Consider the following 57,671-nt stretch of genomic DNA (forward strand, 5'->3'; position numbering starts at 1 on the left):
TGACAAAGCCGTTGGGCGCGCTGCTGCCAGTTGGGCTGATTGCGCGAAAAAGCCGAGGCCAAATCGCTGCTCCCGCCGCGCGGAGGCTCTTCCAGAATCGCCGCCAGCTTCGCGGCAGTGGCGATTTCATCATCCTCTTTTGCCGCCACCAGCATCGCCGCCAGACGCGGTTCGTTGCCAAGGGTCGCCATTTTCTGGCCGCGAGGTGTCAGGCGTTCATTGTCAAGCGCACCAAGCTGAGTAAGCAGCCTGCGCGCCGCCGCCAGATTCACCGCAGGCGGCTGATCGAGCCAGACCAGTTGACTCGGATCCGGGCAGCCCCATTGCAACAGCTCCAGCAGCAGGCCGGAGAGATCGCTTTGCAGAATTTCCGGTGTGCTCTGCGTCGCCGCACGTTCTGCCTGCTCGGCGCTGGTCAGGTGCAGACAAATCCCCGGCTCCAGGCGTCCGGCGCGGCCAGCGCGCTGGGTCATGGATGCCTGGCTGATCCGCTGCGTGAGCAGGCGGGTCAGGCCGGTGCGCGGATCGAAGCTCGCCACCCTCTCCTGCGCCGTATCGACCACCAGACGAATGCCCTCGATCGTTAAACTGGTTTCGGCAATGTTGGTCGCCAGCACCACCTTGCGCTGCCCGGCAGGTGCCGGAAGGATGGCTTTACGCTGTTCGTTCAGCGACAGTGCGCCATACAGAGGGCAGAGCAGTACATCGCAGCCAACGCGTGACGCCAGTTTCTCCTGCACACGCTGAATTTCGCCGACGCCCGGTAAAAAGAGCAGCAGCGAGCCAGACTCGTGGCGCAACAGCTCCGCGGTAGCGATAGCGACCGCCTCATCAAAGCGCTGGTTCGCCGACAGCGACTGGTAGCGGCGATCGACGGGAAATGCCCGCCCTTCGGAGGCGATCACCGGTGCATCGGGAAGGATCTGTTGCAAACGTGGGTTGTCGAGCGTCGCCGACATCAGCAGCAGCCTGAGATCGTCACGCAGCCCTTGCTGAACATCGAGCAGCAGCGCCAGCGCCAGATCGGCCTGAAGGCTGCGTTCGTGGAATTCATCGAGGATCACCAGCCCCACGCCGTTCAGCTCCGGATCGTTTTGCAGCATCCGGGTGAGAATGCCCTCCGTCACCACTTCGAGGCGCGTCGCGGGGCCGATGCAGGTTTCGGCGCGCATGCGGTAGCCGATCGTTTCGCCCGGCTTTTCATTCAGCAGTTCGGCGAGGCGTTGTGCCACGTTGCGGGCCGCCAGCCGGCGCGGCTCAAGCAGAAGAATTTTTCCGGGAATATTCCCCTCTTTGAGGATCTGCAGCGGCAACCAGGTCGATTTACCGGCGCCCGTGGGCGCATTCAGCAGGATCTGAGGGGCATGTTGTAACGCGGCAAGTAGCTCGGGAAGTACGGCGGCGACCGGCAATGAGGACACGAACAGCTCCAGAGGGTTAACATTAGACGGCGGACATTGTAGCATCGGCGCATATCATTACCGAGCCCTCCTATGCCTGATTCAAAACGACTGTTTTTCGCCATTGAGCCACCGGCCACTGTTCAGCGGCAAATCGTCCGCTGGCGCGCGGCGAATTTTCCGGCCGAAGCGGGCCGCCCGGTTGCGGCCGCCAATTTACATCTGACGCTGGCGTTTCTCGGCGAGGTCAGCGCAGAAAAGCAGCAAGCGCTGTCGGCGATGGCCGGGCGGATCCGCCAGCCGGGTTTTACCCTCAATCTGGACGACGCCGGGCAGTGGCTGCGCTCTCGCGTCGTGTGGCTCGGGACGCGTCAGCCACCGCGCGGGTTGTTGCAGCTGGCGAATCTGCTGCGCGCCCAGGCCGCTCGCAGTGGCTGCTATCAAAGCCCGCAGCCCTTTCACCCGCACCTCACCCTGCTGCGCAATACCGCGCAGGCGGTTGCCATTCCCGCCCCAGGCTTTAGCTGGGCCTTTCCGGTAACCGAATTTGTCCTCTACGAATCCGTATTCCATCAGGGACGCACCCGCTATACGCCGCTGACGCGCTGGACGTTAAGCGAATAATCAAGGACTCACGATGAAGTTTAGCCCTGCCTTACAGCAAGCCACCCTGATTCAGCGCTACAAGCGCTTTCTGGCCGACGTGATCACCCCCGAGGGCGAGCATCTCACGTTGCACTGCCCGAACACCGGTGCGATGACGGGCTGCGCCACGCCGGGCGATACGGTCTGGTACTCCACCTCTGCCAATCTTAAGCGTAAATATGCGCATACCTGGGAAATTACCGAGACCCAGCAAGGCGCCTTTATCTGCGTAAATACCCAGCGCGCCAACCCGCTGGTGAAAGAGGCCATCGACGCCGGGCTGATTCCAGAGCTTATGGGTTACAGCACGCTGAAAGGCGAAGTGAAATATGGCGAGGAAGGCAGCAGAATTGACTTCATGCTACAGGCGGATGACCGCCCTGAGTGCTATATTGAAGTCAAATCAGTGACGTTAGCAGACAGGGATAATGGCTACTTTCCGGATGCGGTGACGCTACGCGGCCAAAAGCATCTGCGAGAGCTAATGAGTGTTGCGGCGGCGGGCAAGCGCGCCGTATTGCTGTTTGCGGTGTTGCATTCAGCGATTGAACGATTCTCACCCGCCCGCCACATTGACCCAAAGTACGCACAATTGTTGAATGAGGCACAAAAGCAGGGGGTAGAAGTTTTCGCTTATAAAGCGGAACTTTCTGCCGATAATATGACTCTGAAGTCGACGCTCCCCGTTGTGTTATAAGGGGTTAGAAGATGACGATTTGGTGTTCTGGCCGCGTGCGCAAATACGCTTTTCCTCACAGGCTTGTCAAGTGTTACGTTTAGATAATTGCCTTACGGAAAAGCATCTGCTATTTATAGCGACCTGATTTTTCCCCCACACGGGGATCGATAGTGCGTGTTAAGGAGAAGCAACATGCAAGAAGGGCAAAACCGTAAAACATCGTCCCTGAGTATTCTCGCCATCGCTGGGGTGGAGCCGTACCAAGAGAAACCGGGCGAAGAGTATATGAACGAAGCCCAGCTGTCTCACTTCAAGCGTATTCTTGAAGCATGGCGTAATCAACTTAGGGATGAAGTCGATCGCACTGTTACCCATATGCAAGACGAAGCAGCAAACTTCCCGGACCCGGTAGACCGTGCCGCTCAGGAAGAAGAGTTCAGCCTCGAACTGCGTAACCGTGACCGCGAACGCAAACTCATCAAAAAGATTGAGAAAACGCTGAAGAAGGTCGAGGACGAAGATTTCGGATACTGCGAGTCCTGCGGTGTGGAAATTGGCATTCGTCGCCTGGAAGCGCGTCCGACTGCCGATCTGTGCATCGACTGCAAAACGCTGGCTGAAATCCGCGAAAAACAGATGGCAGGTTAATTCCTGTTCTGTCGTAACGATCATAAAGGCGGGAGTCACTCCCGCCTTGTGACTTTTTGTCTGCTGTGACTATGCCTCAATCCGACTATATCGGGCGCTTTGCGCCATCTCCCTCTGGTGAGCTGCACTTCGGTTCGCTCATCGCCGCTCTCGGCAGCTACCTGCAAGCGCGTTCTCAGCACGGCCTCTGGCGCGTGCGTATCGAAGATATTGATCCCCCTCGTGAAGTTCCCGGTGCAGCAGAAACCATCCTGCGTCAGCTGGAACATTACGGTTTGAACTGGGACGGAGAAGTATTGTGGCAGTCAAACCGCCACGAGGCTTACCGCGAACAGCTGGCGTGGCTGTATGAGCAAGGGCTGTCTTATTACTGCACCTGCACCCGTGCGCGTATTCAGCAGGCAGGCGGCGTCTACGACGGCCATTGCCGAACCCTGAATAACGGGCCGGAGAATGCGGCGGTGCGTCTGCTTCAGCATCATCCTGTCACCCGCTTTAAGGATTTACTGCTCGGCGAAATTACCGCCGATGAGCGTCTGGCGCGTGAAGATTTTATTATTCATCGTCGCGATGGCTTATTTGCTTATAATCTTGCTGTGGTGGTGGACGATCATTTCCAGGGCGTGACAGAAATTGTGCGCGGCGCAGATTTGATTGAACCGACGGTGCGACAAATTTCGCTCTACCAGCAGTTAGGCTGGAAGGTTCCGGACTATATTCATTTGCCGCTGGCGCTGAATGAACACGGGAATAAACTTTCAAAGCAGAATCACGCGCCCGCGCTGCCTGACGGGGATCCGCGCCCCGTTTTGATCGACGCATTACGATTTCTAAACCAAAATGTGAACAATGAATGGCAGGATTTATCCGTTGATGAATTGCTGAAAAAAGCCGTCGAGGGCTGGTCGCTCTCTGCCGTGCCAAAAATCCAGCATTCTCAAATGCGTCTCGCTGAGCTATGATTAGCCGCTTTTTACACGAAGCATCTCCGCTGTATCAAGGCGGCAACTGAGTGAATCACCGCGAGTTTACGCTTGTAAACGGCCCGTGAGAGCGAAGGCAGCCAACGCAGAGGCAGCATAAAAGATGACGTGTAATTTTTTGTCCAATATATGAAACACACTACCGAGGTGTACTATTTTTACTCGAGTCGCTAATTTTTGCCGTAAGGTGCTAAGCCGCGATGAGAGCGTAGCGAATGACGCTATTGCTCAATCCCATATGTCGGTTATTCCGCGTGAGCAGCACACTATTTCCCGCAAAGATATCAGTGAAAATGCCCTCAAGGTGCTCTATCGTCTGAATAAAGCAGGCTACGAGGCCTATCTCGTGGGCGGCGGGGTTCGCGATTTACTGCTTGGCAAAAAACCAAAAGATTTTGATGTGACGACCAGCGCCACGCCGGAACAGGTGCGTAAATTATTCCGCAACTGTCGTCTGGTAGGCCGTCGTTTCCGTCTTGCACACGTGATGTTTGGTCCGGAAATTATCGAAGTGGCAACCTTCCGTGGCCATCACGAAGCCGGCGCACCAACAGATCGCACAACCTCTCAGCGTGGCCAGAACGGCATGCTGCTGCGTGACAACATCTTTGGTTCCATCGAAGAAGATGCCCAGCGTCGCGATTTCACCATCAACAGCCTTTACTACAGCGTGGCCGATTTCACGGTGCGTGATTTCGTGGGCGGCGTACAGGACCTGAAAGAGGGCGTGATTCGCCTGATTGGCAATCCTGAAACTCGCTACCGCGAAGATCCGGTGCGCATGCTGCGCGCCGTGCGCTTTGCTGCCAAGCTGAATATGCAGATAAGCCCAGAGACCGCTGAGCCGATTCCGCGTCTGGCGACGCTTATCAACGACGTGCCACCGGCGCGTCTGTTCGAAGAAGCGCTGAAAATGCTGCAAGCCGGTTACGGGTATGAAACCTATAAGCTGCTGCGCGAAAACAGCCTCTTCCAACCGCTGTTCCCGACCATCGTGCGCTACTTCACCGAAAGCGGTGACAGCCCGATGGAGCGCATTATCGCTCAGGTGCTGAAAAACACTGACACCCGCATTCATAACGATATGCGTGTGAACCCGGCGTTCCTGTTCGCGGCAATGTTCTGGTATCCACTGCTCGAAACTGCGCAGAAAATTGCTCAGGAAAGCGGCCTGGCCTACTACGATGCTTTCGCGCTGGCCGCCAACGACGTGCTGGACGAAGCCTGCCGTACGCTGGCGATTCCTAAGCGCATCACCACGCTGGTTCGCGATATCTGGCAGCTGCAATTACGCATGTCTCGCCGTCAGGGCAAGCGCGCGTGGAAGCTGATGGAACATCCGAAATTCCGCGCGGCTTACGATCTGCTGGCGCTACGCGCTGAGATCGAGAACAACAAAGAGCTGCAAAGTCTGGCCCAGTGGTGGGGCGAGTTCCAGGTTTCCGCTCCGCCGGAACAGAAAGGGATGCTCACCAATCTGGATGAAGAGCCAGAACCGCGTCGCCGTCATCGTCGCCCACGCAAGCGCGCCCCGCGCCGCGAAGGTAGCGCATGACCCTCGCTTATATCGCCATCGGCAGCAATCAGGCCTCTCCTCTGGAGCAGGTTAATGCTGCCGTTCAGGCGTTAAGCGAGATCCCACAGAGCCGCCTCGTGCAGGTTTCTGCGTTTTACCGCACGCCACCGCTCGGGCCGCAGGATCAGCCTGATTACCTGAACGCCGCCGTGGTGCTTGAAACATCCCTCGATGCCGAAACCTTGCTGGATAACACCCAGCGTATTGAGCTTCAGCAGGGCCGCCAGCGTAAAGCAGAACGCTGGGGACCGCGCACGCTGGATCTCGATATCATGCTGTTCGGTGATGAAGTCATTAATACGGACCGCCTGACGGTGCCGCATTACGACATGAAAAATCGCGGTTTTATGCTCTGGCCGCTCTGGGAAGTTGCCCCTGAATTAACCTTCCCCAACGGCGAATCGCTGCAGGCAATTTTGCAGCAGCTCAACGCCGAAAAACCCGCCCTCTGGTAATCCCGTTATTTTGCTGATAACCCCTAAAATAATTGGTGTTAATCGGTTGCCTAAAATCATTGTTCCCCCGAATGTTACTGTTAGAATGCGCAAAGATTCGTTTTGGGCTATCAGGAAACATTATGAAACCAACCACCATCGCCTTATTGCAGAAATGCAAACAGGAAAAAAAACGCTTCGCCACGATCACCGCCTATGACTACAGCTTTGCGAAGCTGTTTGCCGACGAAGGCATTAAGGTCATGCTGGTCGGCGACTCGTTAGGGATGACGGTACAAGGACATGATTCCACCCTGCCAGTGACGGTAGAAGATATTGCTTACCATACCCGCGCCGTTCGTCGCGGTGCCCCAGAGTGCCTGCTGCTTTCCGACCTGCCTTTCATGGCCTATGCCACGCCAGAACAAGCCTTCGAAAATGCCGCCGCCGTGATGCGCGCAGGCGCCAATATGGTGAAAATCGAAGGCGGAGCCTGGCTGGTTGACACCGTGAAAAAACTGACCGAGCGCGCGGTGCCGGTTTGCGGCCATCTCGGTTTAACACCGCAGTCGGTGAATATTTTCGGTGGATATAAAGTTCAGGGGCGCGGCGAAGCAGGTCAAACGCTGCTGGACGACGCGCTGGCGCTGGAAGCCGCCGGTGCGCAGCTGTTGGTGCTGGAGTGTGTGCCCGTTGAACTGGCCAAACGCGTCACCGAAGCGCTCTCAATCCCCGTGATTGGCATTGGCGCAGGCAACGTGACCGACGGGCAAATCCTGGTGATGCACGACGCTTTCGGCATCACCGGCGGCCACATCCCTAAATTTGCAAAGAATTTCCTAAGCACCGCGGGCGACATGCGCGCTGCGGTCAGGCAGTATATTGCCGACGTCGAATCCGGTGTTTACCCGGCTGAAGAACACAGTTTCCATTAAGGAGTCTCATTGTGCTAATCATTGAAACCTTGCCACTGCTGCGTCAGCACATTCGCCGCCTGCGTCAGGAGGGTAAACGTATCGCCCTGGTCCCGACCATGGGCAATCTGCATGATGGCCACATGAAACTGGTCGACGAAGCGAAAGCCCGCGCCGATGTCGTCGTGGTGACGATTTTCGTTAACCCGATGCAGTTCGACCGTGCCGACGATCTGGCGCGCTACCCGCGCACGCTGCAGGAAGATTGTGAAAAGCTCAAAAAACACCATGTGGATTTCGTCTTTTCACCCACGCCTGACGATATTTATCCGCAGGGTACCGAAGGGGCGACCTTCGTCGATGTGCCGGGCATTTCAACCATGCTCGAAGGGGCCAGCCGTCCGGGGCATTTCCGCGGCGTTTCGACCATCGTCAGCAAGCTCTTCAACCTGGTGCAGCCGGATATCGCCTGCTTTGGCGAGAAGGATTTCCAGCAGTTGGCCCTGATCCGCAAAATGGTCGCAGACATGGGCTACGACATCGAGATCGTCGGCGTGCCGATTGTGCGCGCCAAAGACGGTCTGGCACTCAGCTCACGCAACGGGTATCTGACCGCTGACCAGCGCAAAATCGCGCCGGCGCTGAGCAAAGTCATGAACGCGATGGCGGAGAAGCTGGAAGCTAACGAACTGACGGCGGAAGAGATTATCGCTATCGCGGAACAGGAGCTGAACGAAAAAGGGCTGCGTGCCGACGACGTTCAAATCCGCGATGCGGACACGCTGCTGGCACTTTCAGACACCAGCAAACGCGCGGTGATTCTGGTGGCCGCATGGCTGGGTCAGGCGCGCCTGATCGACAACAAAGTGGTTGAGCTGACGCAGTAGACAGCGACTAAAAATCGGGCAATACTGCGCTAATATTTGCCTGGGGAATGTTTCCCCCCACCCTGCCCTCTCCAGCCGGAGAGGGACTGCATGAAGAGTAAAGGTAACGTTATGATTCGCACAATGCTGCAAGGTAAGCTTCACCGCGTCAAAGTGACGCAGGCAGACCTGCATTACGAAGGTTCCTGCGCGATTGACCAGGATTTCCTTGAGGCGGCGGGTATTCTCGAATACGAAGCCATTGATATTTACAACGTAACCAACGGCAAACGCTTCTCTACCTATGCGATTGCCGGTGAGCGCGGCTCAAAAATCATCTCCGTCAACGGCGCGGCGGCACACTGTGCTGACGTGGGTGATATCCTGATTATCGCCACCTACGTCACCATGCCGGACGAACAGGCGCGCAGCTGGCAGCCTAAAGTGGCCTATTTTGACGGCGACAACGAGATGAAACGTACCGCGAAAGCCGTACCGGTTCAGGTTGCCTGATGTTACCCCTGCGGCTGATTGCTGATCAGCCGCGACATTGTCTCCAGCGAATCCGTTCTTAAGATATACAGGCGTTTCAGTAAGAACGGATTATCTCCCGGTTTCACCTTCCCTTTTACCGTCGTCACCGCCAGATGAAAACCGGCGTCGTTCGCCGCTTTCACCGCTTTGTCATCGTAACCGCCGAACGGATACGAGAGATAGAGCACGCGCGGGTTGAACTGTGCCAGCGAGCGCCGCGAGCGTTCAAAATCAAACAGAATGACGTGGTAGCTACGGCTCAGCAAAATAGGATGTTTATTGCCATCGACGCGGTGCAGGAAGTGGGTGTGCGACTGGATATCAAACACATCCTGAATCTCTTTCAGCTCCGACACGCTCATAAACTGCAGCGATTTCGGGTCCCACTTCTGCGGATGGCCTTTGATTCGCGACGAGATGATAAACGCCGTCGCCTTAAAGCCATACTGCTTCAGAATCGGCCACGCGTAGCGGTTGACCGACTTCAGACCATCGTCAAAGGTAATCACCACCGCGCGGGCGGGCAGGTTCATTTTATTGCGCACGTAGCCTTCCAGCTGATAGAGCGTCAGCGTGGTGTAACCCTGATCGCGCAGCCAGGTCATCTGGTTGTTAAAGGCGCGCACGCTGGTGGTCGTGGAGGTGTGGCGGAAGCGGGTGTTCTCTTCGTCGCGCAAAATATGGTGATAGGTGATCACCGGAATACCGCTGTCTTCCTGCGCATCCAGGCTGCTGATCCACGCCAGACGGTTGCCCATGCGGATTTGAAACCAGGTCTGGTTGAGTCTGTCTTTCAGCTTGCTGAGAATGGGATAGCGCAGGTTTGAACTCAGCGTACCAAACGGGGCGCTGCCGCTGTTGGGTGCGTTATACACCGGGGTGTCTTTCCACGTGATCAGATTCTGGTTACTGAACGGCTTATTGAGATCGCCCAGACTGTCCTGTACGCGCTGTTTCCCCTGCACCTTTTCCAGATGGCCTTTGTCGATAAACCCGGTGCCAAAGCCGAAGCGAAATTCATAATAGTCTGCTGCCGTAGGAACGACCGCAAGAATCTGCCCCGCGCGCACATTGCCGACGTTAACAACCTCGTTGCCCACCTGCGCCCAGATCGCCGCATCTTCAGTGGTTTGCATATATTGAGCGGGTAAGCCCTGTTGGCTTAATAAACTGGCAGAGACGCCGCCGGAGACCAGCAGCAACAGAAAGGAAAAAACGCGTATAAACATGGGATTATTATCGACACTAAAAATCAGTCGCCATTGTAGCAAAAGCGACATCAATACCAATGTTTAATTCTTATACAGATCGTGGAGCAGGACAAAAGGCGGGTTTTTCTGCTGCTGATGCCAGAGGCTGCTGACGCCGGGGATCTCCTGCCCGACCAGCGTATCGCGGAACTCCGCGCTGCTCAGCGTTTCGCGCAGCGGGTACATCATCTCCAGCAATGCGTAGTTAATCCCGGAAATCACTTCACAGTTTTCATGCTTGTGACTCAACAACGCGGCGGCGCGATAGGGCGCGGCGCCCGATTTGTCGGTCATAAAAATGACGCCTTCACCGGTATCCGTCTCATGCAGCGCATCGCACATCATACGGCTCAGCATGTTGGTGCTCAGCCCGCGCCAGTAGTTCACCGCCCGGCACTGAGGCAGCGGACCCAATTTTTTTTCCAGGCGATCGATCATTGCCTGGGCATCGTCATCATGACAGGTAATCACCCAACCCAACATAGCGTCTCTCCTTTAGGGGAAAGTAGTTTAGCGGAGTGAAGATTAATTTATGGTGATAACTATCAAAGAAAATGCCCCGGCAGGCAGAGTGCTGCCGGGGATGCGGCTTAGCTGCGCAATCCGCGTCCGCGCTGAATCAGATACCAGCACAGAATATAGAAAGCGATGATGAAGACGGCGAGGACGATGACGGTGGTAAACAGCGGCACGTCAGTAATGCCGAGGAAGCCAAAGCGGAAGCCGCTGATCATGTAGACAATCGGGTTCAGGTGCGACAGCGCCTGCCAGAACGGTGGCAGCAGCGTCAGGGAGTAGAACACCCCACCGAGATAGGTCAGCGGCGTCAGGACAAAGGTCGGGATCAGGCTGATGTCATCGAAAGTGGTCGCAAACACCGCGTTCAACAGGCCTGCCAGCGAGAACAGGATCGCGGTCATCAGCAGGGTCAGCGCCACGAACATCCATGAATGCACCTGGAACGGGACGAAGAACAGCGAGATAGCCGTTACCAGAATCCCTACCGCCAGCCCGCGCGCTACGCCGCCGCCCACATAACCGGCGATGATGACGTGCGTTGGCACCGGGGCCACCAGCAGCTCTTCAATGTTACGCTGGAACTTCGCGCTGAAAAACGACGACGCCACGTTGGCATAGGCGTTGGTGATCACCGCCATCATGATCAGGCCCGGCACGATAAACTGCATATAGGTAAAGCCATGCATTTCACCAATACGGGAGCCAATCAGATTCCCGAAGATGATGAAATAGAGCGTCATAGTGATCACCGGCGGCACCAGGGTTTGCACCCAAATGCGCATAAAGCGGTTAATCTCTTTGGCCCAGATACTTTTTAGCGCCACCCAGTAAAGATGCATCATGCCTGCTCTCCTTGTTTATCCTGGACCAGCGAGACAAACAGTTCTTCCAGTCGGTTAGCTTTGTTACGCATACTTAATACCTGAATGCCCTGCGCGCTCAGCTGCGCAAAGACGCTGTTAATGCCCTGCTCGCGCAGGACTTCCACTTCCAGCGTCGACGTGTCTACCAGACGATACTGATAGCCCTCCAGCTTCGGCAGCGGGCTTTTGGCCGCCAGATCGAGGATAAAGGTTTCGGACTTCAGCTTGGACAGCAGGTTCTTCATCGAGGTGTTTTCCACCAGCTCGCCGCGCTGAATGATGCCGATATTGCGGCACAGCATTTCAGCTTCTTCGAGGTAGTGGGTGGTCAGAATGATGGTGGTGCCTTTGTCGTTCAAATCCTTCAGGAAACCCCACATCGAGCGGCGCAGTTCGATATCCACGCCCGCCGTTGGCTCATCAAGGATCAGCAGTTTTGGCTCATGCATCAGGGCGCGGGCGATCATCAGACGGCGCTTCATCCCGCCGGAGAGCATACGCGCACGTTCGCCGCGTTTTTCCCACAGATCGAGCTGTTTGAGGTACTTTTCGCTGCGCTCGATGGCGTCCTGACGTTCTACGCCGTAGTAACCCGCCTGATTCACCACAATTTGCTGCACGGTTTCAAACGGGTTGAAGTTAAATTCCTGCGGCACCAGCCCAAGCTGACGTTTGGCGTTGACCACATCTTTTTCGAGATCATAGCCAAACACCGCGACGCTGCCCGAAGACTTGTTCACCAGCGAGCTGATGATGCCGATGGTCGTGGATTTCCCCGCGCCATTCGGCCCCAGCAGGGCGTAGAAATCCCCCGCTTCGACCTGCAAATCAATTCCGCGCAGCGCCTGAACGCCGCCCGGATAGACTTTTTTAAGCTGCTTAAGCTCAAGTGCGATAGTCATGAATTAAACTTACCTATAGTTCTGACACACGTTGTGTGGTTTCAATAAAAGTCGAGTTACCCTATATTAGCGCAACGCTATTACTCGGTTACAGGTCGTTAACCTCTATGAATGACATAGATACACTCATCAGCAACAATGCACTATGGTCAAAAATGCTGGTAGAAGAGGACCCGGGATTTTTTGAGAAGCTGGCGAAGGCGCAGAATCCACGTTTTTTATGGATTGGATGCTCTGACAGCCGCGTCCCGGCGGAACGCCTGACAGGCCTTGATTCGGGTGAACTGTTCGTTCACCGTAACGTCGCAAACCTGGTCATTCACACCGATCTCAATTGTCTTTCCGTCGTGCAGTACGCGGTTGATGTGCTGGAAGTTGAGCACATTATTATCTGCGGCCATTACGGCTGCGGTGGTGTGCAGGCGGCGGTCGAAAACCCGGAGTTGGGGCTGATCGACAACTGGCTGCTGCATATTCGCGATATCTGGTTCAAACATAGCTCACTGCTGGGCGAAATGCCGCAGGAGCGTCGCCTCGACACCCTGTGCGAGCTTAATGTGATGGAGCAGGTCTATAACCTTGGCCACTCCACCATCATGCAGTCAGCATGGAAGCGCGGGCAGAAAGTCTCCGTTCACGGCTGGGCGTACGGTATCCATGATGGATTGCTGCGCAATCTGGAAGTGACCGCCACCAATCGCGAAACCCTGGAGCAGCGCTACCGTTCCGGGATTGCCAACCTGAAGCTCAAGCACGTTAACCACAAATAACCTGCAAAAAAGCCGGGCGGCGGCTTCGCCTTACCCGGCCTTAAGATGTGCCGTTCACGCTTTACAGGCCCGGTCAGCACAGCGCTTCCGGGCTAGACCGCTGAGATTACTCGTCCAGCAGTACCACTTTCCCAACATACGGCAGATGGCGATAACGCTGTGCGTAATCGATGCCGTAGCCCACCACGAACTCATCCGGAATCGAGAAACCAACAAATTCAACCGGGACGTCAACTTCACGGCGAGTCGGTTTATCCAGCAGGGTGCAGATCGCCAGGGATTTCGGGCCGCGCAGGCTCAGGATCTCGCGCACTTTAGAGAGCGTGTTACCGGAGTCGATAATATCCTCTACGATTAACACATCCTTGCCGCGAATATCTTCATCCAGATCTTTCAGGATTTTCACGTCACGGGTGGTCGACATACCGCTGCCGTAGCTGGACGCGGTCATGAAATCCACTTCATGGGACACCTGAACTTCACGGCACAGGTCTGCCATGAACATGAATGAGCCGCGCAGCAGACCCACCAGCACCATATCGCTGCCGCTGTCCTGATAACGTTCGGTGATTTGACGACCCAGTTCGGCGATACGCGCTTTGATCTCCGCTTCCGGGATCATCACTTCAACACTATGTTTCATATTACTAACCGTATGATTTAAAACCAATCTATCACTGCGGATGCAGATACGTCCGGCAATGATTCACAAGTACGGCAGTATACCAGCAAATGGATTCGCCTGGCGCATGAGTTACAAAAAGCTCATTTTGTGATTCCGATCACACTTGTTAATACCTATAATTAATTGCTATCAAATAATTAACAAACTACAGAGTACTTTTCTATGGCTGAAATAAAATCTCAACAGCCGCGTCTACTGGTAACGTTAACAGCCGCTTTTGCCGCATTCTGCGCGCTGTATCTGTTAATCGGTGGCGTATGGCTGGTCGCGCTTGGCGGCTCCTGGTACTACCCGATTGCAGGCCTGGTCATGATTGCTGTGACCGTCCTGCTTTTGCGGCGTAAACGTTCCGCGCTGTGGCTTTACGCAGCACTTCTGCTCGCAACGATGGTCTGGGGTGTCTGGGAGGTCGGCTTCGATTTCTGGGCGCTCACGCCGCGTAGCGACATTCTCGTCTTCTTTGGTATCTGGCTGATCTTGCCCTTTGTCTGGCGTCGCCTGCTGGGGCCTTCCAGCGGTGCGGTTGCGGCACTGGTCGTGGCGTTGCTCATCACCGGTGGCATTCTGACCTGGGCCGGATTTAACGATCCGCAGGAAGTGAAAGGTACCCTGAGTGCCGATTCCACGCCTGCCGCCGCCATTTCTCAGGTGGCTGACGGCGACTGGCCAGCGTATGGGCGCAATCAGGAAGGACAACGTTACTCGCCGCTGAAGCAAATCAACGCCGATAACGTGAAAAACCTGAAAGAAGCCTGGACGTTCCGTACCGGCGATCTGAAGCAGCCGAACGATCCGGGTGAGTTGACCAACGAAGTCACTCCGATCAAAGTGGGCGACATGCTGTACCTGTGTACTGCTCACCAGCGTCTGTTCGCACTGGATGCGTCGACCGGTAAGGAAAAATGGCACTTTGATCCGCAGCTGAACACCAACACCTCCTTCCAGCACGTGACCTGTCGTGGCGTCTCTTACCACGAAGCGCGCGCGGACAACGCCAGCCCGGAAGTGGTGGCTGACTGTCCTCGCCGTATCATGCTGCCGGTGAACGATGGCCGTCTGTTTGCGATCAACGCCGAAACCGGCAAGCTGTGCGAAACCTTTGCCAACAAAGGTATCCTCAACCTGCAGACCAACATGCCGGATACCACGCCGGGCCTGTATGAGCCGACGTCACCGCCGATCATCACCGATAAAACCATCGTCATTGCCGGTTCTGTCACGGATAACTTCTCTACCCGTGAAACCTCTGGTGTGATTCGTGGTTTCGACGTGAACACCGGCAAACTGCTGTGGGCCTTCGATCCGGGCGCGAAAGATCCTAACGCCATCCCGTCGGATGAACACACCTTCACCTTTAACTCACCAAACTCCTGGGCACCGGCTGCGTATGACGCGAAGCTGGATCTGGTCTATCTGCCGATGGGCGTGACCACGCCGGATATCTGGGGCGGGAACCGCACGCCAGAGCAGGAGCGTTACGCCAGTGCCATCGTGGCGCTGAACGCAACGACCGGGAAACTGGCCTGGAGCTATCAAACCGTTCACCACGACCTGTGGGATATGGATATGCCGTCCCAGCCAACGCTGGCCGACATTACCGTCAACGGAAAAACTGTTCCGGTCATCTACGCGCCAGCGAAAACCGGCAACATCTTCGTGCTCGACCGTTCTAACGGCAAACTGGTGGTTCCTGCTCCGGAAAAACCGGTGCCGCAGGGCGCAGCGAAAGGCGATTACGTTTCGAAAACGCAGCCGTTCTCTGACCTGAGCTTCCGTCCGAAGAAAGATCTGACCGGCGCGGACATGTGGGGCGCCACAATGTTCGATCAGCTGGTGTGCCGCGTGATGTTCCATCAGCTGCGCTATGAAGGCATCTTCACCCCGCCGTCTGAGCAGGGCACGCTGGTCTTCCCGGGTAACCTGGGGATGTTTGAATGGGGCGGTATCTCGGTCGATCCTAACCGTCAGGTGGCGATTGCCAACCCGATGGCGCTGCCGTTTGTCTCGAAGCTGATCCCACGCGGTCCTGGTAACCCGATGGAGCAGCCGAAAGACGCGAAAGGCAGCGGCACTGAAGCCGGTATTCAGCCGCAGTACGGCGTGCCGTATGGCGTTACGCTGAACCCGTTCCTCTCTCCGTTTGGCCTGCCGTGTAAACAGCCTGCCTGGGGTTACATCTCCGCGCTGGATCTGAAAACGAACCAGGTAGTATGGAAAAAACGTATTGGTACGCCACAGGACAGCATGCCGTTCCCGATGCCGGTTCCTGTTCCGTTCAATATGGGTATGCCGATGCTCGGCGGCCCGATCTCTACTGCCGGTAATGTCCTGTTCATCGCGGCAACCGCAGATAACTACCTGCGTGCGTACAACATGACTAACGGTGAGAAACTGTGGCAAGGCCGTCTGCCGGCCGGTGGACAGGCCACACCGATGACCTACGAAGCGAATGGCAAGCAGTACGTTGTCATCTCCGCGGGCGGTCACGGGTCATTTGGCACGAAGATGGGCGACTATATCGTCGCGTATGCGTTGCCGGATGATGTGAAGTAGATGTGAGTGAAATGCAAAACGGCAACCTTTGGGTTGCCGTTTTTAGAACTCTGGCCGGGTAAGGCGAAAACGCCGCCCGGCTTTTTTACACCGTAAATCCTAGCATCATCCCCGTATCTTCATGTTCCAGCAGATGGCAGTGGGCCATATAGGCAAACTCCTTCGGCGCGTCATGCTCAAACTTCACCAGCACTTCGCTGACTCCGCCCTCCACCCGCACCGTATCTTTCCAGCCCGTTCGATGTGCCGCCGGCGCTTTGCCGTTCTCGGAGATAATGCGGAACTGCGTGCCGTGAATGTGAAACGGATGCAGCATCATGTCGCCCTCGCCTGAAATCACCCAGCGTTCGTACTGGCCCTTACTGGCCGCAAACATCGGGCTATTCATATCAAAGGCCTGACCGTTGATACGGTTGGCGTTGTGGAAATCAAACCCTTTCCCGCCGCCGTGATTCATATGGCCCATGTTGCCCATCTTGCCGTGGTCCATATTCATATGCCCCATCGACTGGCCGTGGTGCATGCCCGCCATCGCCTGATCGCCATATTTGTTCATCAATGCCTGCATGCCCATCATGTCGAGCATGGGGTCCATCGACAGCTGGAGTTTGCGCTGGGTTAATCCGTCGAGGGACGGCAGCGCAGGCATGGCCGCCAGCGTATCCGGCAGCGTACCGGAGGCCGTCACCCGCAGCGGCTGTATGCGCAGCACCGGATGCGGCTTATCGAACGGCGCAACGGCCATCCCCATCTGACTCACCGGGAGGGTAATGAGGTCAAACGGTTTCCCGTCGCTGATATCCACCAGCACTTCGAAACGCTCACCCATCAGCATCGGCAGTTCGCTGACTTTCACCGGCTCAGCCAGCAGCCCGCCGTCGCTCGCCACCACGTACATTGGACGCTGGTCGCTGGTGGCAAAGTTGAGAGAGCGCGCGTTACAGCCGTTGAGCAAGCGCAGGCGCAGCCAGCCTCGCGGCACTGAATGCTGCGGATAAATCGCCCCGTTGGTGAGGAGCGTATCGCCAAACCAGCCTACGGCGGCGCTCATCACGTCGAGCTGATAGTCAATCTGCCCCTCAGCGGTAAATTTCTTGTCCTGTACGATCACCGGCACATCGTCGATGCCCCACTGTTTTGGCAGACGCAGCATCCGGCTTTCGTCGTCTTCAATCAGCACTAGCCCCGCCAGCCCCATCGCCACCTGATGCCCGGTTTTGCCGTGCTGATGGGGATGGAACCAGCAGGTCGCCGCGTGCTGGTCCGGGGTAAAGGTCACACTGCGCTCACCGCCCGCTTTGATCACCCCCTGCGGGCCACCGTCGACCTCACCTGGAACCTCCAGGCCATGCCAGTGCAATGTCGTCTCTTCCGCAAGGGTATTATGAATATTCACCGTCACCGGTTTGCCCCGGGAAAGCTGAAGCGCCGGACCGAGCAAATTACCGTTATATCCCCATGTGGTGGCCTGATGCGCGCCAAAGGTCGATTTTCCCGACTGAACGATTAACTGGATGCGACTGCGGGCGTCGGCAGTCAGTAAATCAGGGATGGGCAGGGTGGGTCTGTCGGCGGCGAATGCGGCGCGGCTCCATAAAGGTAATGCGCTGGCAGCCCCCAGTACGGCTGAATATTTCAAAAAATCACGACGTTGCATGTTCATTCCTTTTTTCCGTGCAGGCGATATTTTGAGCTTAAACCCTCCCCTTGGGAGAAGGTCAAGTAAAGCGGCAATAATAAAGGTCGTCGCGCTGGTATCAAGTATGCTAACGTTTAATTTCCGTGACGCAGTGGTAAAAGCAATGAAGACGTTTTTCAGGACAATTTTGTTCGCCAGCCTGGTGGCGATGAGTGCGAACAGTTATGCGCTGAGTGAAAACGAAGCGGAAGATATGGCCGATCTGACGGCAGTTTTTGTTTTCCTGAAAAACGATTGTGGATACCAGAATTTACCCAACGGGCAGATTCGTCGCGCACTGGTTTTTTTTGCCCAGCAAAACCAATGGGATCTCAGCAACTACGATAGCTTTGACATGAAGGCGCTCGGTGAAGACAGTTACCGCGATTTAAGCGGCATTGGCATTCCTGTCGCGAAAAAATGCAAAGCGCTGGCCCGCGATTCGCTGAGCCTGCTCGCCTACGTGAAGTAACCCTTCCCGACGCCCCTTTGTTGCAATGATGGCCGTGCATGCGCGGTCGTTGTTGGCTATGATGTTGCGCCCATTTTGCGTGGGTGTAATGGATGTTAACAGAGGAGGTATCAGCCTGTGACCGATAACACCTTGTGGCATGAAACGCTGCATGACCAGTTTGGTCAGTACTTTGCCGTTGATAACGTGCTTTATCATGAGAAGACCGATCATCAGGATCTGATCATTTTCGAGAACGCTGCCTTCGGGCGCGTCATGGCGCTGGACGGCGTGGTGCAAACCACCGAGCGCGATGAGTTCATCTATCACGAAATGATGACCCATGTGCCGCTGCTGGCGCACGGGCACGCGAAACACGTGCTGATTATCGGCGGCGGCGACGGCGCAATGCTGCGCGAAGTCTCCCGCCATAAAACCGTCGAGAGTATCACGATGGTCGAGATCGACGCCGGCGTGGTCTCTTTCTGTCGCCAGTACCTGCCAAATCATAATGCGGGCAGCTACGACGATCCGCGTTTTACGCTGGTGATCGACGACGGCGTTAATTTTGTTAATCAGACAAGCCAGACCTTCGATGTGATCATCTCCGACTGCACCGATCCCATTGGGCCGGGCGCGACGCTCTTCACCTCGTCCTTCTACGAAGGCTGCAAACGCTGCCTGAACCCTGGCGGGATTTTCGTGGCACAGAACGGCGTCTGTTTCCTGCAGCAGGACGAAGCCCTCGACAGCCATCGCAAGCTGAGCACCTATTTTGGTGACGTCAGCTTCTATCAGGCGGCGATCCCGACCTACTACGGCGGCATCATGACCTTTGCCTGGGCGACGGATAACGGGGCGCTACGCCATCTGTCGACCGAGATAATCCAGGCACGCTTCCATCAGGCAGGCCTGAAATGCCGCTACTATAATCCGGCAGTCCACACGGCGGCCTTTGCCCTGCCACAATATCTGCAAGACGCGCTGTCCTCTAAGGGGGTGAACTAAATTGAAAAAGCTGAAACTGCATGGCTTTAACAACCTGACCAAAAGCCTGAGTTTTTGTATTTACGATATCTGCTACGTGAAAACAGCGGAGGAGCGCGATGGTTATATCGCCTATATCGATGAACTCTACAATGCCAACCGCCTGACCGAGATCCTGTCAGAAACCTGCTCCATCATCGGGGCCAATATCCTGAACATTGCGCGTCAGGACTATGAACCGCAGGGTGCCAGCGTCACAATCCTCGTGAGCGAAGAGCCGATCGACCCGCAGCTTATCGATCCCACCGAGCACCCTGGCCCGCTGCCCGAGGCGGTGGTCGCCCATCTCGATAAGAGCCATATCTGCGTGCACACCTATCCTGAAAGCCACCCGGAAGGCGGGCTGTGTACCTTCCGCGCTGACATCGAGGTCTCCACCTGTGGGGTGATTTCACCGCTGAATGCGCTGAACTATCTCATCCACCAGCTGGAATCCGATATTGTCACCGTGGACTATCGCGTGCGCGGTTTCACCCGTGATATCAACGGCATGAAGCATTTTATCGATCATGAGATCAATTCAATTCAGAACTTTATGTCCGAGGACATGAAGGCGCTGTATGACATGATGGATGTGAACGTCTACCAGGAAAACATCTTCCACACCAAGATGTTACTGAAGGAATTCGACCTGAAGCATTACATGTTCCATACCAGGCCAGAAGATTTAAGCGAAGAGGAGCGGAAGGAAATTACCGACCTGCTCTGGAAAGAGATGCGCGAAATCTACTACGGCCGCAATATTCCGGCCGTGTAAAGCGCACGGGGAGCAAGGAAGCTCCGCTGATTTACTTCTGTTTCATGAAATCACGGTACGCCGCTACCACCTGCAAAAAGTCCTCCACGCCGCACAGCGACAGGCTCTCTTCGTCGTAGTAGCTCATCCCCTCTTCCATCTCATCGCCTGAAAACTCAAGCTGATTGGCGCGCACCATGACCTCTTCCCCGTCCATCCAGAGGGTGTATTCATGTCCGACGCGCTGCCAGGATCGCTCGCTGCCTTTTACGGTTTGCGCAGCGTCTTCGACTTCGTCGAGCAGGGCGAGATTCTCTTTCACTTCTTCGTTAAACCAATGCCCGACCACCTCGTGGCCCATCGACATACGCACTTTCACCACTCCGGTGATATCGCGCAGAAATTCGTAATCCATGGTGTTTTCCTCTGCAGAGCCATTGGCGTAATTATCGCAGATAGAGAGGAGATAAAAAGCGGGACGGGTGTCAGGAGTGGAAAATAAAAAACCCCGCGGGCAAAACGCGGGGTTTTATTGTCTTGCAGGCCGGGCAGCGCGGTGTCGCCCGGTAACATCTTACACGGCAGTCTGGAAGATCACGCCGTCGGCTTTCTCGGTGTACTGAGAGAGCTTGTCGAAGTTCAGATAGCGATAGGTATCCACCGCCGTCTTATCAACCTGAGCAACGAAGGTCTGGTACTCTTCCGGCGTCGGCAGTTTGCCGATCAGCGCCGCAACAGCCGCCAGCTCCGCAGAGGCCAGATAGACGTTCGCACCGGTCCCTAAACGGTTCGGGAAGTTACGGGTCGAGGTAGAGACTACCGTTGCACCGTCAGCCACACGCGCCTGGTTACCCATACACAGGGAACAGCCAGGGATTTCGATACGCGCACCGCTCTTACCAAAGACGCTGTAGTAGCCCTCTTCCGTCAGCTGTGCCGCATCCATACGCGTTGGCGGAGCGACCCACAGACGCGTTGGCAGCTGGCCTTTGTGGGTATCCAGCAGCTTACCGGCAGCGCGGAAGTGGCCGATGTTGGTCATGCAAGAGCCGATGAACACTTCGTCGATCTTATCGCCCTGCACGTCAGACAGCAGACGCGCATCGTCAGGATCGTTTGGTGCACACAGGATTGGCTCTTTGATATCCGCCAGATCGATGTCTATAACCGCCGCGTATTCCGCGTCAGCATCGGCTTCGAGCAGTTGCGGATCGGCCAGCCATTTTTCCATACCCTGAACGCGACGCTCGAGGGTGCGACGATCGCCGTAACCTTCTGCGATCATCCACTTCAGCAACACGATGTTAGAGCTGAGATACTCAACGATCGGCTCTTTGTTCAGCTTGATGGTACAGCCTGCCGCAGAACGCTCGGCAGAGGCATCCGTCAGCTCAAACGCCTGCTCAACTTTCAGATCCGGCAGACCTTCGATCTCCAGAATGCGGCCTGAGAAGATGTTTTTCTTCCCTTTCTTCTCAACGGTCAGCAGGCCCTGTTTGATCGCGTACAGCGGGATCGCATGCACCAGATCGCGTAGGGTGATTCCCGGCTGCATTTTGCCTTTGAAGCGCACCAGAACGGATTCCGGCATGTCCAGCGGCATCACGCCTGTTGCGGCAGCAAACGCCACCAGGCCAGAGCCTGCCGGGAAGGAGATGCCGATCGGGAAGCGGGTGTGGGAGTCACCACCGGTACCCACGGTATCCGGCAGCAGCATGCGGTTCAGCCAGGAGTGGATAACGCCATCGCCTGGGCGCAGCGATACGCCGCCACGGTTCATGATGAAGTCTGGCAGCGTGTGGTGTGTGGTCACGTCTACCGGCTTCGGATAGGCAGCCGTGTGGCAGAAGGACTGCATCACCAGGTCGGATGAGAAGCCCAGACACGCCAGGTCTTTCAGCTCATCACGGGTCATTGGACCGGTGGTGTCCTGAGAACCGACGGAGGTCATTTTAGGTTCGCAGTACGCGCCCGGACGAACACCCGTCACGCCGCACGCGCGGCCAACCATTTTCTGAGCCAGGGAGTAGCCGCGAGTGCTCTCCGCCACGTCTTTCGCCTGACGGAACACATCGCTGTGCGGCAGGCCCAGCGCTTCACGCGCTTTGGTGGTCAGGCCACGACCGATGATCAGCGGAATACGGCCACCGGCGCGGACTTCGTCGATCAGCACGTCGGTTTTCAGCTCGAAGCTGGCCAGCAGTTCGCCGGTTTCATGGTTGCGGACTTCGCCTTTGAACGGATAAACGTCAATCACGTCACCCATGTTCAGGTCGCTCACATCCACTTCGATCGGCAGTGCGCCCGCATCTTCCATCGTGTTAAAGAAGATAGGTGCAATTTTGCCGCCGAGACACAGACCGCCGCCGCGCTTGTTCGGGACATGAGGGATGTCATCGCCCATGAACCACAGCACAGAGTTGGTTGCGGATTTACGCGAAGAACCGGTACCGACCACGTCACCGACATACGCCAGCGGGAAGCCTTTCTTATTTAATTCTTCGATCTGTTTGATCGGGCCGACAACGCCCGGCTGATCGGGATTAATGCCTTCGCGGGCGTTTTTCAGCATCGCCAGGGCGTGCAGTGGGATATCCGGGCGGGACCAGGCATCCGGGGCCGGAGACAGGTCATCGGTGTTGGTTTCGCCGGTCACTTTGAAGACCGTAACGGTAATTTTTTCAGCAAGCTGAGGACGGTTCAGGAACCATTCGGCATCAGCCCAGGATTGCATCACCTGTTTCGCATAGACGTTGCCTGCTTTCGCCTTCTCTTCCACATCGTAGAAGTTATCAAACATCAGCAGCGTTTGTGCCAGCGCTTTTGCGGCAATCGGTGCCAGCGCGTCGCTGTCCAGTGCATCAATTAACGGATGGATGTTGTAGCCGCCCTGCATGGTGCCGAGCAGTTCAATCGCTTTTTCAGGAGTAACCAGTGGGGAGGTTGCTTCGCCTTTGGCAACGGCAGCAAGGAATCCGGCTTTCACATACGCGGCTTCATCGACGCCTGGCGGAACACGGTTGATCAACAGATCTAACAGGAATTCTTCTTCGCCCGCAGGCGGATTCTTCAGCAGCTCGACGAGGCCGGCCATCTGGGTTGCATCTAAGGGTTTCGGTACAATTCCCTCGGCGGCACGTTCTGCTACGTGCTTACGGTATTCTTCTAGCACGACGGTTCTCCTCGCTCTCATTGTCATATGCGGTCGGCGTTCTCTTCACGCTCCTGTGAGACAGCAGTTTGTAGGGTAAATGCCCGATACCGCGTCGGGCAGCATAGCAGGATTTCTGCACAGTGTTAATCCGTTTACAAAAAAGCAACATTAAATAGTTTGCTGAATCGTTAAGGATGGTATAGCGCGCGGAGAGCGGGATTTTTCGGGCACAAAAAAACCGCCTTTCAGCGGTTTACTGCTGGCCGCTCGCAAGAGCGGTCTTCTGAATATCTCACGCCTTTTTCCCCATCGGATATAATTTGTGTAATAAATGCTCACACTCTTTATCCGGATACAGCGGGCCATTTCCCAACATTAATCAAAACCACAAAATACGGGTGAATATACTCGCGGCAACAAGAACGCTCATCGACACTGCTTACGCTGGAGTCACACTATGAAGTTGCCCTTTAAGCCACATCTGCTTGTCCTGCTGTGCAGTGCCGGGCTGTTAGCCGCATCCGGCGTCATGTATGTGAAAAGTCGAGCGCCCGAGACAGTTTCAACGCCTCCGCCCGCTGTGGCGCCCACCGCACCTCAGCCTGTTTCCCCGACACCCGCCCCGGTGGTCACCCCGACCTATACCGCCGCGCAAATCGATCAGTGGACCGCGCCCATCGCGCTCTACCCTGACGCACTGCTCTCACAGATCCTGATGGCCTCAACCTACCCGGCAAACGTGATTCAGGCCGCGCAGTGGTCGAAAGATAACCCTAAAATGCAGGGCGATGCCGCCATTCAGGCGGTGAGCAATCAGCCGTGGGACCCCAGCGTCAAATCCCTGGTGGCCTTCCCTCAGCTGATGTCCCTGATGGGAGAAAACCCGCCATGGATTCAAAGCCTCGGCGATGCGTTTTTGGCTCAGCCGAAAGATGTGATGGACTCCGTCCAGCGTCTGCGGCTCCTGGCCCAGGAGACGGGCGCGCTGCAGTCCACGCCACAGCAAACGGTCACCAGCGTGAAGAAAATGGCCCCGGCTGCCAGCAAAGCGTCCGGCTCAGCGTCAACGACCGCTGCCACGGCGACCAGTCCAACGGTGATTAAAATCGAGTCAGCCGATCCGCAGGTGGTTTACGTCCCGACCTACAATCCCAACACGGTTTACGGCACCTGGCCCAGCGCCAGCTATCCACCGGTTTATCTGCCCCCTTCCCCTGGCGAGCAGTTTACCAATAGCCTGGTGAAAGGCCTTGGGTTTAGCCTTGGGGTCGCCACGACTTACGCGATTTTCAGCAATATCGACTGGGACGATGACGACGATTATCACCATCATGATCACGATGACTACGATCACCACAACGGCGGCTATAACCGCAATGGTGATAACAACATCAATATTAACGTGGATAATTTCAACAAAATCAGCGGACAGCGCCTGACGGATAACAACCGCACCTGGCAGCATAATCCGGCCTATCGCGAAGGCGTTCCGTATCCGAATAATCAGCTGAACAACCGCTTCCACTCGACGAATAGCGCAACCGGTCTGAGTGCCACTCAGCATCAACCGGTCAATCGCGACAGCCAGCGTCAGGCGGCGATGGCGCAGGTGCAGCAATCGACCGGGAAAACCCTTTCACAAACCCAGCGCCCGGCAACCAAAGACGTGCAGCGTCAGGCGGCTAACAATCAGCTGAAACAGATCTCCCAGCGTAATAACTATCGCGGGTACGACACCAGTAAACCGAACACCGCCCAGCGATCGAATAACAAAGCGAAGCGCGAGAATCATCAGAATTTGTCACAGCGACAGGATCGACCGGCCTCACAGCCAACCCGCCAGCGAAATACGCAACCGCGAGCCAATGCGTTAAGCGGCAACGATAGCCGCTCAGCCAACTGGCAGGCGCAGCAACAGCGCGGGGCGCAAAGCCGTCAGTTCACCGCGCAGCACCAGAATCGTCAGCAGCCACGGCAAATGCCGGCAGGCCGCAGCGAACACCGTGAATTCCGTCACCGCTAAGGGAATCGAAATGAAAACGAAATTACTCAGTGGGATGATGTTGTTCATGGTCTCAACCTTCACCCTCGCACAGCAGCATTTTGCCACGCCGGACGAGGCGACCAGCGCACTGGCAAAAGCCATCAGCGGGCAAAACGAAGCCGAGATGAAAAATCTGCTCGGCGATGACTGGCGTGATTTTCTGCCGCCGGAGGGCGTCGATCCGGAGGCGGTCGACCGTTTTCTGCGCGACTGGAAAGTCAGCCACCACACGGTGATCAACGGCGATGTGGCGCATCTCAACGTGGGCGACAGCGACTGGCAATTGCCTATCCCAGCGGTGAAACGCGCCGCTGGCTGGCAGTTTGATATGCAAAAAGCCGCCGAGGAGATCCTGACACGGGAGATCGGCCGCAACGAGCTGGCCGCTATTGAAGCGCTCCACGCCTATGTGGATGCACAGAAGAGCTACTTCGCTCTAAACCATCGCTATGCGAAAAAAGTGATCAGCGCTGAAGGGAAAAAAGACGGTTTATACTGGCCAGCCGCGCCGGGTGAAGCGCCCAGCCCGCTAGGGCCAGCATTCAGCCCGCAGGTGCCGGGGACCGGTTATCACGGCTATCACTTCCGCATTCTGCCGGATAAAGACAACGGCTTTGCGATGATCGCCTGGCCCGTCAGCTACGGGCAGACTGGCGTGATGAGTTTTGTGGTGAACGGTGATGATCAGGTGTATCAGACAAACCTGGGAAATGAAACGCAGAAGAAAGCGAAAGCGATAACGGCTTATCATCCTGACAAAGAGTGGCAGCCCGTTGCGCCGTAAATAAAAAAAGCCGCTCAGTTGAGCGGCTTTTTACGGTTCGAGAGATTACTTCTTCTTGGCTTTCGCGTTTGGCAGGTCGGTGATGCTACCTTCAAACACTTCTGCAGCCAGGCCCACGGACTCGTGCAGAGTCGGGTGCGCGTGGATGGTCAGCGCGATGTCTTCAGCGTCACAGCCCATTTCGATAGCCAGACCGATCTCACCCAGCAGCTCGCCGCCGTTGGTACCGACTATCGCACCACCGATCACACGGTGAGTCTCTTTGTCGAAGATCAGTTTGGTCACGCCATCAGCGCAATCGGAAGCGATCGCACGGCCAGAAGCTGCCCACGGGAAGGTGGCGGTTTCGTAGCTGATGCCTTTCTCTTTCGCTTCTTTCTCGGTCAGACCGACCCAGGCAACTTCCGGCTCGGTGTATGCGATTGATGGAATGACTTTCGGGTCGAAGTAGTGTTTCATGCCCGCGATAACTTCAGCGGCAACGTGACCTTCGTGAACACCTTTGTGCGCCAGCATTGGCTGACCGACGATATCGCCGATAGCAAAGATGTGCGGCACGTTGGTACGCAGCTGTTTGTCCACACGGATAAAGCCACGGTCGTCCACTTCAACGCCAGCAGCGCCTGCATCGAGGTTTTTACCGTTTGGCACACGGCCAATCGCTACCAGTACGGCGTCGTAACGCTGCGCTTCAGCAGGGGCTTTTTTGCCTTCCATGGAAACGTAAATACCGTCTTCTTTTGCTTCCACGGCAGTGACTTTGGTTTCCAGCATCAGGTTGAATTTCTTGCTGATGCGTTTGGTGAAGACTTTAACGATATCTTTATCGGCAGCCGGGATAACCTGGTCGAACATCTCAACCACGTCAATCTCTGAACCCAGCGCATGGTATACGGTACCCATTTCCAGACCGATGATACCGCCACCCATAACCAGCAGGCGTTTTGGTACGGTTTTCAGTTCCAGTGCGTCGGTGGAATCCCACACGCGAGGATCTTCATGCGGAATGAACGGGAGTTCGATCGGACGGGAGCCCGCCGCGATGATCGCGTTGTCGAAGTTGATCACGGTTTTGCCGTTCTCGCCTTCCACTTCCAGGGTGTTAGCCCCGGTGAATTTACCCAGACCGTTGACCACTTTCACTTTACGGCCTTTGGCCATACCCGCCAGACCGCCGGTCAGCTGAGTGATCACTTTCTCTTTCCAGGTACGAATCTTGTCGATATCGGTTTTCGGCTCGCCGAAGACGATACCGTGGTCAGCCAGTGCTTTGGCTTCTTCGATAACTTTTGCAACGTGCAGCAGTGCTTTAGAAGGGATACAGCCGACGTTCAGACAAACACCGCCGAGGGTGTTGTAACGTTCTACGATAACGGTTTCCAGACCTAAATCAGCGCAACGGAAGGCAGCAGAGTAACCTGCCGGGCCTGCCCCAAGTACCACGACCTGAGTTTTGATTTCAGTACTCATCATGACCTCTTATTGATTTCCGGCGGTCCAGGTACTTGTCGCCCTTCATCCACCGGGACGTTCTATCCGCCCGTATTTTACAAAATTGTTAACAATTTTGAAACAACAAACGGCTCATGAATTCTTGTCTTTACCAATAACCTCACAATTTTCATGAGATTACAAGACAAAAAGCCGGCCGACTGGCCGGCTTTTGCGATTACATCACCAGGCGGCGAATATCGCTCAGGGTGTTATTGATGATGGTAATGAAGCGCGCACCATCAGCACCGTCGATCACGCGGTGGTCGAAGGAGAGAGAGATTGGCATCATCAGACGCGGCACAAACTCTTTACCATTCCACACTGGTTCCATCGCGGACTTGGACACACCGAGGATCGCCACTTCCGGCGCGTTAACAATCGGCGCGAAGTGGGTAGTACCCAGGCCGCCGATGCTGGAGATAGTGAAGCAACCGCCCTGCATTTCGCCGGCAGTCAGCTTACCATCACGCGCTTTCTTGGAGATCACCGTCAGTTCACGGGACAGCTCAGTGATGCTCTTCTTGTTCACGTCTTTGAAGACCGGAACAACCAGACCATTTGGCGTATCTACCGCAACACCGATGTTGATGTATTTCTTCAGCGTCAGACGCTGCGCATCTTCAGACAGGGAGCTGTTGAAACGTGGCATCTGCTCAAGAGCTGCCGCAACAGCTTTCATGATGAAGACTACTGGGGTGAATTTCACGTCCAGTTTACGTTTCTCGGCTTCGGCGTTCTGCTGTTTACGGAACGCTTCCAGATCGGTGATATCGGTTTTGTCGAAGTGAGTAACGTGCGGGATCATCACCCAGTTACGGCTCAGGTTAGCACCAGAGATTTTCTGGATACGGCCCAGTTCCACTTCTTCGATTTCGCCAAACTTGCTGAAGTCCACTTTCGGCCATGGCAGCATGCCCGGAATACCGCCACCGGCAGCAGCAGCTGGTGCCGCTTCAGCGCGTTTCACAGCTTCTTTCACGTAAGTCTGAACGTCTTCGCGCAGGATACGACCTTTACGGCCCGTCCCTTTCACTTTCGCCAGATTCACGCTGAATTCGCGCGCCAGGCGACGAATCAGCGGAGTCGCGTGAACGTACGCGTCGTTCTCAGCAAACTCAGATTTGCCTTCTGCTTTCGCGGCCGGTGCAGCGGCTTTCGCAGCAGGCGCCGGAGCGGCAGCAGCAGGTGCTGGCGCAGCAGCCGGAGCCGCAGCAGGCGCAGCGCCTTCTACTTCGAAGACCATGATCAGAGAGCCGGTAGACACTTTGTCGCCGGTGCTGATTTTGATTTCTTTAACGGTACCTGCGAACGGAGCCGGGACTTCCATAGAGGCTTTGTCGCCCTCTACGGTGATCAGTGACTGCTCAGCGGCAACTTTGTCGCCCACTTTCACCATCACTTCAGTCACTTCAACTTCGTCACCGCCGATATCCGGAACGTTAACGTCTTTCGCGCCAGACGCTGCTGGTGCAGCAGCCGCCGCCGGAGCAGCCGCCTGTGCTGGAGCCGCAGCCGGTGCAGCACCCGCCACTTCGAAGACCATAATCAGGGAGCCGGTAGACACTTTGTCGCCGGTGTTGATTTTGATCTCTTTTACCACGCCCGCGAACGGAGCCGGGACTTCCATAGAGGCTTTGTCGCCTTCTACGGTGATCAGGGATTGTTCAGCAGCAACGGTGTCGCCCACTTTCACCATGATCTCAGTCACTTCAACTTCGTCGCCGCCGATGTCAGGCACGTTAACGTCTTTTGCAGCTGCAGCCGCTGGTGCAGCCGCCGGGGCCGCTGCTTCTTTCTTCTCTTCCTGCGCAGGTGCAGCAGCTGCTGCACCGTCGGCGGAATCGAAAATCATGATCAGTTTGCCAGTCTCGGTTTTATCGCCAACAGAGACTTTGATCTCTTTAACGATGCCAGCCTGAGGAGACGGGACTTCCATAGAGGCTTTATCGCCTTCTACGGTGATCAGCGACTGTTCAGCTTCAACTTTGTCGCCTACTTTGACCAGGATCTCGGTGATTTCAACTTCATCAGCCCCGATGTCCGGTACATTGATTTCGATAGCCATTATTCTTTTACCTCTTACGCCAGACGCGGGTTAACTTTATCTGCATCGATGTTGAATTTGGTGATTGCTTCCGCAACCACTTTCTTATCGATTTCGCCACGTTTAGCCAGTTCGCCCAGCGCTGCAACGACCACGTAAGAAGAGTCAACTTCGAAGTGGTGACGCAGGTTTTCGCGGCTGTCAGAGCGACCGAAGCCGTCGGTACCCAGTACGCGGTAATCATCAGCCGGTACATAAGTACGAACCTGCTCGGCGAACAGTTTCATATAGTCAGTAGATGCGACTGCCGGAGCGTCGTTCATCACCTGAGCGATGTACGGTACGCGTGGCGTTTCCATTGGGTGCAGCATGTTCCAGCGCTCACAATCCTGGCCATCACGTGCCAGTTCAGTGAAGGATGTTACGCTGTACACGTCAGAGCCAACGCCGTAGTCGTTCGCCAGGATCTGCGCTGCTTCACGTACGTGACGCAGGATAGAACCGGAGCCCAGCAGCTGAACTTTACCTTTGCTACCCGCGATGGTTTCGAGTTTGTAGATACCTTTACGGATACCTTCCTCGGCACCTGCTGGCATAGCCGGCATGTGGTAGTTTTCGTTCAGAGTGGTGATGTAGTAGTAAATGTTCTCTTGCGCTTCACCGTACATACGAACCAGACCGTCATGCATGATGACTGCCACTTCGTACGCGTAAGACGGGTCATAAGAGATACAGTTCGGGATAGTCAGAGACTGAATGTGGCTGTGACCATCTTCGTGCTGCAGACCTTCACCGTTCAGAGTCGTACGACCGGAAGTACCACCGACCAGGAAGCCGCGAGCCTGTTGGTCGCCAGCCTGCCAGCACAGGTCACCGATACGCTGGAAACCGAACATGGAGTAGTAGATGTAGAACGGAATCATCGGCAGGTTGTTGGTGCTGTAAGAGGTCGCAGCAGCCAGCCAGGATGCGCCTGCGCCCAGCTCGTTGATCCCTTCCTGCAGAATCTGGCCTTTCTCGTCTTCTTTGTAGTATGCAACCTGCTCACGGTCCTGCGGGGTGTACTGCTGGCCGTTCGGGCTGTAAATACCGATCTGACGGAACAGACCTTCCATACCGAAGGTACGCGCTTCATCGGCGATGATTGGAACCAGGCGGTCTTTGATCGACTTGTTCTTCAGCATCACGTTCAGGGCACGAACGAACGCGATAGTGGTAGAGATCTCTTTGTTCTGCTCTTCCAGCAGCTGGGAGAAGTCTTCCAGAACCGGCAGTTCCAGTTTCTCAGTGAAGTTCACCTGACGGGACGGCAGGTAGCCGTTCAGTTTCTGACGCTGTGCGTGCAGGTAGGTGTGTTCTTCAGAACCTTCCGGGAAGGTGATGTAAGAGAGGTTTTCAACCTGCTCGTCGGTGACAGGAACGTTGAAGCGGTCGCGGATATAACGCACGCCGTCCATGTTCATTTTCTTCACCTGGTGCGCAATGTTTTTACCTTCGGCGGTGTCACCCATGCCATAACCTTTGATGGTATGAGCCAGGATAACTGTTGCTTTGCCTTTGGTTTCTTGCGCGTTTTTCAGTGCTGCATAGACTTTCTTCGGATCGTGGCCGCCACGGTTCAGAGCCCAGATCTGATCGTCAGACCAGTCTGCAACCAGCGCTGCGGTTTCAGGGTATTTACCGAAGAAGTGCTCACGAACGTAGGCACCGTTTTTGGATTTGAAGGTCTGATAGTCGCCGTCAACGGTTTCGTTCATCAGCTGAATCAGTTTACCGCTGGTATCTTTACGCAGCAGCTCATCCCAACGACCGCCCCACATCACTTTAACGACGTTCCAGCCAGCACCGCTGAAGATGCCTTCCAGTTCGTTGATGATCTTGCCGTTGCCGGTTACCGGACCATCCAGACGCTGCAGGTTACAGTTGATGATGAAGCACAGGTTGTCCAGTTTCTCACGGGTAGCGATGGTGATCGCACCTTTAGATTCTGGCTCATCCATCTCGCCGTCGCCCAGGAAGGCGTAAACGGTCTGCTGAGAGGTATCTTTCAGGCCACGGTGTTCCAGATATTTCAGGAATTTAGCCTGGTAAATCGCACCGATTGGACCCAGACCCATAGAAACGGTCGGGAACTGCCAGAACTCAGGCATCAGTTTAGGGTGCGGGTAAGAAGACAGACCTTTACCGTGAACTTCCTGACGGAAGTTGTTCATCTGCTCTTCAGTCAGACGACCTTCCAGGAACGCACGTGCGTAAACGCCCGGAGAGATGTGGCCCTGGAAGTAAACCAGGTCGCCGCCGTCTTTCTCGGTGCGTGCGCGGAAGAAGTGGTTAAAGCACACTTCATAAACGGTCGCAGAAGACTGGAAGGAAGCCATGTGGCCGCCCAGCTCCAGGTCTTTCTTGGATGCGCGCAGAACGGTCATGATCGCGTTCCAGCGAATTGCAGAACGGATACGACGTTCCAGATCCAGATTGCCCGGGTATTCCGGTTCGTCTTCGACGGCAATCGTGTTTACGTAGTTGCTAGCCCCTGCACCTGAAGCTACTTTCACGCCACCTTTACGGGCTTCTGAAAGCAGCTGATCAATCAGATACTGAGCGCGCTCAACACCTTCTTCACGGATGACCGATTCGATCGCCTGTAGCCAGTCGCGAGTTTCGATCGGATCCACGTCATTTTGGAGACGTTCTGACATGGGGGTATTCCTTATCTATCTAATACGTTGATTTGTCTGGAACCTGTCCCATTGTGCTCTCAGCAAAGAACACAATAAGACAGGTTCTGCGTTTAGTTGCCGCGCTCTAAAAAAACTCTGGCGCTTAATCCTTTCGTTGCTGTATGCGGCGGAGTGAACGTTCTCTACGACTCTGTTCACGGCTGCGGTCCAGCAAGATTTCCTCAATGAAAGCCAGGTGACGGTGCGACGCTTCACGCGCCTGCTCCGGTTCCCCGGCCATTATCGCCTCGAATACACGGGTGCGATGATTGCTGACCAGCGGGAGCATCTCCCGGCGGGCGTACAACAATTCAAAATTTTGTCGAACATTCTGGGCCAGCATCGGCTCCATACAGCGAAGCAGGTGGAGAAGCACGACATTGTGCGCTGCTTCGGTGACGGCAATTTGATACTGGACGACGGCATTGGACTCGGCGTCGAGATCGCCTGACTGCTGTGCCCGTTCAATGGCCTGATGCAGCTCGCGAATACGCACGCGATCTTCATCATTGCTGCGCAGGGCCGCGTAATAAGCAGCGATACCTTCAAGCGCGTGACGGGTTTCAAGCAGGTCAAACTGGGATTCTGGGTGGTCAGACAAAAGCTCGACCAGCGGATCGCTGAAGCTCTGCCACAGGCTATTTTGCACAAACGTTCCACCGCCCTGACGACGAAGCAGCAAGCCCTTCGCTTCGAGACGTTGAATCGCCTCACGCAGAGAGGGACGGGAAACGTCGAACTGTTTTGCCAGCTCGCGTTCAGGCGGGAGTTTTTCACCGGGGCGCAGAGTCCCTTCGAGGATTAAAAACTCCAGCTGCTGCTCTATCACATCCGATAGTTTTGGTTGGCGAATTTTGCTGTAGGCCATATTCCCTGTCTTACGCCTTTTTGCCCGGAGTAAATTGGTCTTACCAATTTCATGTTCGTATCGCTAAAGTAACAAAGTATTCACCTTCTGTCCATATTGGTTTTGATTGAAATCAGTAAACCCTGCACATTTTAACAACCTTACAGAAATAACGTTTCAGAAATGTAACTTTGCACAAATGAACTGGTTACCACTAAAAAGGTAGTTTTAACCTTATTGAAACGAGGGGATTTGCAATCTGAAGCGATTCAACAAGGTAAATAATGAAAATTCGCCCACTTATGGAGCATTTTTATTCTATAGATGGGGTGAGGGAGCGACGCGCACGCATTTACAAATGCTTTCTTTTTATTCAAGCGATCGACATCCCTTCATAAAGCAGGTGCATTCGCTGGCGCTTACCACTATTCTTGCGTCAACGGAAGCCATCTCCGCTTTTTTCGGTCAACTTCACCGTAAAGAAATAAATACAGAAAATGGACTTTCATAATTACACACGCCCGAGCGTGAACATAACAACCACACACGAGGTTTCAAATGGAAGCTCAACAGCATGGCGATCAGCTAAAGCGCGGCCTTAAAAACCGCCATATACAGCTCATCGCGTTGGGTGGCGCTATCGGTACCGGCCTGTTTCTGGGCAGCGCATCCGTCATTCAGTCGGCAGGTCCGGGGATTATTCTGGGCTATGCCATCGCGGGCTTTATCGCCTTCCTTATTATGCGCCAGCTCGGTGAAATGGTGGTTGAAGAGCCTGTAGCCGGCTCCTTCAGCCACTTTGCCTATAAGTACTGGGGCGGCTTTGCCGGTTTCGCGTCGGGCTGGAACTACTGGGTCCTGTACGTTCTGGTTGCCATGGCTGAGCTGACCGCCGTCGGGAAATACATCCAGTTCTGGTATCCGGAGATCCCAACCTGGGCATCAGCAGCGGCTTTCTTCGTGATCATCAACGCCATCAACCTGACCAACGTCAAAGTGTTTGGTGAGATGGAGTTCTGGTTCGCGATTATCAAAGTGATCGCGGTTGTGGCGATGATCATCTTCGGCGGCTGGCTGCTGTTCAGCGGCAACGGTGGCCCGCAGGCGACCGTACGCAACCTGTGGGAACAAGGCGGGTTCTTGCCTCACGGCATGACCGGGCTGGTAATGATGATGGCGATCATTATGTTCTCGTTTGGTGGGCTTGAGCTGGTGGGGATTACCGCCGCCGAAGCCGATAACCCTGAGCAGAGCATCCCGAAAGCCACCAACCAGGTTATCTACCGTATTCTAATCTTCTATGTGGGTTCACTGGCGGTTCTGCTCTCCCTGCTGCCGTGGACGCGCGTCACCGCTGACACCAGCCCGTTTGTCCTGATCTTCCATGAACTGGGCGATACCTTCGTGGCAAACGCGCTGAACATCGTGGTGCTGACCGCGGCGCTGTCCGTCTATAACAGCTGCGTCTACTGCAACAGCCGTATGCTGTTCGGTCTGGCACAGCAGGGTAACGCTCCGAAAGCCCTGCTGAACGTCGACAAACGCGGCGTGCCGGTGAACTCCATTATGGTGTCCGCAGTGGTGACCGCCCTGTGCGTGCTGATTAACTATCTGGCACCGGAATCTGCATTCGGTCTGCTGATGGCGCTGGTCGTGTCCGCACTGGTGATCAACTGGGCGATGATTAGCCTGGCGCACATTAAGTTCCGCCGCGCGAAACAGCAGCAAGGCGTGAAAACGCGCTTCCCTGCCCTGTTCTATCCGCTGGGAAACTGGGTGTGCCTGATCTTTATGGCGGCGGTGCTGGTGATCATGCTGATGACCCCTGGCATGGCGATCTCCGTGTATCTCATTCCTGTGTGGATTGTGATCCTCGGCGTGGGCTATCTGTTTAAACAGAAAAATGCCAAAACCGTAAAAGCGCATTAATCTCTTCTCGCTCTGTGCCGAATGCGGCACAGAGCGTGTTACCTGCCTCACAAATTCTCACCAACAGCCAAATCATCCATATCACCGCCCTGATACTGCAACGCAAATATTCATTTGCCAGCGAATAATTCTCTCCATACCGAAACCCGGAGAGCTGTCGATGGATAACAATAAACTGTCTGTAAAAGAAAAGATCGGCTATGGCATGGGCGACGCGGGATGTAACATCATCTTCGGCGCCATTATGTTGTTTGTTAACTACTTTTATACGGATATCTTTGGGCTCGCCCCCGCTCTGGTAGGGGTGCTATTGCTGTCAGTGAGGGTGATTGACGCCATCACAGACCCTATCATGGGAGCCATTGCCGACCGTACCCGCAGTAAATATGGGCGATTTCGTCCATGGCTGCTGTGGATCGCCTTCCCGTATGCCCTGTTCAGTATTCTGATGTTCACCACACCAGAGTGGACGTACAACAGCAAAGTTATCTATGCGTTTGTCACCTATTTCCTGCTGTCACTCACCTACACCGCAATCAATATCCCTTACTGCTCGCTGGGCGGGGTAATCACTAACGACCCGAAAGAGCGCGTGGCCTGCCAGTCGTATCGCTTTGTCATGGTAGGGATTGCGACGCTGCTGCTCTCCTTAACCCTGCTGCCGATGGTGGAGTATTTTGGCGGTGATAACAAAGCCAAAGGCTATCAAATGGCGATGACCGTGCTGGCGCTGATTGGCACCTGCATGTTCCTGTTTAGTTTCTCAACCGTACGGGAACGTATTCGCCCTGCCGTACAGACGAATGACGAACTGAAAAACGATCTCAAGGATGTGTGGAAGAACGATCAGTGGGTGCGCATTCTGCTGCTGACGATCTGTAACGTCTGCCCTGGCTTTATTCGCATGGCGGCGACCATGTACTACGTCACCTGGGTAATGGGACAGAGCACCCATTTCGCCACGCTGTTTATCAGTCTCGGCGTGGTGGGCATGATGCTCGGTAGCATCCTCGCCAAACCCCTGACCGACCGCTGGTGTAAGCTGAAAGTCTTCTTCTGGACTAATATCGCCCTGGCCATTTTCTCCAGCGCGTTCTACTTCTTCGATCCAAAAGCCACCACCACCATCGTGGTGCTCTACTTCCTGCTCAACGTGTTGCATCAGATCCCTTCCCCGCTGCACTGGTCGCTGATGGCCGACGTGGACGACTACGGCGAGTGGAAAACCGGTAAACGCATCACCGGGATCAGCTTCTCCGGCAACATTTTCTTCCTCAAGCTGGGTCTGGCGATTGCTGGTGCGATGGTCGGATTCTTGCTCTCCTGGTACGGTTACGATGCGGGAGCCAAAGCGCAAAGCGCCGATGCCATCAACGGGATCGTCCTGCTGTTCACCCTGATTCCGGGCGTCGGTTATCTGATCACCGCGGGTGTGGTTCGTCTGCTGAAGGTCGATCGTGAACTGATGAAGCAGATTCAGGAAGATCTGGAGAAACGCCGCATAAACTATCGCGAGCTGAATGATTACCAGGAACTCAAAGCCGCTGAAACCAAATAAGGAAAGCCCAATGCGTCACTGGCCCAATCCCTTTATCGAACAACGTGCCGATCCGTTTATTTTGCATCACGAGGGGCAGTACTACTTTATCGCTTCTGTGCCAGAGTACGACAGGCTGGCGATTCGCCGCGCCGACTCGCTGGAAGCGTTACGCCACGCACCCGAAGTGGTGGTCTGGCGTAAGCCAGAGAGCGGCCCGATGAGCGAGCTTATCTGGGCGCCGGAGCTGCATCACATCGACGGCAAATGGTACATCTACTTTGCCGCCGCGCACACGAAAGCGCTCGATCAGCTCAATATGTTCCAGCACCGGATGTACGCGCTGGAATGCGCCGATAGCGATCCACTGAACGGGAAATGGGTTGAAAAAGGGCAGATAACGACGCCGTTTGATACCTTTGCCCTCGATGCCACGACCTTTGTTCATCAGGGCAAACGCTGGTATCTGTGGGCACAAAAAGCGCCGGATATCTCAGGGAACTCTAATCTCTATCTCTGCGAGATGGAAAACCCGTGGACGCTGACGGGTGCGCCCGTCCTGCTCAGCAAACCCGAGTATGACTGGGAGTGCCGCGGATTCTGGGTCAACGAAGGCCCGGCGGTGCTGGAGCACGGAGACAGGCTGTTTATCAGCTACTCTGCCAGCGCGACGGATGAGAATTACTGCATGGGGCTGCTGTGGATTGATAAAAGCGCTGACCTGCGTAACCCCGCCAACTGGCATAAAGCGCCGCGCCCGGTGTTTACCACAAGCTATGAAAATCGTCAGTACGGACCTGGGCATAACAGCTTTACGCAAACGCCGGACGGCGAGGACGTGCTGGTGTATCACGCGCGCAACTACACCGAAATCGAGGGCGATCCGCTGTACGATCCGAACCGTCACACCCGCCTGAAGCTTGTCCACTGGAACGAAAACGGGATGCCAGAGTTTGGCATCCCGCCTGCGGATACTGAGTGAGACGTGCGGTGCGCTGGCTTACACCAGCGTACCGTAAATCGTCAGAAGCGCCACCAGAACCACAATCACAAATGAGGTTTTCTTCGCCATCGATACCGCCGCTTTCGGGGTTTCGACTTTGTCTGTGTGCGGCTCACGCGCCAGGGAGAACTGCGCCAGACGCGTCAGCACCTGATACTGAGAGGTATGTCGATCGGCCAGTGACGCAAACCAGGCCGGAAGCGCCTTCTCACCGTGACCAATAAGCGCATATACCACGCCGACCAGGCGAACCGGCAGCCAGTCCAGCACATGTAAAATCGCATCGATTCCTGACAGCAGACGCTCATGCGGCGTCAAATAGCGGGCAAGCCAGGTTTGCCAGGCGCGCAGGAACGCATATCCCATCAGGAACACCGGTCCCCATGGGCCGCCGACAACAAACCAGAACAGCGGCGCGAGATAATAGCGGAAGTTAATCCACAGCAGCGCATTTTGCAGCTCGCGCAGGTAATCGCGCTCGTTGCAGTCCGGCGGCACACCGTGGATGAGCGTCAATTCGCTTGCCATCGCGCCACGCGCGTGGCTGTCGTCTCGGGATGCGGCTTTCAGATAGGCGTGATAGTGCAACCGCACCTTTCCGGCACCGATGCACAGCACGCCGAGCAGGATCCACACCACCAGCAGCGGCACGTTGAAAAAGAGGCCATGCAGCGCACGCAGCAGCAGATACACCACGCACATTACCACCGCGGTCATCAGCAGGGTGCGCAGCATCGAGAAATGTTTAATCCGGCGGAACAGCACTTCCATCCGATGATCCAAATGCCAGTGTTCGCCCAGTTTGAACAACCGTTCAGCGATCATCACCAGCAGCATGGTAAACAACGTCATGTCATCTCCTTATCTGACGAAGCGGTAAGCATGGCGCGAAACCGGGACCAGTCAAACGCCGGACCAGGATCGGTTTTTCTCACTGGCGCAATATCGCTATGCCCGGTGATGTTATCAGCAATTCTTGGGTACAACGCGGTGAGTTCACGCGTCACCGCCACCAGCGCCTGATACTGCGCATCCGTGTAAGGCGTTGTGTCCGTCCCTTCCAGCTCAATACCAATCGAAAAATCGTTGCAGCGTTCACGCCCCTGGTACACCGACACCCCTGCATGCCATGCGCGTTTATCGAAAGGAACATACTGGACGATTTCACCGTCGCGGCGAATCAGACAATGAGCAGAAACGCGCAGGTGCGCAATCTCAGCAAAAAAAGGATGGGCATCGGGATCGATTGTTCCGGTGAATAATGCATCGATCCACGGACCACCAAATTCACCCGGCGGCAGGCTAATATTGTGGACTACCAGCAGTGAGGGCGTTTCATCCTCCGGGCGGCAATCATGGTGTGGCGACGGTACGTGCCGCGCATCAACCAGCCATCCATCTTGTAACTGCATGCTGGCTCTCCTTATATATGGTGCAGATTCTCGGTTCAGAGTAGCATGTTTCAATCTTATGATTCGTTACCAATTTGGAGTTTTATCATGCCGCCTCGCCGTTATAACCCCGACCACCGACGTGACGCGCTTCTGGAACGTATTAACCTCGATATCCCGGCAAGCGTCGCCCATGCGCTGCGCGAAGATCTGGGCGGCGAGGTCAATGCGGACAACGATATTACCGCACAATTATTGCCAAAAGAGACGCGCTCCCACGCGGTGATCATCACCCGCGAAGACGGCGTGTTCTGCGGCAAACGCTGGGTTGAGGAGGTCTTTACCCAGCTCGCCGGCGATGACGTTCAGATAACCTGGCATGTTCAGGATGGCGACAGCATTAGCGCCAATCAGCCCCTTTTTGAACTCGACGGCCCTTCCCGCGTGCTGTTAACGGGTGAGCGTACCGCGCTGAACTTCGTTCAGACATTATCCGGCGTCGCGAGCGCCGTTCGTCGCTACGTCGACCTGCTCGAAGGCACCAAAACCCAACTGCTGGATACCCGAAAAACGCTGCCCGGACTGCGTACGGCACTGAAATACGCGGTGCTGTGCGGTGGTGGAGCGAACCATCGTCTGGGGTTATCCGATGCCTTCCTGATTAAAGAGAACCACATTATTGCGTCTGGCTCTGTGCGCCAGGCGGTCGAAAAAGCCTTCTGGCTGCACCCGGACGTCCCTGTCGAGGTTGAAGTCGAAAACCTCGAAGAGCTGGATGCCGCGCTGAAAGCCGGAGCCGATATCATCATGCTCGATAACTTCGAGACGGAACAGATGCGTGAAGCGGTCAAACGCACCAACGGCCAGGCGCAGCTTGAAGTGTCGGGCAACGTGACGCATGAAACCCTGCGCGAATTCGCTGAAACCGGCGTGGATTTCATCTCCGTCGGTGCACTCACCAAGCATGTGCAGGCCCTTGACCTCTCGATGCGTTTCAACTAATACGCGACTCTTCCCCCTCTCATGCCAGAGAGGGGGAAGAAAATTCCGTGATTACGACCCTTCTCGCAAAACTCTGATGCTCTCCTGCAACCGCGTCAAATTTCTCTGAATCCCCTTTCACAATTCTCTTTTTGCTCCTCGTGTTTGTTTTTTGCCGCTGCCACAGTGGCGCCACGAAACTCAAGGAGCAGATATGAACAGACAACATGGATTTACCCTCATTGAACTGATGGTGGTGATTGGCATCATCGCTATTCTGAGCGCCATCGGCGTGCCGGCGTACCAAAACTATCTGCGCAAAGCCGCACTGACCGACATGCTGCAAACTTTTGTCCCCTACCGCACGGCGATTGAGCTTTGCGCGCTCGATCATGGCGGTGTCGGGACCTGCGATGGCGGAACTAACGGCATTCCCTCGCCCACGACAACGCGCTATGTCTCTGCCATGAGCATTGCCAAAGGCGCAGTGGCACTCACCGGCCAGGAGAGTCTGAACGGACTTGAAGTGGTTTTAGCCCCACTCTGGAGCGATGGCGACGGCATTACCGGCTGGACGCGTGATTGCAACATTGCAAACGACAGCACTCTTCAACAAGCGTGTGAAGACGTTTTCCGCTTCGACAGCAAATAACAGGGGGCGGAACATGAATTCAGAACAACTGAGACTGCTATGTCAGCGACATCATGCGCTGCTGCTGACCAGCAATGACGAGATGGTCAGCATTGCCGTGGTGGACACACCGGCATCCCAAATGATGGAAGCCCTGCGCTTCGCGACGCAAAAGCGAATCGACATTGAATGCTGGACCAAAGAGCGGATGGAGAAGTACCAGCAGTCGTCATCGCCGTCAAACTTGCCGGTTGTGACTCCCATTGCCAGTTCTGCTGTCGATATTCTTAACCGCACGCTTCTGCAGGCGCTCAGTCAGCGCGCCTCGGATATTCACATTGAGCCTGCCGAAGACGCCTGGCAAATCCGCTTACGTATTGATGGCGTGCTTTATCCACAGCCTCCGCTGGCGGCAGCGCTGGCAACCACCCTGATTGCTCGCTTAAAGGTGCTGGGCGATCTGGATATCGCCGAGCGCCGCCTGCCGCAGGATGGGCAGTTTACCGTTGAACTGGCGGGGGCCTCGGTCTCTTTTCGCATCGCGACCCTCCCCTGCCGGGGTGGTGAAAAAATCGTGCTGCGTTTGCTGCATCAGGTGCAGCAGGCTCTGCAGCTTGACGCATTAGGTATGACAGACGCCCAGCGCAGGCTATTTGCCGAGGCGCTCAACCATCCGCAGGGGTTATTGTTGGTCACCGGCCCGACCGGCAGCGGGAAAACTGTCACGCTCTATAGCGCGCTTCAGGCCCGAAACGCGGAGGATGTGAATATTTGCAGCGTTGAAGATCCGATTGAGATCCCCCTCGTAGGGCTGAACCAGACGCAAATCAACCCGCGTGCGGGCCTGACGTTTCAAACGGTGTTGCGGGCACTATTGCGCCAGGATCCGGACATCATCATGGTGGGTGAGATCCGCGACGGTGAAACGGCAGAAATCGCTATCAAAGCCGCGCAGACGGGCCATTTAGTGCTCTCCACGCTGCATACAAATTCCACGACAGAGACCCTGATCCGTCTTCAGCAAATGGGGGTTGCCCGCTGGATGGTCTCTTCTGCTCTGACGCTGGTCATTGCACAAAGGCTGGTACGCCGCCTCTGCCCCCATTGTCGAAAAGAGAGCTACCAGGAGGCGAGACTCCCTAAAACAGTCTGGCCACGCAAGCTACCGCACTGGCAGCCGGTGGGCTGTGACCGTTGCTATCACGGATTTTATGGCCGCGTTGCTCTGTTTGAAGTGCTGCCAGTGAACAATGATATCCGCCAGGCTATCGCCAGTGGTGCATCAATTGAAGAGATCGAAAAAACAGCCCGACGAACGGGTATGACCACGCTATTTGAACACGGGTGCCTGGCCGTAGAGCGTGGGCACACCACGCTCGAAGAGCTACTTCGCGTACTGGGGATGCCTGATGGCTGTTAAATATCTCTGGCGCTGGCGCGCGCTCACGGTTGAGGGGGAACTGCAGCAGGGCACACTTTGGGCTGCCGATCGCGAGTCGGCCTGGGGTCAGCTGTCGCAAAAGGCGCTCTGTCCGCTGACCTTGAAGCGCAATCTTATGCAGCAAAAATGGCAGACACAGCACTGTTATGAAATATTCCGACAGCTTGCTGCCCTGCTTCAGGCTGGACTGACGCTCGCCTGGAGCCTGCAAATGTTGGCCGAGCAGCATCCCGTTAAGCAGTGGCAGGCGCTACTGGCCAGTCTGGCAGATGATCTCAGCGCGGGCTGTGCATTCTCCGACGCCCTAAAGAAATGGCCGGAGGTGTTTTCTCCGCTCTATGTTTCGATGATGAAAACCGGTGAACTCACCGGAAAACTGGAAGAGTGCTGCCGCGAGTTAGCACAGCAGCAGCAATCACAGCAGCAACTTAGCGCGAAAGTAAAAAAGGCCCTGCGATACCCCACGATCATTTTGGCCCTCGCCGTTGTCGTGGTGATGGCAATGGTCACGCTGGTATTGCCCGAGTTTGCTGCTATCTATAAGACGTTTAATACGCCCTTACCGCTGCTCACAAAGCTGGTTATCGGGTTTGCTGACTTTGTTGGTCAGCATCTCACCGCGCTGATATGCCTCGGGCTGTGCCCGGTGCTCGTCATGCGTTTCCTAAGGCGGCATGAAGGCTGGCAGCGTTTTCATCAGAGATTTGGGTTGCGCGTGCCCATTATGGGCTCGCTGATTCGTGGGCAAAAGCTGAGCCAAATATTTACCGTGTTATCGCTGACACAGCAGGCAGGCATCGCTTTTTTACAAGGACTGGAAAGCGCCCAGGAGTCGGTCGAGGGGGTGTTCTGGCAAGAGGTGCTGCGGGATGTCAGGGAGCGTGTGGTGCAGGGGGCACCTATCTGGTCGTCGCTGAGTGGCGCAGGAGTTTTCACCCCATTATGCATCCAGCTGGTGCGAACGGGTGAGGTCTCTGGAGCCCTGGATATGATGCTGACCAATCTGGCGCGTCATCATAACGAGCAGACGTTTCAGCACGCGGATAATCTGGCGTCGCTGTTAGAACCGCTGCTATTGATTGTGACGGGAGTGATAATCGGAACGTTGGTGGTGGCGATGTATCTGCCCATTTTCCATCTGGGGGACGCCATGAGTGCGGGATAGCGCTGGCACGCAGGTGCGCACCAGCGACAAAGCGATTACAGGCTATTGAAAACGCGGTTTTCTTGTTCCTGAACGCGGATAAAGGTAGTGCGTTTGGTCAGCTCTTTCAGGCGTGATGCGCCGACATACGTGCATGCAGAACGCAGCCCACCCAGAACGTCGCGAGCGGTATTTTCGACCGGGCCGCGCAGAGCCAGTTTCACGGTTTTGCCTTCTGCTGCACGGTACTGTGCAACGCCGCCAACGTGGCGGTTCATGGCCGATTCAGAGCTCATACCGTAGAACAGCATGAATTTCTCGCCGTTTTCTTCAACCACAGCGCCACCGCTCTCTTCGTGCCCTGCCAGCATACCGCCCAGCATCACGAAATCAGCGCCGCCGCCAAAGGCTTTCGCCACATCGCCAGGGGTGGTGCAGCCACCGTCGCTGATGATCTGACCGCCCAGACCGTGGGCCGCATCGGCACACTCAATCACAGCGGACAGCTGTGGATAGCCAACACCTGTTTTAACACGCGTGGTGCAAACAGAGCCTGGACCGATACCGACTTTCACGATATCTGCACCAGACAGAATCAGCTCTTCGCACATCTCGCCGGTCACGACGTTACCCGCAATGATGGTTTTGGTCGGCCAGGCTGCACGCGCTTTGCTGACGAACTGAACAAAATGCTCGGAATAGCCATTCGCAACGTCGATGCAGACAAAATTAAACTCGGGATTTGCGACCAGGATTTGTTTGGTTTTTTCGAAATCCGCATCGGAGGTACCGGTAGATACCATGATGTGTTTCTTCACATCATCAGACGCTGAAGCGGCAAAAGCGCTCCACTCTTCAATGCTGTAATGCTTATGCACCGCAGTCAGAATATCGAAAGTCGCCAGCGCGGTAGCCATAGCAAAGGTACCGACGGTATCCATATTAGCGGCAATAACAGGCACGCCAGACCAGGTCTGACCGGAATGCTTAAAGGTGAATTGACGTTCGAGTTCAACGTCTGAGCGGCTTTTCAGCGTAGAGCGTTTAGGGCGGATGAGAACGTCTTTGAAACCTAACTTCAGATCTTCTTCGATACGCATGTGCGGATTCCTGGGGTTAGAGGCAAATATGTTAAAAGCACAACTCCAGTGACGTTATCATACGCACTAATACGTGCTCCGCAAGACTGCGAATTTCTCTTTTTTTACGCTACAATCCTATAAATTTACCTGGTCAAAAGCAGGTAAACAGAATTAACCATTCGCTACTGTAAGTTCAATTTCTAAGCAGCTGATTTTAAAAATGAATAATTCCCAGGATCTGATTTAATGGGGTACGTCGTAGCGTTAACGGGCGGTATTGGCAGTGGCAAAAGCACCGTGGCCAATGCTTTTTCACGTCGGGGTATCGCGATTATTGATGCGGATATTATTGCCCGTCAGGTGGTAGAGCCTCATACACCCGGCCTCAATGCGATTGCCGGGCATTTCGGACATCACATCATCAATGCCGATGGCACATTGAACAGACGCCTGCTGCGTGAGCGTATCTTTGCGCAGCCCGCTGAGAAAACCTGGCTCAATGCTCTCCTGCACCCCATGATTCACCAGGAAACTCAGCGCCAGATCGCTGCGTCCACATCACCTTATGTGCTATGGGTTGTTCCTTTGCTCGTTGAAAATCAGCTGCAGCATAAAGCCGATCGTGTTCTGGTCGTCGATGTATCACCTGAGACACAGCTTCAGCGTACGATGCTGCGCGATAATGTCACTCGTCAGCACGCTGAACAAATTCTTGCTGCGCAGGCAACGCGTGAAGCGCGCCTTGCCGTCGCAGATGATGTTATTGATAATGATGGCGCACCCGACACAATTGAATCGGATGTTGCCCGCCTGCACGCCCAGTATCTGATCTACGCGGCGCAGGCCGTAGCACAGGAAAAACCATAATGAATACGCACATCCTTTTTGAGCACCCACTCAATGAAAAAATGCGCACCTGGTTGCGTATAGAATTTCTCATTCAGCAGATGTCGCACCATCGTCCTATCGCCGATCACGCTACGGCGCTGCATTTTTTTCGCAATGTCGGGGATCTGCTGGATGTCATTGAGCGCGGTGACGTTCGTACCGAATTACTGAAAGAACTTGAGCGCCAGCAGCGTAAACTGCAGGCCTGGACTGAAGTCCCCGGTGTCGATCAGAGCCGCATTGACTCCCTGCGTCTTCAGCTGAAACAAAGCAGTAGCATTCTGATGGCCGCACCACGCGTGGGGCAGTTTCTGCGCGAAGATCGCCTGATTGCCCTGGTGCGCCAGCGTCTGAGCATTCCGGGTGGCTGTTGCAGTTTCGACCTGCCAACGTTGCACATGTGGCTGCATATGCAGCAAGAACAACGCGATGCACAGGTGACGAGCTGGATGGAAAGTCTGGAGCCAATGAATCAGGCGCTGACGCTGATCCTCGATCTCGTGCGCCACTCATCGCCGTTTCGCAAGCAGACCAGCCTTAACGGTTTTTACCAGGACAACGGCGACGATGCCGATCTGCTGCGTCTGAATATTGCGCTCGGCGAGCAGCTTTATCCGCAGATTTCAGGGCATAAAAGCCGCTTTGCGATTCGCTTTATGCCGCTGGACAGTGAAAATGGCACCGTGCCAGAACGTCTCGATTTCGAACTGGCTTGTTGCTAAGGAGTATTGATGTCTGAAATTATTACCGTCAGTTGCCCGACCTGTGGGAAAGCCGTGATCTGGGGCGAAATCAGCCCGTTTCGCCCGTTCTGCTGCAAACGCTGCCAGTTAATCGATCTGGGTGAATGGGCTGCGGAAGAGAAACGTATCCCGAGCGCGGGCGATCTGTCCGACAGCGACGACTGGAGCGAAGAACAGCAATAACCCGTTCTCCGCAGCGCCTGCTGACAATCGGCTTAGCAGGCCTTCCATTCCTCAATCAGTTTTGCAATGACAGGCGCATTGGCTGGCGGGAATTTATCGGCGTCCAGCGCTTCTAATTCAACCCAGTTGCCAGGCTGTCCCTCTTTGCCCCAAGGTTCCCCCTCCCAGCTTTCCACCACCCAGAACCACAGCGTAATGTGGCGATCCGGGAACTGGTATTCGAGCTTATCGAACAATATAGGGCCACTCGGGGTGATCCCCACCTCTTCCTGAAGTTCGCGAATCAGCGCCTGTTCCGGCGTTTCACCTGATTCAATTTTCCCGCCAGGAAACTCCCATTTATTCGCCATATGGGCATCAGCGGCGCGTTGAGTAATGAAGATCTGGTTTTGCGAGTTGCGAATAATCCCGACAGCGATTTGCAGTATTTTCATATTGTGACTTCCATAAAAAAGGCGCAGATGTCTGCGCCTTTTCAACTGGTGATACGTGTTTAGCTCAGACGGCCATGACACGCTTTGTATTTTTTACCGGAACCACATGGGCACGGATCGTTACGGCCCACTTTGCGATCGCCCGTCTGGGCTGCAATCGCCGCTGCCGCTTCGTCTTCGTCAGTCTGGTGACTCAGCTGCTGCATCTGTGCCAGACGCTCAGCCTCTTCACGACGCTGTTGTTCCATCGCTTCCACTTCTTCTGGCATACGTACCTGAACTTTGCTCAGGGTACTGATCACTTCGTATTTCAGTGACTCCAGCATCGAGGCGAACATGGCGAAGGATTCACGTTTGTACTCCTGCTTAGGATCTTTCTGCGCATAGCCGCGCAGGTGAATACCCTGACGCAGGTAATCCATCGCTGCCAGATGCTCTTTCCACAGAGAGTCCAGGGTCTGCAACATGACGCCTTTCTCGAAGTGACGCATCATCTCGGTGCCAACCACTTCTTCCTTCTGCTTGTAAACGGCAACCGCAGTTTCCAGAATACGTTCGCGCAGCGTCTCTTCGTGCAGCTCTGGCTCTTTGTCCAGCCACTCTTTGATCGGCAGTTCGAGATCGAAGTCGTTTTTCAGACGTTCCTGCAGGCCTTCAACATCCCACATCTCTTCCAGAGACTGCGGTGGAATGTGCGCATCGATAGTCACTTTGAAGACATCTTCTCGAATGCTGTTGATGGTTTCGCTCACGTCGGACACATCCAGCAGTTCGTTACGCTGGGTGTAGATAGCACGACGCTGATCGTTGGCAACATCATCATACTCAAGCAGCTGCTTACGAATATCGAAGTTGCGGCTCTCCACTTTACGCTGTGCGTTGGCAATCGCTTTGGTCACCCAAGGGTGCTCAATCGCTTCGCCCGGTTTCATCCCCAGTTTACGCATCATGCCAGACACACGGTCAGAGGCGAAAATACGCATCAGGGCATCTTCCATTGACAGGTAGAAGCGGGAAGAACCGGCATCACCCTGACGACCCGCACGACCACGCAGCTGGTTATCGATACGACGAGATTCGTGACGCTCGGTACCAATGATGTGCAGACCACCGGAGGCCAGCACCGCATCGTGACGTACCTGCCAGTCAGCTTTGATCTGCGCAATTTGTTCTGGCGTTGGGTTTTCCAGCTCGGCCACTTCGGCCTGCCAGCTACCACCCAGCATAATATCGGTACCACGACCCGCCATGTTTGTGGCGATGGTGACCGCAGCCGGATAACCCGCCTGCGCAACGATATCGGCCTCTTTGGCGTGGAATTTAGCGTTCAGCACGTTGTGCTTAATGCCCGCTTTATCCAGCTCGTGAGAGACCACTTCGGATTTTTCGATAGAGATAGTACCCACCAGCACCGGCTGACCTGCAGCGGTACGCTCGCGGATATCTTCGATGATCGCCTGAATTTTTTCCGCTTCGGTCATGTAGACCAGATCCGGCATATCTTTACGGATCATTGGGCGGTTCGTTGGAACGACAACGGTATCCAGCTTGTAGATAGAGCTAAATTCGAACGCTTCGGTATCCGCTGTACCGGTCATGCCCGCCAGTTTTTCATACAAACGGAAGTAGTTCTGGAAGGTGATAGAAGCCAGCGTCTGGTTTTCGTTCTGAATATCGACGCCTTCTTTCGCTTCCACAGCCTGGTGCAGACCATCAGACCAGCGACGGCCCTGCATGGTACGACCAGTGTGTTCATCAACGATGATCACTTCGCCGTCTTTCACGATGTAATCCACGTCGCGAGTGAACAGGACGTGAGCGCGCAATGCCGCAGTAACGTGGTGCATCAGCATGATGTTGGTCGGGGAGTAAAGTGACTCGCCCTCTTCCATAATGCCCTGTTCAACCAGCAGCTCTTCGATCTGGACCAGACCGCGTTCGGTCAGGTTCACCTGACGCGCTTTTTCATCCACGGAGAAGTGGCCTTCGCCCTGGAAGGTATCAGAATCTTCTTTCTCCTGACGAATCAGGTGCGGGATGATTTTATCGACTTTACGGTACATCTCGGAGCTGTCTTCAGCCGGGCCGGAGATGATCAGCGGAGTACGGGCTTCATCGATGAGGATTGAGTCGACCTCATCCACCAGCGCGTAGTGCAGTTTACGCTGTACGCGCTCTTCCGGGCTAAACGCCATGTTGTCGCGCAGGTAGTCAAAACCGTATTCGTTGTTGGTGCCGTAGGTGATGTCTGCGCCGTACGCTTCACGCTTCGCCGGAGCGGGCAGGCCGGACATGTTGATGCCGACGGACATGCCGAGGAATTCGAACAGGGGACGGTTATTTTCGGCGTCACGCTGTGCCAGGTAGTCGTTGACGGTCACGACGTGAACGCCTTTACCGGTCAATGCGTTCAGGTAGGCAGGCAGCGTTGCGGTCAGGGTTTTACCTTCACCGGTACGCATTTCTGCGATGCAGCGTTCGTTCAGAACCATACCGCCGAGCAGCTGTACGTCGAAGTGACGCATGCCAAACACGCGTTTACTCGCTTCGCGAACCACAGCGAAAGCTTCTGGAATCAGGCTTTCCAGGGTTGCGCCTTTTTCCAGACGCTCACGGAACTCGCCCGTTTTCGCTTTCAGTTCGTCATCGGAGAGTTTTTCCATCTCCGGTTCCATACCATTAATGACGGTGACCGCTTTGCGCATACGGCGCAGGGTACGATCGTTACGGCTACCGAAAACTTTGGTTAATAATTTGATTAGCATAATAAATTCTCACACGCCCCATCATGGGCAGATAAATTAAGGTATTGAAAAAAGTTAATTTAGCTGAGGCGTTGTGGCCCGGCGCGGATGCCCTGCACCTGGCTAATCCAGGCGGACACCGAAAAGGCGGCGTGTGGGATAAAGGCGGTCTGAGCCATCTGACGAACGATGACCGGCGGTTTGCTCTCCTGCGTCAGCAGCGCATTGAGCGTATCCAGCAGCGCAAGATGTTGCGCCTGAACCGGCAGCGACTCTTCCGCAGCAGGCACGGCTTGTGGCGCCATGGCAAACGAAAGATGACGGATGACGGTGCGAATAGCATGTTGATGCCAGTAATCGACCGTAAAGTTCGGACGGCGACTGGCTTCGAGCAGCGCGAGATGAGTGAAGTTAACTCGCGTAGAGAGATCGTGTTTGGCGGTGGTGGTGTTCGCAGGCGTTGCCGCTTCTGCGGAGTGGCTGAGTACAGGCAAGCCGAGGCTCGCCGCAACCATCCCTAATAAGAGATGCGGCCAGAAGTAACGTCTGCCAAATTGTCGCCAGCGCGTTAGTATTCCGCTCACCTAATCCACCATCGTGTGCAGGCCCGTTCAGGCATGCGTTCAGATATTATTTAGCGCACAGATATTATCACTAAAGCGATAATACATCAGCAGGAATGACAGATTGCCACGGGTAAAAACGGTCAAGAATGCAGCGAACGCGCGCACATTCTGTGCTTAGCGGGCAATAATCATGCGGGGAAGAAAATCAGACGTGCAAAAACAAAAACGACTGGTCTTCCTGGCCGGAGAGAGTACCAGGTCAACCAGTCGATTTTACGATACGGAATTAACCGTTACGCCAGAACCGTGCTCGGCGCTTTGAATGCCAGTGGCAGTTCAGCTTCATCTTCGAAGGTCACAAATTCCCAGGCTTCCTGTTTTGCGAGAACTGCCTGCAACAATTTGTTGTTCAGTGCATGGCCGGATTTAAACGCGGTAAATGCACCAATGATGTTGTGACCACACATGAAGAGGTCGCCGATTGCGTCCAGCATTTTGTGACGAACGAATTCATCTTCAAAACGCAGGCCGTCTTCGTTCAGTACGCGATAATCGTCAACAACGATGGCACAATCGAAGCTGCCGCCCAGGCACAGGCCACGGGACTGCAGATATTCAATATCACGCATGAAACCGAAAGTACGTGCACGGCTAATCTGACGCATAAACGCATCAGCAGAGAAGTTCATCGCATAGCGCTGGTTGCTGCCGTCAATCGCCGGATGGTTAAAGTCGATGGTAAAGTCCAACGAGAAACCATTAAACGGTTTGAATTCAGCCCACTTGTCGCCATCTTGCACGCGAACAGTCTCTTTAATGCGTACAAATTTCTTCGCGCAGTTCAGTTCATCAATGCCCGCATCAAGCAGCAGATAAACGAACGGAGCAGCACTGCCATCCATGATTGGGATTTCTGGCGCATCGACTTCAATAACGATGTTGTCGATACCCAGACCCGCCAGGGCGGCGTTCAGGTGCTCTACGGTAGAAATCCGCACGTCATGCTCGTTCACCAGGCAAGTACAGAGCATAGTATCACGCACAGATTTGGCATCGGCCGGAAAATCTACCGGTGGATTCAAGTCGGTGCGACGATAGATGACCCCGGTATTGGCCGGCGCAGGGCGCAACGTCAGTGTGACTTTTTTGCCGGTATGTAAACCGACGCCAGTCGCCTGAACGATACGTTTAAGTGTCCTTTGTTTGATCATCGTATAATCTCGCCAAATTACTTATCCAACCGAGAGTGTATATCACTAACGGGTGGCCAGTTTAGCACAAAGAGCGAAAATCCCCAAATTCCAGCCAATTCTTAGTCAGCTTGCTTACGCAGGAACGCTGGGATATCCAGATAATCCGGTTCTTTCGCGGTTTGTGGCGTATTGTCGTTCACCACTTTCGCAGCCGGTTTTTGCTCCTGCGTCAGCGGTGCCATGCCGTGCTGCTGGTAGCGATCCATTACCGGTTGCTGGGTCTGTTTGTTGGTGACCAGGGTGATCTCTGGACGTTTGTCCATGCCGATACCGGTGGCAACAACGGTCACACGCAGCTCATCGTTCATTTCCGGATCAAGGGAAGTACCGATAACCACGGTGGCGTTATCAGACGCGAACGCACGAATAGTGTTACCCACGGTTTCGAACTCATCCAGACGCAGATCGAAGCCAGCGGTAATGTTGACCAGAACGCCGCGCGCACCGGACAGATCGATGTCTTCCAACAGTGGAGAAGAGATCGCCATTTCAGCCGCTTCTTCCGCACGGTCTTCACCGCTTGCCACGCCAGAGCCCATCATCGCATAGCCCATTTCGGACATCACGGTGCGGACGTCGGCGAAGTCGACGTTCATCAGACCCGGACGAGTAATCAGCTCAGCGATACCCTGAACCGCGCCTTTCAGCACGTCGTTTGCTGCGCCAAAAGCGTCCAGCAGGGAGATACCGCGACCCAGCACTTTCAGCAGTTTGTCGTTCGGGATGGTAATCAGAGAGTCCACGTGTTTGGACAGCTCAGTGATACCCTGCTCCGCGAATGCCATACGCTTCTTGCCTTCAAAGTTGAAAGGCTTCGTCACGACAGCAACGGTCAGGATACCCAGATCTTTTGCCACTTCAGCAACGACCGGTGCAGCACCCGTACCGGTACCACCGCCCATGCCCGCTGCGATAAACACCATATCGGCGCCATCAAGTGCAGCACGCAGTGCTTCACGATCTTCTTCAGCCGCGTTACGACCGACTTCTGGGTTAGCCCCAGCGCCCAGACCTTTAGTGATTCCACCACCGATCTGAATAGTCTGGCCTACAGCTGTCTTTCGCAGTGCCTGAGCATCGGTGTTAACTGCAAAGAATTCAACACCTTCGATGCGTTCGCGCACCATATGCTCGACAGCGTTACCGCCGCCGCCACCGACGCCGATGACTTTAATCACCGCGTCGTTGGTTAATTCCATTGGTTCAAACATGGTTTCTCTCCGTTTTTACGCTTCATCACTCAAGCCTGCTTGGGCAAAAGAGTGCTTTTGCGTATGTGCCTGTCGCCTGAGACCGCTAATTCTCTCCGGTCTCTTTAAAAATTAAAATTCTTTTCTCAGCCAGGAATTGAGTCGTTTGACCCAGGAACCGACCGACGTACGTTTTTCCACTTCTGCTTCACCACTCAAATGGGACTCTTTCCCGTAGTGCAGCAGGCCCACGGCCGTTGAATAATACGGCTCCTGAGCGTAATCCGTTAACCCGGTAATATTCAGCGGCGCACCAATACGGACTTGCGTATGGAACACTCGCTGGGCACAGGCGGCAAGACCTTCAATTTGCGCTGCACCACCGGTTAATACAATCCCCGCCGCGAGATGGTGTTTCACACCCTGCTGACGAAGCTGTTCTTGTAACTGTAAAATCTCTTCGTTGACGAGGTTGAGCAGCTCGGTATAACGCGGCTCAATCACCTCTGCCAGCGTCTGACGCTGCAGACTGCGCGGCGGACGACCGCCCACGCTTGGCACTTCAACGCTCTCATCTTTACCGACGATGGAGCCTAATGCACAACCATGGCGCACTTTAATCGCCTCTGCATCGCTCGGAGGCGTACCAAAGGCGTAAGCGATATCGCTGGTCACGACATTCCCGGCATAAGGGATGACTTTGGTGTGACGCAATGCACCGCCCGTATACACGGCCATATCCATTGTACCACCACCGATATCAACCACACAGACGCCCAATTCACGTTCGTCTTCAGTCAGAACCGAGTAGCTTGCTGCCAGTCCTGCAAAAATAAGTTGGTCAACTTTCAGGCCACAACGTTCAACGGCTTTGACGATGTTTTTCGCCATGTCGTTGTGACATGTGATCAAGTGCACTTTTGCCTGCATACGCACGCCGGAAAGACCGACCGGATTTTTGATACCTTCCTGGTAGTCGATCGCATATTCCTGCGGAATCACGTGCAGCACGCGGTGTTCATCGCGCACGCGCACGGATTTAGCCGTGTGCACTACGTTTTCAACGTCTTCCTGCGTCACTTCCTCTTCAGAAATCGGCACCATCCCGATTTCGTTCTGGCAGCTAATGTGCTTACCAGAGAGGGCCAGATAGACGGAGGAAATCTGGCAATCTGCCATTAATTCTGCCTGATCGATGGCGCGCTGTACGCATTTCACCACCGACTCGAGGTCGTTTACCCCACCTTTATCCATACCACGGGACGGGCAACTGCCCACACCAATGATATTGACCATACCGTCGGGCAGAACTTCCCCTACTAAAGCGGCAACCTTAGCGGTGCCAATCTCCAGTCCAACTACCAGTTTTCTGTCCGTCGCCTTGATCATTGTTGTTCTGCCTGTACCTGTGCCTGATTCTGTTGCTGATTAGGTTCCTCAACCGGAGCCGGTACCCAACCGACTGCTGCGCCTGAGTCATAGCGCAAATCAACGTAGCTTATCCGTTTGCCGTCGGTCTGCGCCTGCTGCTGTAAAACGGGGTACAGTTCTACAAAACGCGCCAAACGCTTCATCGTGTCGCCGCGACCAAGATTGAGCTTAATCCCATTCGTCAACGTCAGCTGCCAGGAGCGGCGAGCCGTCATTGACGCATCTTTTAACGCAAATCTGTCCTTAGCCAGCACCTGCCCCATCTCGCGAAAACCTTGTAGCACTTCGTTTTCACTGCCTTCCGGGCCAGACAACATCGGTAAACTTTGCTTGCTGACACGATCTGCCGGGACGCTGAACGAATTTCCGTCTACGTCGACCATATGCTGATCATTCCAACGCGCAATGGGCACATATTCAACCAGATGAATCTTCAATTCATCAGGCCATTGCTTTCTGACGCTCGCCTGTTTTATCCATGGCAGACGTTCAATCTGGCTCTGGATAATGTTGACGTCCTGGGTCATGAAAGTGCCAGGCGATCCCAGCGCAAGGATCGACTGACGGATATCATCGTTACGCGTGTAGTGACGCTCGCCGGTGACCACCAGTTTTGACAGCGGTAACCGTTGCGCATCTTCCATCCAGCCCAACACCATCCAGCCGCTGATAAACACGGTACACAGCACACCGAGCAGGAACAGGATCCCTGCAAGACGCGTTCCATTACTCCGTCCTGAAGAGGAATATTCTTCCTCTTCTTCGCGGTTGCGCGTGTTTAGTGCAGCCTGCGACATATCAGCCCGCCTGGTCCAGAATACGTACGACTAACTGCGAGAAGCTCATGCCCGCCTGACGCGCCGCCATCGGCACCAGGCTGTGGCTGGTCATACCCGGTGAGGTATTCGCTTCCAGCAGGTAAAATTCTCCGTCGCTGTCCTGCATCACATCGATGCGTCCCCAGCCACGGCAACCCAAAACAGTCCAGGCTTTAAGCACCAGGTCCTGTAAATCTGCTTCACGTTCTGCTTCCAGACCACTTGGGCAGAAATATTGCGTCTCATCAGAGAGATACTTCGCTTCATAATCATAGAAGGTTCCAGCGGGTTGGATACGAATTGACGGCAAAATTTCTTCGCCGAGCATCGCCACGGTAAATTCCGGACCGCTGAGCCATTTTTCAATCAGAACTTCTTCATCATGTTGAAAAGCCAGTGCTAACGCCTGGTTTAAATCACCAGCTTGATCAACTTTGGACATACCGACGCTTGAGCCTTCACGGCTGGGTTTGACAATAACCGGCAAACCCAACTGCGCAATGCGCGCATTGACGCTCTCGTCAACGCCCGCTTCAAACTCGCGGCGCGTCAGCGCAACCCATGGCGCAACGGGTAAACCCGCGCCCTGCCACAGTAATTTACTGCGTAATTTGTCCATGGAAATGGCGGAGGCCATCACACCACTGCCGGTGTAAGGCAAACCGATTAAATCCAATAGCCCTTGCAGCGTACCGTCTTCACCGCCACGACCGTGTAAAGCGATAAAGACTTTATGAAACCCCATCTCCTTGAGACGAGTAATGTCCGTCTCTTTAGGATCTACCGGGTGGGCGTTGACTCCACCCTCACGCAGACCCGCCAGCACGGCGGCGCCGGAGTTCAGCGAGACGTCACGCTCAGCAGAGGTTCCGCCAAAGAGGACCGCAATCTTATCAGCCATTGCGTTCATCCTCTGAGGTTTGCGGCGTCAGTTTGATTTGCGCTAAGTTACGCGCGATTTTGCCGATATTTCCCGCGCCCTGAATCAGAATCAAATCGTTACCGGTCAGCACTGGCGCCAGAATTTCAGCCGCCTGAGCCGGATCGGAAACCAGAATCGGGTCTACCTTACCGCGTCCGCGTATCGTACGACACAAAGAACGGCTGTCCGCGCCCGGAATCGGAGTTTCACCCGCTGAATAAACATCCAGCATCAGCAGCGTATCCACCTGCGACAGCACGTTTGCGAAGTCGTCATAAAGATCGCGCGTACGTGTGTAGCGGTGTGGCTGGAAAATCATCACCAGATTTTTGTCCGGCCAGCCCGCACGTGCCGCTTTAATGGTTGCATCCACTTCTGTCGGATGGTGACCATAGTCATCCACCAGCATCGCGGTACCTGCTTTGCCGTTTACCGGCTCCAGCGGGAATTCACCGAGGAAGTCAAAACGACGCCCTGTGCCCTGGAAACCTTCCAGCGCGTGTAAAATTGCCTCGTCCTCAATGCCCTCTTCAGTGGCGACAGCCACCGCAGCCGCAGCATTGAGCGCATTGTGGCGTCCCGGTGCATTCAGGGTAACGCGCAGCAGCGGTTTATCCTGACGTGCCAGGGTGAAATGCCCCTGCGCACCGATTTGCGTGTAATCTTCCACCCGCACGTCCGCATCTTCGCTGAAACCGTAAGTCGTAATCTGACGACCCACGCGCGGCAGCAATTCACGAATTACCGGATCGTCCACACACATCACCGCACGACCATAAAACGGCAAATTGTGCAGGAAATTAATAAACGTCTGCTTTAAATTTTCGAAGTCGCCCTGGTAGGTATCCATATGGTCGGCTTCGATGTTGGTGACAATCGCCACCATCGGCTGCAGATGCAGGAACGACGCATCGCTCTCATCCGCTTCAGCAATAAGGTAACGGCTGTGGCCCAGACGCGCATGAACGCCCGCCGCTTTTACCAGACCACCGTTGACGAAGGTCGGATCAAGACCGGCTTCTGCATAAATACTGGAGACCATCGCCGTGGTCGTCGTTTTACCGTGGGTACCCGCAACGGCAATACCGTGACGAAAGCGCATCAGCTCAGCCAGCATCTCTGCGCGGCGAATCACCGGGATACGCGCTTCGTGCGCGGCAACAATCTCCGGGTTATCAGAGGAGATCGCGCTTGAGACCACAACAACACTCGCATCGAGTACGTTTTCAGGACGATGGTTGAAATAGATGGTCGCCCCAAGCGACGCCAACTGTTGCGTAACAGGGTTCGGCGCCAGATCGGAACCGCTGATCTGGTAACCTTCGTTCGCTAAAACTTCGGCAATACCGCCCATTCCTGCGCCGCCGATGCCAACGAAGTGGATGTGCCGGACGCGACGCATCTCGGGCACGATTGAACGCAGTTTCGCCAGTTGTTGTGTATTCATTCTCTAACCGCCATCGATACTTCTAAAAATTCGTGGCAACGCAAAACGCGCTGCAAGGGTTAAGCCTTTGCTGCCAGGCTCACTTCATTTGCCACCCGCTCGGTCGCATCCGGTATAGCCGTCGCGCGTGCGCGTTCGGCCATCTCCAGCAGGGTCGCTCTGTTCCAGCCCGCGAGGGTGGTAGCGACGGCGTCTGCGGTAAACTGTGGCTGTTCAAAAATCTTTGCGGCACCCGCTTTCTCAAGCGGTAACGCATTCCAGTACTGCTGGCGATCTTTGTGCTGAAAAGGCACAAACACTGCTGGCAATCCTGCTGCGGCGATTTCACTCACCGTCAGTGCGCCGGAACGGCACACCACGACATCGGCCCAGGCATAGGCCGCTGCCATATCGTCAATAAATTCAGTAACCTTATGCTGCGACTGACCGGCTTCGGCATACGCCTGTTCGACCATTTGCTGCGCACCTTTTCCGCTCTGATGCCAGATCGTCACGCTATCGCCCAGTTTTGCCGCCACTTGTGGCAGGGTCTGGTTCAAAATCCGCGCGCCCTGAGAGCCGCCGACAACCAGTACCCGCACCGGGCCTTCGCGCCCGATCAGGCGTTCCTGCGGCAACGGGAGCGCCAGCACATCCACGCGCACCGGATTACCCACTACGTCTGCGGCAGGAAATGCACCCGGGAAAGCCTGC

At 55.0% G+C, this 57,671-nt stretch carries 52 protein-coding genes (2 of these 52 cut by a window edge); 26 read left to right on the plus strand and 26 right to left on the minus strand.

The window, feature by feature from the left end; translation table 11 throughout:
* Positions 1–1,421, minus strand: partial view of an ATP-dependent helicase HrpB gene (gene hrpB / locus ABIE11_RS13980; RefSeq protein WP_429184733.1) — the 5' portion only. It extends 1,009 nt beyond the left edge of the window; only the first 1,421 of its 2,430 coding nucleotides appear in the window; the start codon lies at positions 1,419–1,421; its stop codon lies off the left edge, out of view.
* 72 nt (positions 1,422–1,493) lie between these two features.
* Here hrpB and thpR point away from each other — a divergent pair, with 72 nt between their 5' ends.
* From thpR to panD, 9 genes are all read left to right on the plus strand, one after another.
* Positions 1,494–2,024, plus strand: a complete 531-nt coding sequence (thpR, locus tag ABIE11_RS13985; RefSeq protein WP_429184734.1) for an RNA 2',3'-cyclic phosphodiesterase — start codon at positions 1,494–1,496, stop codon at positions 2,022–2,024.
* Positions 2,025–2,037: 13 nt separating this feature from the next.
* Positions 2,038–2,742 carry a DNA/RNA nuclease SfsA gene (gene sfsA, locus ABIE11_RS13990; protein WP_100777580.1) on the plus strand — a complete coding sequence of 235 codons (705 nt, stop codon included), beginning with the start codon at positions 2,038–2,040 and terminating at the stop codon, positions 2,740–2,742.
* A gap of 174 nt (positions 2,743–2,916) precedes the next feature.
* On the plus strand, positions 2,917–3,372 hold the full coding sequence (dksA, locus tag ABIE11_RS13995; protein ID WP_001155232.1) for an RNA polymerase-binding protein DksA: 456 nt from the start codon (positions 2,917–2,919) through the stop codon (positions 3,370–3,372).
* Between the two features lie 71 nt (positions 3,373–3,443).
* Entirely contained in the window at positions 3,444–4,334 is an 891-nt protein-coding gene (gene gluQRS / locus ABIE11_RS14000; protein ID WP_312070008.1) for a tRNA glutamyl-Q(34) synthetase GluQRS, read from the plus strand.
* A 175-nt stretch (positions 4,335–4,509) separates the two neighbouring features.
* On the plus strand, positions 4,510–5,910 hold the full coding sequence (pcnB, locus tag ABIE11_RS14005) for a polynucleotide adenylyltransferase PcnB (protein ID WP_100777582.1): 1,401 nt from the start codon (positions 4,510–4,512) through the stop codon (positions 5,908–5,910).
* A complete protein-coding gene (gene folK / locus ABIE11_RS14010; protein ID WP_429184735.1) occupies positions 5,907–6,386 on the plus strand; it encodes a 2-amino-4-hydroxy-6-hydroxymethyldihydropteridine diphosphokinase in 480 nt (159 codons plus the stop codon). Before pcnB ends, folK begins: the two co-directional genes overlap by 4 nt.
* A 122-nt stretch (positions 6,387–6,508) precedes the next feature.
* Positions 6,509–7,300, plus strand: coding sequence for a 3-methyl-2-oxobutanoate hydroxymethyltransferase (gene panB / locus ABIE11_RS14015; protein ID WP_123429473.1), 792 nt, complete (start codon positions 6,509–6,511; stop codon positions 7,298–7,300).
* A gap of 11 nt (positions 7,301–7,311) precedes the next feature.
* On the plus strand, positions 7,312–8,166 hold the full coding sequence (panC, locus tag ABIE11_RS14020; protein WP_100777585.1) for a pantoate--beta-alanine ligase: 855 nt from the start codon (positions 7,312–7,314) through the stop codon (positions 8,164–8,166).
* A 111-nt stretch (positions 8,167–8,277) separates the two neighbouring features.
* Positions 8,278–8,658, plus strand: coding sequence for an aspartate 1-decarboxylase (gene panD / locus ABIE11_RS14025; RefSeq protein WP_095284178.1), 381 nt, complete (start codon positions 8,278–8,280; stop codon positions 8,656–8,658).
* A 2-nt stretch (positions 8,659–8,660) separates the two neighbouring features.
* On the opposite strand, the gene ABIE11_RS14030 is transcribed toward panD, so the two are convergent.
* From ABIE11_RS14030 to ABIE11_RS14045, 4 genes are all read right to left on the minus strand, one after another.
* Positions 8,661–9,908: a polysaccharide deacetylase family protein gene (locus ABIE11_RS14030; RefSeq protein WP_429184736.1), complete on the minus strand. Its 1,248-nt coding sequence runs from the start codon at positions 9,906–9,908 to the stop codon at positions 8,661–8,663.
* 63 nt (positions 9,909–9,971) lie between these two features.
* On the minus strand, positions 9,972–10,412 hold the full coding sequence (locus ABIE11_RS14035) for a PTS sugar transporter subunit IIA (RefSeq protein ID WP_100777587.1): 441 nt from the start codon (positions 10,410–10,412) through the stop codon (positions 9,972–9,974).
* A gap of 107 nt (positions 10,413–10,519) precedes the next feature.
* Entirely contained in the window at positions 10,520–11,290 is a 771-nt protein-coding gene (locus tag ABIE11_RS14040; protein ID WP_100777588.1) for an ABC transporter permease, read from the minus strand.
* Positions 11,287–12,213, minus strand: coding sequence for an ABC transporter ATP-binding protein (locus tag ABIE11_RS14045; RefSeq protein WP_100777589.1), 927 nt, complete (start codon positions 12,211–12,213; stop codon positions 11,287–11,289). The genes ABIE11_RS14040 and ABIE11_RS14045 overlap by 4 nt, the downstream gene beginning before the upstream one ends.
* Before the next feature lie 107 nt (positions 12,214–12,320).
* Between ABIE11_RS14045 and can the strand changes: the two genes are divergently transcribed.
* Positions 12,321–12,983 (plus strand): carbonate dehydratase, encoded by a 663-nt coding sequence (gene can / locus ABIE11_RS14050; RefSeq protein ID WP_095280808.1) that lies wholly within the window; start codon positions 12,321–12,323, stop codon positions 12,981–12,983.
* Between the two features lie 106 nt (positions 12,984–13,089).
* Here the strand turns inward: can and hpt are convergent, their stop codons facing one another.
* On the minus strand, positions 13,090–13,626 hold the full coding sequence (gene hpt, locus ABIE11_RS14055) for a hypoxanthine phosphoribosyltransferase (RefSeq protein WP_100777590.1): 537 nt from the start codon (positions 13,624–13,626) through the stop codon (positions 13,090–13,092).
* 204 nt (positions 13,627–13,830) lie between these two features.
* Here hpt and ABIE11_RS14060 point away from each other — a divergent pair, with 204 nt between their 5' ends.
* On the plus strand, positions 13,831–16,221 hold the full coding sequence (locus ABIE11_RS14060; RefSeq protein WP_429184737.1) for a glucose/quinate/shikimate family membrane-bound PQQ-dependent dehydrogenase: 2,391 nt from the start codon (positions 13,831–13,833) through the stop codon (positions 16,219–16,221).
* 85 nt (positions 16,222–16,306) lie between these two features.
* Here ABIE11_RS14060 and cueO read toward each other — a convergent pair whose 3' ends face one another.
* Positions 16,307–17,878 (minus strand): multicopper oxidase CueO, encoded by a 1,572-nt coding sequence (cueO, locus tag ABIE11_RS14065; protein ID WP_429184738.1) that lies wholly within the window; start codon positions 17,876–17,878, stop codon positions 16,307–16,309.
* Between the two features lie 145 nt (positions 17,879–18,023).
* Between cueO and ABIE11_RS14070 the strand changes: the two genes are divergently transcribed.
* The 3 genes from ABIE11_RS14070 (at position 18,024) to speD (ending at position 20,154) form a co-directional block, all read left to right on the plus strand.
* Entirely contained in the window at positions 18,024–18,371 is a 348-nt protein-coding gene (locus ABIE11_RS14070) for a YacC family pilotin-like protein (protein WP_100780766.1), read from the plus strand.
* A 117-nt stretch (positions 18,372–18,488) separates the two neighbouring features.
* The gene (speE, locus tag ABIE11_RS14075; protein WP_123429476.1) at positions 18,489–19,358 is read left to right on the plus strand and encodes a polyamine aminopropyltransferase; all 870 of its coding nucleotides are present in this window, start codon (positions 18,489–18,491) and stop codon (positions 19,356–19,358) included.
* 1 nt (position 19,359) lies between these two features.
* On the plus strand, positions 19,360–20,154 hold the full coding sequence (gene speD, locus ABIE11_RS14080; protein WP_100777594.1) for an adenosylmethionine decarboxylase: 795 nt from the start codon (positions 19,360–19,362) through the stop codon (positions 20,152–20,154).
* Between the two features lie 31 nt (positions 20,155–20,185).
* Here speD and yacL read toward each other — a convergent pair whose 3' ends face one another.
* Both yacL and acnB read right to left on the minus strand, forming a co-directional pair.
* Complete coding sequence (gene yacL, locus ABIE11_RS14085; RefSeq protein ID WP_100777595.1) at positions 20,186–20,548, minus strand: protein YacL; 363 nt, start codon at positions 20,546–20,548, stop codon at positions 20,186–20,188.
* Positions 20,549–20,707: 159 nt separating this feature from the next.
* On the minus strand, positions 20,708–23,305 hold the full coding sequence (gene acnB / locus ABIE11_RS14090) for a bifunctional aconitate hydratase 2/2-methylisocitrate dehydratase (RefSeq protein WP_100777596.1): 2,598 nt from the start codon (positions 23,303–23,305) through the stop codon (positions 20,708–20,710).
* Between the two features lie 439 nt (positions 23,306–23,744).
* Here acnB and ABIE11_RS14095 point away from each other — a divergent pair, with 439 nt between their 5' ends.
* Positions 23,745–25,310: a DUF3300 domain-containing protein gene (locus ABIE11_RS14095; protein ID WP_429184739.1), complete on the plus strand. Its 1,566-nt coding sequence runs from the start codon at positions 23,745–23,747 to the stop codon at positions 25,308–25,310.
* A gap of 10 nt (positions 25,311–25,320) precedes the next feature.
* Positions 25,321–26,115: a DUF2950 family protein gene (locus ABIE11_RS14100; protein ID WP_429184740.1), complete on the plus strand. Its 795-nt coding sequence runs from the start codon at positions 25,321–25,323 to the stop codon at positions 26,113–26,115.
* Positions 26,116–26,160: 45 nt separating this feature from the next.
* Here ABIE11_RS14100 and lpdA read toward each other — a convergent pair whose 3' ends face one another.
* The 4 genes from lpdA to pdhR all read right to left on the minus strand — a co-directional run bounded on the left by lpdA (position 26,161) and on the right by pdhR (position 33,241).
* On the minus strand, positions 26,161–27,585 hold the full coding sequence (gene lpdA / locus ABIE11_RS14105) for a dihydrolipoyl dehydrogenase (protein ID WP_100777599.1): 1,425 nt from the start codon (positions 27,583–27,585) through the stop codon (positions 26,161–26,163).
* Between the two features lie 199 nt (positions 27,586–27,784).
* Positions 27,785–29,674 (minus strand): pyruvate dehydrogenase complex dihydrolipoyllysine-residue acetyltransferase, encoded by a 1,890-nt coding sequence (aceF, locus tag ABIE11_RS14110; RefSeq protein WP_429184741.1) that lies wholly within the window; start codon positions 29,672–29,674, stop codon positions 27,785–27,787.
* A 14-nt stretch (positions 29,675–29,688) separates the two neighbouring features.
* Positions 29,689–32,352 (minus strand): pyruvate dehydrogenase (acetyl-transferring), homodimeric type, encoded by a 2,664-nt coding sequence (aceE, locus tag ABIE11_RS14115; protein WP_100777601.1) that lies wholly within the window; start codon positions 32,350–32,352, stop codon positions 29,689–29,691.
* Between the two features lie 124 nt (positions 32,353–32,476).
* Complete coding sequence (gene pdhR / locus ABIE11_RS14120; protein ID WP_100777602.1) at positions 32,477–33,241, minus strand: pyruvate dehydrogenase complex transcriptional repressor PdhR; 765 nt, start codon at positions 33,239–33,241, stop codon at positions 32,477–32,479.
* 537 nt (positions 33,242–33,778) lie between these two features.
* Between pdhR and aroP the strand changes: the two genes are divergently transcribed.
* The 3 genes from aroP to ABIE11_RS14135 all read left to right on the plus strand — a co-directional run bounded on the left by aroP (position 33,779) and on the right by ABIE11_RS14135 (position 37,668).
* Entirely contained in the window at positions 33,779–35,149 is a 1,371-nt protein-coding gene (gene aroP / locus ABIE11_RS14125; protein WP_100777603.1) for an aromatic amino acid transporter AroP, read from the plus strand.
* A gap of 160 nt (positions 35,150–35,309) precedes the next feature.
* A complete protein-coding gene (locus ABIE11_RS14130; RefSeq protein ID WP_100777604.1) occupies positions 35,310–36,707 on the plus strand; it encodes a glycoside-pentoside-hexuronide (GPH):cation symporter in 1,398 nt (465 codons plus the stop codon).
* 10 nt (positions 36,708–36,717) lie between these two features.
* The gene (locus tag ABIE11_RS14135) at positions 36,718–37,668 is read left to right on the plus strand and encodes a glycoside hydrolase family 43 protein (RefSeq protein WP_429184742.1); all 951 of its coding nucleotides are present in this window, start codon (positions 36,718–36,720) and stop codon (positions 37,666–37,668) included.
* A gap of 18 nt (positions 37,669–37,686) precedes the next feature.
* Here ABIE11_RS14135 and ampE read toward each other — a convergent pair whose 3' ends face one another.
* Together ampE and ampD are read right to left on the minus strand one after the other, a co-directional pair.
* Positions 37,687–38,541, minus strand: coding sequence for a beta-lactamase regulator AmpE (gene ampE, locus ABIE11_RS14140; RefSeq protein ID WP_100777606.1), 855 nt, complete (start codon positions 38,539–38,541; stop codon positions 37,687–37,689).
* Positions 38,538–39,101: a 1,6-anhydro-N-acetylmuramyl-L-alanine amidase AmpD gene (gene ampD, locus ABIE11_RS14145; RefSeq protein ID WP_129035418.1), complete on the minus strand. Its 564-nt coding sequence runs from the start codon at positions 39,099–39,101 to the stop codon at positions 38,538–38,540. The genes ampE and ampD overlap by 4 nt, the downstream gene beginning before the upstream one ends.
* Positions 39,102–39,188: 87 nt before the next feature.
* On the opposite strand from ampD, the gene nadC reads away from it, so the two are divergent.
* From nadC to hofC, 4 genes are all read left to right on the plus strand, one after another.
* The gene (gene nadC / locus ABIE11_RS14150) at positions 39,189–40,082 is read left to right on the plus strand and encodes a carboxylating nicotinate-nucleotide diphosphorylase (protein WP_429184743.1); all 894 of its coding nucleotides are present in this window, start codon (positions 39,189–39,191) and stop codon (positions 40,080–40,082) included.
* A 193-nt stretch (positions 40,083–40,275) separates the two neighbouring features.
* Positions 40,276–40,713: a prepilin peptidase-dependent pilin gene (gene ppdD, locus ABIE11_RS14155; RefSeq protein ID WP_107702249.1), complete on the plus strand. Its 438-nt coding sequence runs from the start codon at positions 40,276–40,278 to the stop codon at positions 40,711–40,713.
* Positions 40,714–40,726: 13 nt separating this feature from the next.
* Positions 40,727–42,112, plus strand: coding sequence for a type II secretion system protein GspE (gene gspE, locus ABIE11_RS14160; RefSeq protein WP_429184744.1), 1,386 nt, complete (start codon positions 40,727–40,729; stop codon positions 42,110–42,112).
* Entirely contained in the window at positions 42,102–43,298 is a 1,197-nt protein-coding gene (gene hofC / locus ABIE11_RS14165) for a protein transport protein HofC (protein ID WP_429184745.1), read from the plus strand. The genes gspE and hofC overlap by 11 nt, the downstream gene beginning before the upstream one ends.
* Positions 43,299–43,333: 35 nt before the next feature.
* Here hofC and ABIE11_RS14170 read toward each other — a convergent pair whose 3' ends face one another.
* Positions 43,334–44,377 (minus strand): GMP reductase, encoded by a 1,044-nt coding sequence (locus ABIE11_RS14170; protein ID WP_100777612.1) that lies wholly within the window; start codon positions 44,375–44,377, stop codon positions 43,334–43,336.
* 228 nt (positions 44,378–44,605) lie between these two features.
* On the opposite strand from ABIE11_RS14170, the gene coaE reads away from it, so the two are divergent.
* The 3 genes from coaE to yacG are packed head-to-tail and all read left to right on the plus strand — an operon-like array spanning position 44,606 to position 46,173.
* Positions 44,606–45,226, plus strand: a complete 621-nt coding sequence (gene coaE, locus ABIE11_RS14175; protein ID WP_107702252.1) for a dephospho-CoA kinase — start codon at positions 44,606–44,608, stop codon at positions 45,224–45,226.
* Positions 45,226–45,969: a cell division protein ZapD gene (zapD, locus tag ABIE11_RS14180; protein WP_194512709.1), complete on the plus strand. Its 744-nt coding sequence runs from the start codon at positions 45,226–45,228 to the stop codon at positions 45,967–45,969. Before coaE ends, zapD begins: the two co-directional genes overlap by 1 nt.
* 9 nt (positions 45,970–45,978) lie before the next feature.
* On the plus strand, positions 45,979–46,173 hold the full coding sequence (yacG, locus tag ABIE11_RS14185; protein WP_100777615.1) for a DNA gyrase inhibitor YacG: 195 nt from the start codon (positions 45,979–45,981) through the stop codon (positions 46,171–46,173).
* 32 nt (positions 46,174–46,205) lie between these two features.
* Here yacG and mutT read toward each other — a convergent pair whose 3' ends face one another.
* The 10 genes from mutT to murG all read right to left on the minus strand — a co-directional run.
* Complete coding sequence (gene mutT / locus ABIE11_RS14190) at positions 46,206–46,607, minus strand: 8-oxo-dGTP diphosphatase MutT (RefSeq protein WP_429184746.1); 402 nt, start codon at positions 46,605–46,607, stop codon at positions 46,206–46,208.
* 59 nt (positions 46,608–46,666) lie between these two features.
* Positions 46,667–49,372: a preprotein translocase subunit SecA gene (gene secA, locus ABIE11_RS14195; RefSeq protein WP_107702255.1), complete on the minus strand. Its 2,706-nt coding sequence runs from the start codon at positions 49,370–49,372 to the stop codon at positions 46,667–46,669.
* A 59-nt stretch (positions 49,373–49,431) separates the two neighbouring features.
* On the minus strand, positions 49,432–49,935 hold the full coding sequence (gene secM / locus ABIE11_RS14200; RefSeq protein ID WP_231276707.1) for a secA translation cis-regulator SecM: 504 nt from the start codon (positions 49,933–49,935) through the stop codon (positions 49,432–49,434).
* A 275-nt stretch (positions 49,936–50,210) separates the two neighbouring features.
* Positions 50,211–51,128 carry a UDP-3-O-acyl-N-acetylglucosamine deacetylase gene (gene lpxC / locus ABIE11_RS14205; RefSeq protein ID WP_100777619.1) on the minus strand — a complete coding sequence of 306 codons (918 nt, stop codon included), beginning with the start codon at positions 51,126–51,128 and terminating at the stop codon, positions 50,211–50,213.
* 101 nt (positions 51,129–51,229) lie between these two features.
* Positions 51,230–52,381 (minus strand): cell division protein FtsZ, encoded by a 1,152-nt coding sequence (gene ftsZ / locus ABIE11_RS14210; RefSeq protein WP_006173842.1) that lies wholly within the window; start codon positions 52,379–52,381, stop codon positions 51,230–51,232.
* 111 nt (positions 52,382–52,492) lie between these two features.
* A complete protein-coding gene (ftsA, locus tag ABIE11_RS14215) occupies positions 52,493–53,749 on the minus strand; it encodes a cell division protein FtsA (protein WP_095280777.1) in 1,257 nt (418 codons plus the stop codon).
* Entirely contained in the window at positions 53,746–54,588 is an 843-nt protein-coding gene (gene ftsQ / locus ABIE11_RS14220) for a cell division protein FtsQ (protein WP_100777620.1), read from the minus strand. The genes ftsA and ftsQ overlap by 4 nt, the downstream gene beginning before the upstream one ends.
* Position 54,589: 1 nt before the next feature.
* Positions 54,590–55,510, minus strand: coding sequence for a D-alanine--D-alanine ligase (locus ABIE11_RS14225; protein WP_129035422.1), 921 nt, complete (start codon positions 55,508–55,510; stop codon positions 54,590–54,592).
* Positions 55,503–56,978 carry a UDP-N-acetylmuramate--L-alanine ligase gene (gene murC / locus ABIE11_RS14230; protein ID WP_107702258.1) on the minus strand — a complete coding sequence of 492 codons (1,476 nt, stop codon included), beginning with the start codon at positions 56,976–56,978 and terminating at the stop codon, positions 55,503–55,505. The genes ABIE11_RS14225 and murC overlap by 8 nt, the downstream gene beginning before the upstream one ends.
* 59 nt (positions 56,979–57,037) lie before the next feature.
* Positions 57,038–57,671 carry the 3' portion of an undecaprenyldiphospho-muramoylpentapeptide beta-N-acetylglucosaminyltransferase gene (murG, locus tag ABIE11_RS14235; RefSeq protein WP_429184747.1) on the minus strand. The gene runs 431 nt beyond the window's last position, so only the last 634 of its 1,065 coding nucleotides appear in the window; its start codon lies off the right edge, out of view — the gene reads right to left on this strand; the stop codon is at positions 57,038–57,040.

The sequence above is a fragment of the Lelliottia sp. 489 genome (assembly GCF_050435885.1).
Classification (GTDB): domain Bacteria; phylum Pseudomonadota; class Gammaproteobacteria; order Enterobacterales; family Enterobacteriaceae; genus Enterobacter; species Enterobacter nimipressuralis.

What these genes read in the sequence shown, in the direction of transcription:
- thpR (WP_429184734.1), top strand. Translation starts at nt 1,494, where the DNA reads ATGCCTGATTCAAAACGACTGTTTTTCGCCATTGAGCCACCGGCCACT.
- sfsA (WP_100777580.1), top strand. Translation starts at nt 2,038, where the DNA reads ATGAAGTTTAGCCCTGCCTTACAGCAAGCCACCCTGATTCAGCGCTAC.
- dksA (WP_001155232.1), top strand. Translation starts at nt 2,917, where the DNA reads ATGCAAGAAGGGCAAAACCGTAAAACATCGTCCCTGAGTATTCTCGCC.
- gluQRS (WP_312070008.1), top strand. Translation starts at nt 3,444, where the DNA reads ATGCCTCAATCCGACTATATCGGGCGCTTTGCGCCATCTCCCTCTGGT.
- folK (WP_429184735.1), top strand. Translation starts at nt 5,907, where the DNA reads ATGACCCTCGCTTATATCGCCATCGGCAGCAATCAGGCCTCTCCTCTG.
- panB (WP_123429473.1), top strand. Translation starts at nt 6,509, where the DNA reads ATGAAACCAACCACCATCGCCTTATTGCAGAAATGCAAACAGGAAAAA.
- panD (WP_095284178.1), top strand. Translation starts at nt 8,278, where the DNA reads ATGATTCGCACAATGCTGCAAGGTAAGCTTCACCGCGTCAAAGTGACG.
- ABIE11_RS14030 (WP_429184736.1), bottom strand. Translation starts at nt 9,908, where the DNA reads ATGTTTATACGCGTTTTTTCCTTTCTGTTGCTGCTGGTCTCCGGCGGC.
- ABIE11_RS14035 (WP_100777587.1), bottom strand. Translation starts at nt 10,412, where the DNA reads ATGTTGGGTTGGGTGATTACCTGTCATGATGACGATGCCCAGGCAATG.
- ABIE11_RS14040 (WP_100777588.1), bottom strand. Translation starts at nt 11,290, where the DNA reads ATGATGCATCTTTACTGGGTGGCGCTAAAAAGTATCTGGGCCAAAGAG.
- ABIE11_RS14045 (WP_100777589.1), bottom strand. Translation starts at nt 12,213, where the DNA reads ATGACTATCGCACTTGAGCTTAAGCAGCTTAAAAAAGTCTATCCGGGC.
- can (WP_095280808.1), top strand. Translation starts at nt 12,321, where the DNA reads ATGAATGACATAGATACACTCATCAGCAACAATGCACTATGGTCAAAA.
- hpt (WP_100777590.1), bottom strand. Translation starts at nt 13,626, where the DNA reads ATGAAACATAGTGTTGAAGTGATGATCCCGGAAGCGGAGATCAAAGCG.
- ABIE11_RS14060 (WP_429184737.1), top strand. Translation starts at nt 13,831, where the DNA reads ATGGCTGAAATAAAATCTCAACAGCCGCGTCTACTGGTAACGTTAACA.
- cueO (WP_429184738.1), bottom strand. Translation starts at nt 17,878, where the DNA reads ATGCAACGTCGTGATTTTTTGAAATATTCAGCCGTACTGGGGGCTGCC.
- ABIE11_RS14070 (WP_100780766.1), top strand. Translation starts at nt 18,024, where the DNA reads ATGAAGACGTTTTTCAGGACAATTTTGTTCGCCAGCCTGGTGGCGATG.
- yacL (WP_100777595.1), bottom strand. Translation starts at nt 20,548, where the DNA reads ATGGATTACGAATTTCTGCGCGATATCACCGGAGTGGTGAAAGTGCGT.
- ABIE11_RS14095 (WP_429184739.1), top strand. Translation starts at nt 23,745, where the DNA reads ATGAAGTTGCCCTTTAAGCCACATCTGCTTGTCCTGCTGTGCAGTGCC.
- ABIE11_RS14100 (WP_429184740.1), top strand. Translation starts at nt 25,321, where the DNA reads ATGAAAACGAAATTACTCAGTGGGATGATGTTGTTCATGGTCTCAACC.
- lpdA (WP_100777599.1), bottom strand. Translation starts at nt 27,585, where the DNA reads ATGAGTACTGAAATCAAAACTCAGGTCGTGGTACTTGGGGCAGGCCCG.
- aceF (WP_429184741.1), bottom strand. Translation starts at nt 29,674, where the DNA reads ATGGCTATCGAAATCAATGTACCGGACATCGGGGCTGATGAAGTTGAA.
- aceE (WP_100777601.1), bottom strand. Translation starts at nt 32,352, where the DNA reads ATGTCAGAACGTCTCCAAAATGACGTGGATCCGATCGAAACTCGCGAC.
- pdhR (WP_100777602.1), bottom strand. Translation starts at nt 33,241, where the DNA reads ATGGCCTACAGCAAAATTCGCCAACCAAAACTATCGGATGTGATAGAG.
- aroP (WP_100777603.1), top strand. Translation starts at nt 33,779, where the DNA reads ATGGAAGCTCAACAGCATGGCGATCAGCTAAAGCGCGGCCTTAAAAAC.
- ABIE11_RS14130 (WP_100777604.1), top strand. Translation starts at nt 35,310, where the DNA reads ATGGATAACAATAAACTGTCTGTAAAAGAAAAGATCGGCTATGGCATG.
- ABIE11_RS14135 (WP_429184742.1), top strand. Translation starts at nt 36,718, where the DNA reads ATGCGTCACTGGCCCAATCCCTTTATCGAACAACGTGCCGATCCGTTT.
- ampE (WP_100777606.1), bottom strand. Translation starts at nt 38,541, where the DNA reads ATGACGTTGTTTACCATGCTGCTGGTGATGATCGCTGAACGGTTGTTC.
- ampD (WP_129035418.1), bottom strand. Translation starts at nt 39,101, where the DNA reads ATGCAGTTACAAGATGGATGGCTGGTTGATGCGCGGCACGTACCGTCG.
- nadC (WP_429184743.1), top strand. Translation starts at nt 39,189, where the DNA reads ATGCCGCCTCGCCGTTATAACCCCGACCACCGACGTGACGCGCTTCTG.
- ppdD (WP_107702249.1), top strand. Translation starts at nt 40,276, where the DNA reads ATGAACAGACAACATGGATTTACCCTCATTGAACTGATGGTGGTGATT.
- gspE (WP_429184744.1), top strand. Translation starts at nt 40,727, where the DNA reads ATGAATTCAGAACAACTGAGACTGCTATGTCAGCGACATCATGCGCTG.
- hofC (WP_429184745.1), top strand. Translation starts at nt 42,102, where the DNA reads ATGGCTGTTAAATATCTCTGGCGCTGGCGCGCGCTCACGGTTGAGGGG.
- ABIE11_RS14170 (WP_100777612.1), bottom strand. Translation starts at nt 44,377, where the DNA reads ATGCGTATCGAAGAAGATCTGAAGTTAGGTTTCAAAGACGTTCTCATC.
- coaE (WP_107702252.1), top strand. Translation starts at nt 44,606, where the DNA reads ATGGGGTACGTCGTAGCGTTAACGGGCGGTATTGGCAGTGGCAAAAGC.
- zapD (WP_194512709.1), top strand. Translation starts at nt 45,226, where the DNA reads ATGAATACGCACATCCTTTTTGAGCACCCACTCAATGAAAAAATGCGC.
- yacG (WP_100777615.1), top strand. Translation starts at nt 45,979, where the DNA reads ATGTCTGAAATTATTACCGTCAGTTGCCCGACCTGTGGGAAAGCCGTG.
- mutT (WP_429184746.1), bottom strand. Translation starts at nt 46,607, where the DNA reads ATGAAAATACTGCAAATCGCTGTCGGGATTATTCGCAACTCGCAAAAC.
- secA (WP_107702255.1), bottom strand. Translation starts at nt 49,372, where the DNA reads ATGCTAATCAAATTATTAACCAAAGTTTTCGGTAGCCGTAACGATCGT.
- lpxC (WP_100777619.1), bottom strand. Translation starts at nt 51,128, where the DNA reads ATGATCAAACAAAGGACACTTAAACGTATCGTTCAGGCGACTGGCGTC.
- ftsZ (WP_006173842.1), bottom strand. Translation starts at nt 52,381, where the DNA reads ATGTTTGAACCAATGGAATTAACCAACGACGCGGTGATTAAAGTCATC.
- ftsA (WP_095280777.1), bottom strand. Translation starts at nt 53,749, where the DNA reads ATGATCAAGGCGACGGACAGAAAACTGGTAGTTGGACTGGAGATTGGC.
- ftsQ (WP_100777620.1), bottom strand. Translation starts at nt 54,588, where the DNA reads ATGTCGCAGGCTGCACTAAACACGCGCAACCGCGAAGAAGAGGAAGAA.
- ABIE11_RS14225 (WP_129035422.1), bottom strand. Translation starts at nt 55,510, where the DNA reads ATGGCTGATAAGATTGCGGTCCTCTTTGGCGGAACCTCTGCTGAGCGT.
- murC (WP_107702258.1), bottom strand. Translation starts at nt 56,978, where the DNA reads ATGAATACACAACAACTGGCGAAACTGCGTTCAATCGTGCCCGAGATG.